The 57671-nt window shown below is 49.5% G+C and carries 46 protein-coding genes (2 of these 46 cut by a window edge); 36 read left to right on the top strand and 10 right to left on the bottom strand.

Annotation, left to right across the window (positions count from 1 at the left end):
- The 8 genes from AAC022_RS11420 to AAC022_RS11385 all read left to right on the top strand — a co-directional run.
- On the top strand, positions 1–209 hold the 3' end of the coding sequence (locus tag AAC022_RS11420) for a DUF1559 domain-containing protein (protein WP_339731014.1). The gene continues 670 nt to the left of window position 1, outside the view; the window shows 209 of its 879 coding nt (coding positions 671–879); its start codon lies off the left edge, out of view; the stop codon is at positions 207–209.
- Between the two features lie 367 nt (positions 210–576).
- Positions 577–897, top strand: coding sequence for a hypothetical protein (locus AAC022_RS11415; protein WP_339731013.1), 321 nt, complete (start codon positions 577–579; stop codon positions 895–897).
- 55 nt (positions 898–952) lie between these two features.
- Entirely contained in the window at positions 953–2467 is a 1515-nt protein-coding gene (locus AAC022_RS11410; RefSeq protein ID WP_339731012.1) for an HTTM domain-containing protein, read from the top strand.
- 55 nt (positions 2468–2522) lie between these two features.
- Positions 2523–4028: a metallophosphoesterase family protein gene (locus tag AAC022_RS11405; RefSeq protein WP_339731011.1), complete on the top strand. Its 1506-nt coding sequence runs from the start codon at positions 2523–2525 to the stop codon at positions 4026–4028.
- Between the two features lie 393 nt (positions 4029–4421).
- A complete protein-coding gene (locus AAC022_RS11400) occupies positions 4422–5219 on the top strand; it encodes a transglutaminase family protein (protein ID WP_339731010.1) in 798 nt (265 codons plus the stop codon).
- 447 nt (positions 5220–5666) lie between these two features.
- Positions 5667–6062: a GntR family transcriptional regulator gene (locus tag AAC022_RS11395; protein WP_339731009.1), complete on the top strand. Its 396-nt coding sequence runs from the start codon at positions 5667–5669 to the stop codon at positions 6060–6062.
- A complete protein-coding gene (locus AAC022_RS11390; RefSeq protein ID WP_339731008.1) occupies positions 6059–6970 on the top strand; it encodes an ABC transporter ATP-binding protein in 912 nt (303 codons plus the stop codon). Before AAC022_RS11395 ends, AAC022_RS11390 begins: the two co-directional genes overlap by 4 nt.
- A complete protein-coding gene (locus tag AAC022_RS11385; RefSeq protein WP_339731007.1) occupies positions 6967–9120 on the top strand; it encodes a hypothetical protein in 2154 nt (717 codons plus the stop codon). The genes AAC022_RS11390 and AAC022_RS11385 overlap by 4 nt, the downstream gene beginning before the upstream one ends.
- 90 nt (positions 9121–9210) lie before the next feature.
- Here AAC022_RS11385 and AAC022_RS11380 read toward each other — a convergent pair whose 3' ends face one another.
- Positions 9211–10254, bottom strand: coding sequence for a 3-deoxy-7-phosphoheptulonate synthase (locus tag AAC022_RS11380; protein ID WP_339731006.1), 1044 nt, complete (start codon positions 10252–10254; stop codon positions 9211–9213).
- A gap of 49 nt (positions 10255–10303) precedes the next feature.
- A complete protein-coding gene (locus AAC022_RS11375; RefSeq protein ID WP_339731005.1) occupies positions 10304–10825 on the bottom strand; it encodes a shikimate kinase in 522 nt (173 codons plus the stop codon).
- Positions 10826–11224: 399 nt separating this feature from the next.
- Here AAC022_RS11375 and AAC022_RS11370 point away from each other — a divergent pair, with 399 nt between their 5' ends.
- From AAC022_RS11370 to AAC022_RS11325, 10 genes are all read left to right on the top strand, one after another.
- The gene (locus AAC022_RS11370; protein WP_339731004.1) at positions 11225–11794 is read left to right on the top strand and encodes a sigma-70 family RNA polymerase sigma factor; all 570 of its coding nucleotides are present in this window, start codon (positions 11225–11227) and stop codon (positions 11792–11794) included.
- Positions 11787–12236, top strand: coding sequence for a hypothetical protein (locus AAC022_RS11365; RefSeq protein WP_339731003.1), 450 nt, complete (start codon positions 11787–11789; stop codon positions 12234–12236). Before AAC022_RS11370 ends, AAC022_RS11365 begins: the two co-directional genes overlap by 8 nt.
- Positions 12236–13453, top strand: a complete 1218-nt coding sequence (locus tag AAC022_RS11360; protein WP_339731002.1) for a GspE/PulE family protein — start codon at positions 12236–12238, stop codon at positions 13451–13453. Before AAC022_RS11365 ends, AAC022_RS11360 begins: the two co-directional genes overlap by 1 nt.
- Positions 13454–13532: 79 nt before the next feature.
- Positions 13533–14621, top strand: coding sequence for a type II secretion system F family protein (locus tag AAC022_RS11355; protein ID WP_339731001.1), 1089 nt, complete (start codon positions 13533–13535; stop codon positions 14619–14621).
- A gap of 84 nt (positions 14622–14705) precedes the next feature.
- Positions 14706–15938 carry a type II secretion system F family protein gene (locus tag AAC022_RS11350; RefSeq protein ID WP_339731000.1) on the top strand — a complete coding sequence of 411 codons (1233 nt, stop codon included), beginning with the start codon at positions 14706–14708 and terminating at the stop codon, positions 15936–15938.
- A 66-nt stretch (positions 15939–16004) separates the two neighbouring features.
- Positions 16005–17111 (top strand): type II secretion system F family protein, encoded by a 1107-nt coding sequence (locus AAC022_RS11345; RefSeq protein WP_339730999.1) that lies wholly within the window; start codon positions 16005–16007, stop codon positions 17109–17111.
- A gap of 49 nt (positions 17112–17160) precedes the next feature.
- Positions 17161–17592 carry a prepilin-type N-terminal cleavage/methylation domain-containing protein gene (locus tag AAC022_RS11340; protein WP_339730998.1) on the top strand — a complete coding sequence of 144 codons (432 nt, stop codon included), beginning with the start codon at positions 17161–17163 and terminating at the stop codon, positions 17590–17592.
- Positions 17589–18197 carry a hypothetical protein gene (locus AAC022_RS11335; RefSeq protein ID WP_339730997.1) on the top strand — a complete coding sequence of 203 codons (609 nt, stop codon included), beginning with the start codon at positions 17589–17591 and terminating at the stop codon, positions 18195–18197. The genes AAC022_RS11340 and AAC022_RS11335 overlap by 4 nt, the downstream gene beginning before the upstream one ends.
- A 22-nt stretch (positions 18198–18219) precedes the next feature.
- Positions 18220–18654 carry a hypothetical protein gene (locus AAC022_RS11330; RefSeq protein ID WP_339730995.1) on the top strand — a complete coding sequence of 145 codons (435 nt, stop codon included), beginning with the start codon at positions 18220–18222 and terminating at the stop codon, positions 18652–18654.
- 70 nt (positions 18655–18724) lie between these two features.
- Positions 18725–19675, top strand: a complete 951-nt coding sequence (locus tag AAC022_RS11325; RefSeq protein ID WP_339730994.1) for a DUF1559 domain-containing protein — start codon at positions 18725–18727, stop codon at positions 19673–19675.
- A gap of 20 nt (positions 19676–19695) precedes the next feature.
- Here the strand turns inward: AAC022_RS11325 and xerD are convergent, their stop codons facing one another.
- The gene (xerD, locus tag AAC022_RS11320; protein WP_339730992.1) at positions 19696–20646 is read right to left on the bottom strand and encodes a site-specific tyrosine recombinase XerD; all 951 of its coding nucleotides are present in this window, start codon (positions 20644–20646) and stop codon (positions 19696–19698) included.
- 166 nt (positions 20647–20812) lie between these two features.
- A complete protein-coding gene (locus AAC022_RS11315; protein ID WP_339730991.1) occupies positions 20813–23077 on the bottom strand; it encodes a UvrD-helicase domain-containing protein in 2265 nt (754 codons plus the stop codon).
- Between the two features lie 664 nt (positions 23078–23741).
- Between AAC022_RS11315 and AAC022_RS11310 the strand changes: the two genes are divergently transcribed.
- Both AAC022_RS11310 and AAC022_RS11305 read left to right on the top strand, forming a co-directional pair.
- Positions 23742–26018, top strand: coding sequence for a hypothetical protein (locus AAC022_RS11310; protein ID WP_339730989.1), 2277 nt, complete (start codon positions 23742–23744; stop codon positions 26016–26018).
- Between the two features lie 210 nt (positions 26019–26228).
- Positions 26229–27179, top strand: coding sequence for a hypothetical protein (locus tag AAC022_RS11305; protein WP_339730988.1), 951 nt, complete (start codon positions 26229–26231; stop codon positions 27177–27179).
- Between the two features lie 8 nt (positions 27180–27187).
- Here AAC022_RS11305 and AAC022_RS11300 read toward each other — a convergent pair whose 3' ends face one another.
- Positions 27188–29119 (bottom strand): DNA topoisomerase IV subunit B, encoded by a 1932-nt coding sequence (locus AAC022_RS11300; RefSeq protein WP_339730987.1) that lies wholly within the window; start codon positions 29117–29119, stop codon positions 27188–27190.
- A gap of 93 nt (positions 29120–29212) precedes the next feature.
- Positions 29213–31627 (bottom strand): DNA topoisomerase (ATP-hydrolyzing), encoded by a 2415-nt coding sequence (locus AAC022_RS11295; protein WP_339730985.1) that lies wholly within the window; start codon positions 31625–31627, stop codon positions 29213–29215.
- A gap of 546 nt (positions 31628–32173) precedes the next feature.
- On the opposite strand from AAC022_RS11295, the gene AAC022_RS11290 reads away from it, so the two are divergent.
- The 12 genes from AAC022_RS11290 to AAC022_RS11235 all read left to right on the top strand — a co-directional run bounded on the left by AAC022_RS11290 (position 32174) and on the right by AAC022_RS11235 (position 46678).
- On the top strand, positions 32174–32944 hold the full coding sequence (locus tag AAC022_RS11290) for a hypothetical protein (protein ID WP_339730984.1): 771 nt from the start codon (positions 32174–32176) through the stop codon (positions 32942–32944).
- Positions 32945–33033: 89 nt separating this feature from the next.
- Positions 33034–33594 (top strand): hypothetical protein, encoded by a 561-nt coding sequence (locus AAC022_RS11285; RefSeq protein WP_339730983.1) that lies wholly within the window; start codon positions 33034–33036, stop codon positions 33592–33594.
- A 39-nt stretch (positions 33595–33633) separates the two neighbouring features.
- A complete protein-coding gene (locus tag AAC022_RS11280) occupies positions 33634–34314 on the top strand; it encodes a hypothetical protein (protein WP_339730981.1) in 681 nt (226 codons plus the stop codon).
- 774 nt (positions 34315–35088) lie between these two features.
- Entirely contained in the window at positions 35089–35571 is a 483-nt protein-coding gene (locus AAC022_RS11275) for a hypothetical protein (protein ID WP_339730979.1), read from the top strand.
- Positions 35572–35858: 287 nt separating this feature from the next.
- Entirely contained in the window at positions 35859–36836 is a 978-nt protein-coding gene (locus AAC022_RS11270) for a hypothetical protein (protein ID WP_339730977.1), read from the top strand.
- A gap of 232 nt (positions 36837–37068) precedes the next feature.
- Complete coding sequence (locus AAC022_RS11265; RefSeq protein WP_339730975.1) at positions 37069–38124, top strand: carboxypeptidase-like regulatory domain-containing protein; 1056 nt, start codon at positions 37069–37071, stop codon at positions 38122–38124.
- A 678-nt stretch (positions 38125–38802) separates the two neighbouring features.
- A complete protein-coding gene (locus AAC022_RS11260; RefSeq protein ID WP_339730974.1) occupies positions 38803–41823 on the top strand; it encodes a DUF6795 domain-containing protein in 3021 nt (1006 codons plus the stop codon).
- A gap of 640 nt (positions 41824–42463) precedes the next feature.
- Complete coding sequence (locus AAC022_RS11255; RefSeq protein WP_339730973.1) at positions 42464–42850, top strand: hypothetical protein; 387 nt, start codon at positions 42464–42466, stop codon at positions 42848–42850.
- A 188-nt stretch (positions 42851–43038) separates the two neighbouring features.
- Positions 43039–43731: a hypothetical protein gene (locus AAC022_RS11250; RefSeq protein ID WP_339730971.1), complete on the top strand. Its 693-nt coding sequence runs from the start codon at positions 43039–43041 to the stop codon at positions 43729–43731.
- Entirely contained in the window at positions 43721–44830 is a 1110-nt protein-coding gene (locus tag AAC022_RS11245) for a DUF1559 domain-containing protein (protein ID WP_339730969.1), read from the top strand. Before AAC022_RS11250 ends, AAC022_RS11245 begins: the two co-directional genes overlap by 11 nt.
- Before the next feature lie 24 nt (positions 44831–44854).
- The gene (locus AAC022_RS11240) at positions 44855–45985 is read left to right on the top strand and encodes a DUF1559 domain-containing protein (protein WP_339730968.1); all 1131 of its coding nucleotides are present in this window, start codon (positions 44855–44857) and stop codon (positions 45983–45985) included.
- Positions 45986–46678, top strand: coding sequence for a metallophosphoesterase family protein (locus AAC022_RS11235; RefSeq protein ID WP_339730966.1), 693 nt, complete (start codon positions 45986–45988; stop codon positions 46676–46678).
- 12 nt (positions 46679–46690) lie between these two features.
- On the opposite strand, the gene AAC022_RS11230 is transcribed toward AAC022_RS11235, so the two are convergent.
- From AAC022_RS11230 to AAC022_RS11220, 3 genes are all read right to left on the bottom strand, one after another.
- Positions 46691–49321, bottom strand: a complete 2631-nt coding sequence (locus AAC022_RS11230; protein WP_339730964.1) for a hypothetical protein — start codon at positions 49319–49321, stop codon at positions 46691–46693.
- A gap of 143 nt (positions 49322–49464) precedes the next feature.
- On the bottom strand, positions 49465–52401 hold the full coding sequence (locus tag AAC022_RS11225; RefSeq protein WP_339730962.1) for a serine/threonine-protein kinase: 2937 nt from the start codon (positions 52399–52401) through the stop codon (positions 49465–49467).
- A gap of 544 nt (positions 52402–52945) precedes the next feature.
- Entirely contained in the window at positions 52946–53827 is an 882-nt protein-coding gene (locus AAC022_RS11220) for a FliM/FliN family flagellar motor switch protein (RefSeq protein ID WP_339730960.1), read from the bottom strand.
- A 270-nt stretch (positions 53828–54097) separates the two neighbouring features.
- Here AAC022_RS11220 and AAC022_RS11215 point away from each other — a divergent pair, with 270 nt between their 5' ends.
- The 3 genes from AAC022_RS11215 (at position 54098) to AAC022_RS11205 (ending at position 56631) form a co-directional block, all read left to right on the top strand.
- Complete coding sequence (locus tag AAC022_RS11215; protein WP_339730959.1) at positions 54098–54886, top strand: TIGR00266 family protein; 789 nt, start codon at positions 54098–54100, stop codon at positions 54884–54886.
- 44 nt (positions 54887–54930) lie between these two features.
- Positions 54931–55488 carry a DUF3592 domain-containing protein gene (locus AAC022_RS11210; RefSeq protein ID WP_339730958.1) on the top strand — a complete coding sequence of 186 codons (558 nt, stop codon included), beginning with the start codon at positions 54931–54933 and terminating at the stop codon, positions 55486–55488.
- Positions 55489–55599: 111 nt separating this feature from the next.
- Positions 55600–56631: a hypothetical protein gene (locus tag AAC022_RS11205; protein WP_339730956.1), complete on the top strand. Its 1032-nt coding sequence runs from the start codon at positions 55600–55602 to the stop codon at positions 56629–56631.
- A gap of 21 nt (positions 56632–56652) precedes the next feature.
- Here the strand turns inward: AAC022_RS11205 and AAC022_RS11200 are convergent, their stop codons facing one another.
- A complete protein-coding gene (locus AAC022_RS11200) occupies positions 56653–57126 on the bottom strand; it encodes an Rrf2 family transcriptional regulator (RefSeq protein WP_339730954.1) in 474 nt (157 codons plus the stop codon).
- A gap of 138 nt (positions 57127–57264) precedes the next feature.
- Between AAC022_RS11200 and AAC022_RS11195 the strand changes: the two genes are divergently transcribed.
- Positions 57265–57671, top strand: partial view of a protoglobin family protein gene (locus tag AAC022_RS11195; RefSeq protein ID WP_339730951.1) — the 5' portion only. The gene runs 169 nt beyond the window's last position; the window shows 407 of its 576 coding nt (coding positions 1–407); it begins with the start codon at positions 57265–57267; its stop codon lies beyond the right edge, outside the window.

Genomic DNA, 57671 nt, shown 5'->3' with positions numbered 1-57671 from the left:
ATAATCAACACCAGAATGCGATGGCCGAAGCGGGGCCCGCACAGATCCTGAATGGAACGCGAGACGACTCTTTTGCCAGCCAGCATGTGGGCGGTGCTCAATTCCTGTTTGCTGATGGTTCCGTCAGTTTCGTCTCCGAGAACATTGATATGGTCACGTTCGGCAAACTGGCCGACAAAGCAGATGGAGGCGTCGTCGAAAGACCGTAGTCTCAACAGCGTATTTCCTGATACGCGTCTTGTAAAAATCGTGATCTTCGGAGTGACCCTTTCCGCTGCGGGAGGGCACTCCAATTTAAAAATGATTTCGCAGCGCCTACTTTTTTATCGATGTTAATCAACCAGCTATTTCGCGAAGTTGAATGAATTCATTCAATCTAAAATGTGACAATTTTGTCCGTGCAGTTCTGAAACGACCTATTTTTTACATGGCAGTAGGATGCAGATGACCTTTAAAAATCAAATAGTTTTGCTGGCAATTTCATGTTCCGCACTTTTTCTTTTTGAAGGCTGCGGAGAAGACTTTCAAAAAACAGTCGTCCCTGTCTCGGGGTTTGTTCGAGTTGATGGTGATATCGTGACAGAGGGTTACATTGTATTAACCCCAGTGCCTACCGGCGATGCCAACCCGCTCAATTCCGGTAAGTCCGCCAGCGGAACACTTTCCAGTAGCGGTACTTTTGAGCTAACGACTTATGAGAAGGGTGATGGTGCCCTGGTCGGGAAACATATTGCCCATTTCTTCAGGCCCGATCCCGAAGACGATGAACAGATTGTGGAAGAAAAATATTACCCGGGAGGACAAGAGGTTGAGCTGGAGGTCATTGAGGGCTCCAATAAATTCGATATCCATTTACACGCAGACGGAGCACCGGAGGTCATTCAGGCCGGTTCCTGAGAGTCGAGTTTCTGATTCCGAAGAAGACCTACTCATAGTGGCGAAAAGTAGATGCATGATTGATCCCAAAACTGACATTATGGAGTTTGGCTCGCCGAGCGAACAAACTGGCATCCCAGCGAGTCGCCTTGAATCGCTGTCTCGCTGGTTGTTTCAGCCGGTTGATATTGCGCCCCTGGTCTTTTTTCGGATCTTCTTTGGCCTGATGATGCTGTATCATATTTGGGCGATGACAAGAGATCGCTGGGTTCAGTATTTTTACATTGATCCCGATTTTCATTTCTCGTACCCCGGCTGGAGTTGGATCGAGCCCTGGCCTGGAATTGGGATGCATATTCACTTTGGAATTCTCATGGTGGCTGCTGTGGGAATTTCGCTGGGTCTGTATTATCGTTTCAGCGCACTCACATTCTTTCTGGGATACTCTTATGTCTTCCTGCTGGAAAAGTCTCTTTATCAAAATCATTGCTATCTGATTTGTCTGTTAAGCGGGATCATGGTTCTGCTTCCCGCGCATCGTGCCTGCTCACTCGATCGTTTTTTGTGGCGGATCAAAGGATCGCAAGTCATGCCACAGTGGACTCTGTGGTTATTACGATTCCAAATCGCGATTCCTTATTTTTACGGTGGGATCGCCAAGTTGAATTTCGATTGGCTGCACACACAGCCAATTGGGATGTGGGTCCAGAGACGTACTGATGTGCCGTTCCTGGGGGCCTATCTGGAGGAAGCCTGGGTACCCTGGTTTTTTGCCTATGGTGGACTCTTATTTGACCTGCTGATTGTTCCTGCGCTCATGTGGCGTCGTACCCGATTATTGGCTTACATGATTTCGATCGGATTCCATCTGACAAATTCTATTTTATGGGAGATTGGCATTTTTCCCTGGTTCATGATCGGGGCCTCTCTGCTCTTTTTCCCGCCGAGTTCTTTTCGAAAGGCAGCTCATCTCAGTAAACTGGAAATCGCTTCGCAGGATGCGCCTCTCCGATTTGGCTGGGGACAGCGAATGACGGTTATTACTTTATGTGTGTATATTTCCTGGCAACTGATCTTTCCTTTTCGGCATTTTCTCTATCCAGGGAATGTGAGCTGGAATGAAGAGGGGCATCATTTTTCCTGGCACATGATGTTGCGTGAGAAAAATGTGGGAATTCGCTTTTATGCATATGATCCGGCCACGAATCAAAGAGGCCTGATCAAAGTGGAAGAATTTCTTAACTCGCGGCAACTCAGCCGTATGGGCAAAGACCCCGACATGGTTTTGGAGTTCGTGCATTATGTGCGCGATCACTATCGCGAACATCGAAATACAGAGTTGGAAATTTATGTCTTGAACATTGCATCGCTCAATGGTCGAAAGCCCCAGCTTTTGATGGACCCCAAACTGAACTATGCTGTCGTTGATCGTGTCTGGACACCTCAACCCTGGGTTGTGCCTCTCACAGAGTCACTACCGGAAGAGAGCTGGAACATGCCACTTGATCAATGGGAAAAGGTGCTGGATCTGGATATCCCAAAGCGAATGCAACTGGCCCGCGTACAGCAACCGCCGCGACAGATACCTTAAAAGTTGACTCTATGGAAACTCACTCAAAACCATCGTAATTTCCGGGAATGAAACTATGCTGAAATTAATAAGTATTTGTCTTCTATCACTGATCGGATCCTGCTTTTCTGTGATTGCTTTTTCTGTGATTGCTTACGGTGAAGAAGAAACGGTGTTTGGGCATAAACGTGCTTATGAAGGGATGGTTGTCGAACCAACGCTGCCAGTTGCGACGGATGTTCCCGATCGTATTCTGGCTTCATGGAAGGGAGACCCCGCAACGTCGTTTTCGGTCACGTGGCGAAGTAAAGCCGGCGCAGATGCTGTCGCTGAAATTGCAATAGCAGAAGCTGGTCCTAAGTTTGTCTTTCAGGCAACGTTATTCAAAGGGGAAACTTCAGAGCTGAAAACGAATCTGGGAAGCGTGCAGATGCATTCCGTGACCTTCAATGACCTGGAACCGGGGCAATTATATGCTTATCGAGTTGGCAGCCGCCGCACGGTTGAATTGTCTGAAAAAGATCAAAAGAGTGTTGAGCCCGCGACTGCCGATTATGCCTGGAGTGAATGGATTCATTTTCGAACAGCCCAAAAGTCAGAGGGCAACGTCGTCGAACCAGTTCGGTTTGTGTATGTCGGCGATGCGCAAAATGATGTCAAAAGTCATTGGTCCCGCCTGATCCGAGAATCATTTCGAGATGCGCCTCGTATGACATTTATGTTGCATGCAGGAGATCTGGTAAATCGTGGCAATAACGATCAGGAATGGGGTGAGTGGTTCCACGGCGGTAGTTGGCTCTTTGCATCGGTTCCTCAGCTGGCGATTCCCGGAAACCATGAGTATGACCGGGACCGTATTGCTGCGGGTGCTGGTGTCGTCGATGCGGATATTCCTAAAACACTCAGCAGAAGATGGGGGCAGCGATTTGAGTTTCCTGATAACGGGCCTGAAGGATCAACGGAAAATATCTTTTATGTTGACGTGCAGGGAGTACGAATCATCGGCCTCGATTCTAATAGAGAGGTGGAGGCACAAACGGATTGGCTGGAGCAAGTCCTGCAGAACAATCCAAATCGCTGGACCATTCTGACACACCATCATCCGATCTACTCTTCGAGTGTAAGACGCGACAATCCGGAACTGCGAAATACCTGGCAGCAGCTCTACCTGAAATATAAAGTTGATCTGGTGCTTCAGGGCCACGATCATAGTTATGGTCGTTCCGGCCCGATTGATCTTCAGTTAAGCCGGAAACTTGAGAAGGAAGAGAATGTAGCCACCGGCCTGCGTGTGGCTGATGAATCAGGCGGGCCCGTTTATGTCGTCTCAGTCAGTGGCCCTAAAATGTATGATCTTAAGCAGTACCCCGAAGAAACCATCAAGTCGAATCCGTTTCGGCAACGTGCTAAAGACACGCAACTGTATCAGGTGATTACCGTTGAACAGGATCGCTTGATCTATCAGGCAAAAACGGCAACAGGTCAGCTCTACGATCAATTTACCATCAATAAAGATAAAACAGGCAAAAATCGGTTTGCTGACCAGGCACCTTCTCCGAAGGTAACGCGTAAAGATCAGTGAATCGTTCCGTTCGGTTTCGTCCTTCAATTAAAGCGTTGCAGATATGATTAGCCGGAATTGGAATAGACCAGTAAACCCGCTCACGACAGCTTGCCGTGCGGTTGTGGTGGTAGCGTTCGGGACTGGGATCGAAGGGAGCCGGCTCTTCGATCCATTTTTCGTAAAATCGAATTGTCTGGATTGAGGCTCTATCTTTTGAATCGCTTCCTGCGATAATAATGACACAATCATTGGTTCTTCCGGCATTAATTCACCGGGGAGTTTATTCAAAGCAATCTCTTGTTTTAGATCGACGCCTCGAATCTGGCAGAGAATGAGATCGATTGAGTCTCCACCGTCGTTTGATTCGATATCCGGTCCCTGGAAAGAGAATCCTTTTGGAAATAGTCTGTCATGTGGCTACATGCTTCCTGCTTGCTTGAGTTCAATATTCCCGTTGACACGCCCTTCCTGCTCATGCTGCGTCCCCGCAGCGGGAATCAGCAATGGGTGGGCCGCGAACAATATGTTTTGACTCCCAGTGTCTCTGCCGTCGAATTCACCGATCCATTTGGTAATCTCTGTCAGCGACTAGTGGCGCCTGCTGGAGAGTTTTCGATCAAAACATCGTTTGATATCCAAGTGGCAGACACTTCAGATTCGTCTCCCGGAGCTTACTTCATTCCGGTAGAAAAGTTACCCGATGAAACGCTCCCCTTCCTGTTGCCAAGCCGGTATTGTGAATCAGATCGCTTTTCGCAGATGGCTTCCTCCCTCGTTGAAGGAGTGGCTCCGGGATATGACCAGTGTACTAAGATCGTCAACTACATTCGCGAAACCTTAAAGTATGCCCCTGGCGAAGGACAGGAAATTATCAGCGCCTGTGAAGTGAATGAGAAAACACAGGCAGTCTGCCGTGACATGGCCCATTTAGGGATTGCCTGCTGCCGTGCACTCTCGATTCCTGCCCGTATGGTTGTGGGCTATCTGGAGACACTGGAACCGATGGACCTGCATGCCTGGTTCGAAGCCTATGTTGGCGGGCGGTGGTACATGTTTGATCCGACTCAGGATAATTTGCAGGGAGGACGTGTGGCGATCGCCTATGGTCGAGATGCTGCCGATGTTGCGATCTACACGCAATTCGGCGACCCCGTCGATTTGCTACAATTGCAAGTCAGCATCGAGCAGATCCCGGCTCCCGTTTATTGAGGGTGCGAGTATGTCACGCAATCGCGTTAATGATACTAACCCATCAGTAACACCTCTATCTGTGACCAACTGTTCCACATCATCGTGAAGCAACACGATCTGCCGGCGCGTCCATCCAGAGTTCTTTGGTGGGTGTTTTCATGGTTCCCCCCCCCCAATTAACAACACAAACGCACGGCAGTTTCACACGACACCACCGAAGCCGTTTGTAATTCCGACGAGAGGTTTATAGAGGGCCAGGGTCCCCCAACTTTCGAATGGGCTGAGATAAGTTTTTAATGCAGGCTAACAGCATAAAATGCGTCCTACGCTAAAGTTCAGCCGTTGACTGCGTTTCTTGAGCACCTCTTTTTTGAAGATGCATGAACTTACTTCATAACTCAAGTTGACTTTTTCGGGCAACTGGTGTATTAGTGTAGTGATACACCAATATGTCAAGAGGGTCGAATGACGATAAAGCCGACACAATTTGAAGTGCACCCCTCTTCGGGAGTACCCATTTATTTGCAAATCATCGAACAGATCAATGCGATGATTGCAGGCGGATATTTGGGTGCAGGAGACATGCTTCCCAGTGTGCGGCAAATGGCGACGGAATTGGGTGTGAACCCGATGACGATTTCCAAAGCCTATTCCAAATTGGAAGCGGACGAGGTTGTAGGGCGTGTGCGAGGCAAGGGAATGCAAGTGCAGAAGTCAGCCCATTCTGGCAATCTCAAAGAACGCATGCAGGAACTCAAGCCGCTGATGGACCAGGCCATCGTACGGGGGCGTCAATTAGGGCTCAACGATGCGCAGATTCAATCTGTTGTTAAAAAATTGCTGCGGGAGTACAAATCATGAATACGACAATCATCCAAGCTACCAATTTGCAGAAACAATTCAAAGACAATCCGGTTCTGACGGGCTTAGATCTTAAAGTTGAATCGGGGCAGGTTGTTGGTTTGCTGGGCACAAATGGTTCGGGGAAGTCCACGCTGATTAAATGTGTGCTGGGGCTACTCAAACCGACCTCTGGAACGAGTACGGTATTCAATGAGAAGTCCTGGGATTTGAGTGCAACAGCAAAGTCGCGCTTAGGCTACGTCTCGCAAGAATTCGCATTGCTCCCCTGGATGACTGTGAAAGGAATGACGGAATATACTGGTGCATTCTATGAACACTGGGACTATGCCTACGTGACGCGGCTGATGAAAGAATGGAACCTGGACGAGAAGCAGCGCGTGGGAGCACTTTCGGTGGGGCAACGCCAAAAGCTGGCGGTGATTATGGCTTTGGGCCACCATCCTGAACTATTGGTATTGGACGAACCCGTGGCCAGCCTCGATCCAGTAGCGCGGCGTCAGTTCCTGCAATCTCTCATTGAGTTCACTGAGGATGAAGAAAATACGATCCTGTTTTCGACTCATATCACGTCCGACCTTGAGCGGGTCGCATCGCATGTGGTTTTTCTGGAAGAAGGCAAGATTGGCTTCTCAGGGGAATTGGATTCACTCAAACATCAGGTAAAACGCATCCGCATTTCAGCAGAGACGGACCTGCCACTCAGCTTAAATATTCCCGGGACACTTCGCTCGCAAGTGGACGGCAAACATGCGTTGTTGGCGGTGAAAAACTTTCGGCCCGAATTCATGGAATCGTTCACAAAAGAGTTAAACGCGACGTTTACTGTGGAAGACCTCAATCTAGAAGAAATTTTTCTGGAACTGTCGGGCGTCTCCACTCATTCAGAAGCGGAAGTCATCTTATGAGCGTGCAATCCAATCAGTACAAACAAATCCTCAAAACTTACTGGCAGCGGCCCCTTGTCCTGTTGTTGGTGATTCTTTTATTGCCGTTCTTGGTGTATATGGCGGTGGGGAAGGTAGACGGCAATGTCATACAGATCGGCCCCAGGCCACATGCTCCAGGTCGAATTGAGAGAGTTTATGTAGATTCCGAAACTCCAAAACGGAGCGAGGAAAAGAGTCTTCAGACATATACCGAATTCTTAGAACACGTTGATCCCCAGGATGTCATCGCGCTGAATCTAATCAGGTTACATGTCAATGATCCACTACCCGATTTGAGTCCGTTTCAGAATTTGGTTTACCTCGATTTGAGAGGTTTCGAATTGACTGACGCGAATGTCGACCAGATTTGCCAGCTTCCCAAGTTGGATGCGCTGGTAATCAATCAGCACAGACTTCCCGGTGGTGCTTTACAGCGATTTGGAAAAAAAGTGTCTCAGATCGAATTGCTGGCGCTCACTCTGGAAGAACATCCAGATGAAATTTCTCAGATGTCAAACGTGAAGTTATTGGCACTGCATTTATTCGATGCCGCTCCCGACATTCTGGAAAACGTTGTTCAAATTCCACAACTTCAGCAGCTCACACTGAGCGTGAGCCAAAATTTGGAAGCGCATCGAGGGCAATCACGCAAATCGCAAGCGTGGGATTACATCGACCTGAACGAACAACAAATCGCCTTGTTGCGAAATCATCCCACCTTAAAAGAGGTGTATGCAAATTGGTTCTATATGGATCATGTTCGTAAGATCAAAAAAAGTGCATTTCTGCCCGTGCGCGCTTTACCGATCACGTATTCAAATAACAAAATCCAAGCCATCAGCGGGGTAATATTTTTGATGGTGATCCTGTTTTCTATCGTGTCCCTTCAGCTCTGGGCGCACTTTATTTCACCCGCGGCCAGAGTGGTGCCGCACTATCTGGTTCCACATCGTCGTGTAGCAGTGGGGATATTTTCGGTTGGAGTGTTACTCTTTTGGTTCGCTCTTTTACGCTACGGTTTTGGAATGCTCCCCAGCCTGAATCTAGTTCTCTTCTCGCCAGCGATCTGTTGCATTTTTTTCATCGCCCAACTTTCAGGAAAAACTTACCAGAAATGGTTGGCTGTCCCGATGCTGATCAGTCTCTTTTGGCTTTTTCCCCAATTCACGAACCTGGGTTTTAAAACCATTGCCAGCACCGCCATCTGGTTTCTGTGGGGGCAGATGCCAATACTTTCTCTGACCATCATTGGAATTGAAATCGCCTGCATCTTCTGGAGTATTACCAAACTCTCGGCAATCACAGATATGGTAAATGAAACCTATAACAGCGTGCCTGCGTATTCACCCTGGGGTTCACAACGTTCTAAACAGATTCAATGGAAAAAGGAGACCCGACTCTTTTTCTGGTTCATTGATCATGGCCTCACTAAATTGAAATACGGTGGTGGATCCACCTGGAATATGGTACATCTCTGGCGACAAGGCAATACGTTTCGCCCGCTGGGGGTCCTCACATTTTTTTTGTTAGTGGTCGTCTTTGGTCTGCTGTTCCAGGGGATGCATTGTTACTTTACTGGTGAGGAACTATTCCCTCACAATCGAAGTTCCCTTTCGGTTGCATTGGGAGGTCCTTGTGGTATGGCGATCGTAATTCCCGCAATCATTTGGTGGCAAAGACGCAAAAGTTTGGAACTGGAATCGATGCGCCCCGTCAGCAGGAACCATTTCGTAAAGCAATTGTATTTGTCGCTGGCACTGGATCACTGGTTAGCTGTGATTTGTTTAATCGGACTCAGTGTCCCTCGTTTATTCGATGCGCCGGGCGGAAAAATAGAGATTCTGGGTATGCTTTTACTCCTTGGAATCGCTGGCCCGCTATGGCTAATCGGAATCAGTTCTTCAGTGTTAGCTTTCAAACGATCATGGGTCATCGTTCTTAGCTTTTTCGTATTGTCTGTCCTACCATTTGCTACTTTAGCACCCGTAGCAATTTTAAATGAGAGTAACCCGGTTGGCGGACCAGAGGACGTGCGGCTTCTCATTCAAATGGCACTGATCGCTATCCCCGCCGCTATTGGCTTGAACGTACTGATGTATTACGCAGCTCTGAAGCGAGAATGGGGCTAATCAGTGAGGTGCACGATCCGAGGCTAAATAGACTTTGCTGGAATGCATCCCGTTGTTGGCAACAGAACCGATCCCCGAAAAATCACTCGCTTACGACAGTTTCTCGTGCGCGGAGAGAATCAGCTGTTCGGTTTCTTCCCAGTCGATGCATTCGTCGGTGATCGAAACGCCGTATTGGAGTTGCGTGAGATCTTCGGGCAAGCTCTGGTTGCCGGGGTGCAGATTGCTTTCGAGCATTAAGCCGATGATTGTGTTGTTGCCGGCGACGCGCTGATCGATGACGTTGTTCCAGACTATTCCCTGATTGCGGTAGTCTTTATTGGAATTCGCGTGACTGCAGTCGACCATGAAACGGGGGGAGAGGCCAGCCGCTTTCAGACTCTTGGCGGCTTCTTCCAGGTTTTCTTGTTGATAGTTCGGGCCGGAACGACCGCCGCGGAGGATCAGGTGCCCCCAGGGGTTGCCTTTGGTATTGACGACACAGGTCTGGCCATCGGCATCGATTCCCAGAAAGCTGTGCGGGCTTTGGGCGGCAAGCATCGCGTTGAGCGCGACATCCAGACTGCCGTCGGTTCCGTTTTTGTAGCCCACGGGCATTGAGAGTCCACTGGCCATTTGACGGTGAGTCGGTGATTCCGTTGTACGGGCGCCGATGGAGGCAAGCGAAATCGCATCGGCGATGTACTGCGGCGTAATCGGTTCCAGCATTTCTGTTGCTGCCGGGACACCCAACTCACCGATCTTGAGTAATAACTGGCGGGCGATTTTCAGCCCCGAGGAGACATCGAATGTACCATCCAGGTGCGGGTCATTGATCAGGCCTTTCCAGCCGACCGTGGTGCGGGGCTTTTCGAAATAGACTCGCATCACCAGAAAGAGTCGGTCGTCGACTTTTTCAGAGAGCGCTTTTAAACGTTGGGCGTATTCGATGGCGGCTTGCGGATCGTGAATCGAGCAGGGGCCAACGACGACGATCAGCCGATGATCTTCGCCCGACAGGATGCGTTTGATTTGTTCGCGTGATTCGCCGACGCTCTGGGTGACTTTTTCAGTGCGCTTGTAGGTGTCTTTTAATTCCTGCGGAGCAACCAGGCGAATCGTTTCATGGATGTTGACGTTTTGAATGGGTTGCATCGTTTTCAATCGTTTTCGTTACTTAAGTGATCGGAATCAGTTTATCTTGTTAGAGTGCCAGTTGCTGACGGATTTGGGAGACGATTTCCGGCGGGGTCAACAGGGAGGCATCGATTTTCAATTGGGCATATTTTTCATAGAGCGGGAAGCGACTATTGTACAAGTCTGCCAGGGTCGTACCCGGCTCAATCAGAACGCCCCGCTCAAAGGCGTCTGAAAAGCGTTGCTCCAGCACATCAGGGGAGACATCCAGCCAGACTATCCTACCAAGAGTGCCGAGATGTTGCATGGCTTCGGGGCTATAACAGACACTTCCTCCGGTAGAAATTATGGATCCTGCTGATTGAATCGATTGAACATACGACGACTCGATGGCGCGGAACCCTTCTGCCGTATGTTCGGCAATGATTGCTGCGAGCCGCTTCGACTCGCCTGCTTCGATTAATGCATCAGTGTCGAGGAAAGGCAGACCTGTTTGTTCAGACAGTAGTTTTCCGACGGTCGATTTTCCGGAGCCGGGCATTCCTATCAGGACGACGCCTTTCGAGCCGGGGGGGGTCTCAGAGGGCATTACAAATCTCCCCACAAGCCTGGGGAGAGTCCGGACAGAGGGGGCTCAGCGGGTCTTGAGAATGGTTGGGTCGCAAAAACATAAATGTCGTATCTGTTTATTTAGCAATAAGTTGCGCTGGGTGTTCAGTCTTGTTTCAAAAAATCAACAATAATTCAGAGAAAAGGAAAACAAATATTATCGCAAATAAGGTCTAATAGGAACTATGTGGAAATTCTGCTGAAAAATAAATTGTTATTTTCTGGTTGAGACCAGCACAAGTGTTGAATTGATGTTTGTGGAAATTTCACAGGAATTTTACTCGTCAAAAAATCTTAACAGTTCTGTTAGGACGTCATCGTTATGGTTCTATAACGATGACCGGAGTTTTTTCGGAAGCTTGAAGAATCGAATTCAATCGTGGATAAGCTATCACCGGCTCAATTTGCTGCGAAGATCCGATGCTGTGCCAACGATCTGCAAGATCATGGCGTGGTTCGGTTAGGTTCTTTGTACGATTTGACGGCGAATCGTCTGGTTCGCTATGCGGTGACAGTCACCAAAAATACCCCCGATGCTGAAGATGCGATTCAAGCGACGATGGTGCGGATGGCGATGAAACCAAAAATCTTAGCAACCGCACAACAACCTTGGGCCTATTTATTACGAGTCACGCGAAACGAAGCATTACGAATTCTGCAGAAGCGAAAACCGCTACAGATTTTTGCTCAGTGCAGACAGCTCTGGTCGCGTGATTCAGAAATTGTGGAAGAGAATGACCAGGCTCAGGTAATCAGGAATGCATTGAAACGTCTTCCCACGAATCAGTCTGAAGTCGTGGTCTTGAAAATCTGGGAAGATATGACTTTTGCGGAAATCGCAAGCGTGCTGGATGAATCGCCGAATACCGTGGCCAGTCGTTATCGTTATGCACTCCAAAAGTTAGACAACTATCTGCGTCCGATGGCGCATGAGGATACTAATGTTTGAATTTGAAGATCACAATTTTCTGGAAGCGCAGTTACTGAAGGCGGCTGCTGACCCTGGCATTTCCTTGCGGGTTGGTCACCGTCAGCAAGTGCTGGATGCCGCACGGCAGACGCGGTCTCGTCGAGTTTGCAGGCGCAGTCTCGCTGCCCTCGGTACGTTTTTTCTGGCGGTTGGGTTGTGCTTTCTTACGCGGGATTCAAAGCAGACACCAACAGAAGCCGCCGATAGTGCGCCGGGCTGGTCCAAAACTATTTATGTTAAAGGCAGCCAGGTTTTAGGAATTTCGACACCAGCCAGGCGACCCGAGGTAATCAAGACTGATTGGAATTCCGTGCAGGCAACTCTGAAACAATCTGGTGAATGGGGGCTCGTTGAAGCCGTTGTTCGATTTCGGAATGAGCGTGCGGGTACAATCGAGCAGATCTTTGATCGAGGCGATTGATGCAGGCGACTTTGTCCCAACGTTTCCAGGAACAGCTTCCTGATAAACCGGAGAACCATCCGGAATACGTCACAGAGCTGGTGGATTGCATTTTAACGCAGGCACAATCGGTCAATGCCAGCGATATACATCTCCTGCCAACTGAAAATCAGATGCGGATGGACTGGCGCATTGACGGCGTCTTACATCACATTGCCGATTTTTCGCATGAGCTGGCGCCGCGGATTACCGCGCGATTGAAAGTCATTTCGCATTTATTGACTTATCGGACCGATGTACCGCAGGAAGGCCGCATTCGTCAACAAGGCGAGCAGGCTGTCGAAACACGAATCAGCACGTTTCCAACTCTCTATGGAGAAAAGGTGGTCGTGCGGCTGTTCGTCGGTTCGGGGCAGTACAGGCATTTGGAGAGCCTGAATCTACCGGAAGAAATTCTTGGTGAACTGAAGCGGTTACTGACGCAGACCGGAGGCGTGGTGTTGATGACGGGGCCCGCTGGTAGCGGGAAAACCACCACGATCTACGCCTGCCTGCGAGAAATCATTCGTCAGTCAAAAGGCACACGGAGCTTGGCTTCACTGGAAGACCCCATCGAAGTGGTGGTTCCTACCGTAGCACAATCACAGGTGAATCCGGCCGCCGGTTTCGATATGGCGCTGGGACTACGGTCGCTGCTCAGGCAGGATCCGGAAGTGATCATGGTCGGTGAAATTCGGGATCGCGAAACCGCGGAAACCGTATTTCAGGCCTCGCTATCCGGGCATCTGGTTGTGACCACATTTCATGCGGGTAGTGCCACAGAGGCCGTCAGTCGTTTGTCTGACATGGGCATCGAGCCTTACCTGCTACGCAGCGGGTTGCTCGCGATTTTGAGTCAACGATTATTAAGGCGGCTTTGTTCCTGTGCCACGTTTTCAAATGCGGAAGAAGAGCGGCTGGAACTGCCTGTCGAGCAATGGAAAGTCCCCGTCGGTTGTGTAGACTGCGGTCAGACCGGATACACGGGTCGCATTGTGCTGACTGAAATGTTGCAGCCGAATCAGGTGGATGTAGCGAACGCGATTTTGAATCAAGCCGACGCGAGTGCACTGCATCAACTGGCGATTCAATCGGGAATGCGAACGCAGTGGGATCGGGCATTGGAAGCGGTCAACAAGGGAATCACCAGTTCTGCGGAAGTACGCCGGGTTCTGGGTATGACGCGTCTGGAACATTGAGAGGCGTGGACTTCCTCAATTTAAAGGTGAGGTTACAGCATCACGAAAATCGAGCGATTCTGACTAAGAGAGTGGGCACATGAATTCAAGAGACGACTCAGAATCTAAAGAGGCAAACGAAACCAGATTCGAGCTTGATGAATTAATCGCTTTGAATGAAGAGATGATTTCACTGGTTCAGGCGGGAATTCCCCTGGAACTTGGCTTGCGCGAAATGGGTAACGAATTGCCGGACCGACTGGGAAAGATCAGTACAAAATTAGCCGATCAAATGGAGCGGGGCAGTTCTCTGGCTGAAGCGATGGAATCCGAAGGGGCGCGGTTTCCCAAGGTGTATCGCGTGATTGTTGAAGCCGGGATTAAATCCGGAAAGCTAACGGTTGCTCTGGAAGAAATGTCAAACTATGCCTGGGAGCTGTTTCATTTACGACGCCAGATCGGGATGGCGATGGTCTATCCGCTGATTGTCTTCAGTCTGGCCTATGGGCTGTTTCTGGTATTTCTATTCGAAATACTTACGCGGTTTAATGTTGCTTATGAAGTCTTTCGATTGGGTGAACCGGGCCCGCTTCAATTTTTAAATAAGCTGGAATCAACGGTTGTTTACTGGGGACTGGTTCCGCCATTATTGCTGTTTGTATTTGTCATTTTATGGATGCGCACAGGCAGTTCCCAGTTGTTGAATTTCAAAGGGACCAGCCGCCTGATCGGATGGATTCCCGGTGTGCAGAAAATCGCCAACTACTATCGCTACGGCAATTTTTCAGAACTCATGTCGCTGCTGATTCAGCAGAACATTCCGTTTGCCGAATCGATTGTGTTGGCTGCAGAAGCAACCGGCGATGATCAGTTAGTGAAATCGGCAAACCTGATGGCAGAGCGGCATTTAAGTGCACAGTTTGAAACGGGTGACACGACCAAAGAGTATGGCTGGCCACCCCTGCTGACCTGGCTGTTAACGACGAAAAACCATCAAGGCGAGCTCAGTCTGGCATTAAAAAATGCGGCCGATATGTATCGGAGAAAAGCGGCCCATTATACACGTTGGTTCAGAGTCTTGTTTCCGATCTTCACCGGCACGATTATCGGCGGCGGAACCGTTTTGTGTTATTCTCTCGTATTATTTCTCCCATTCTCCGATATGCTTAAACAATTGGCGAATCCGTGAAGTTCTAAATCTAAGACAAGATAAGTGGTGTTAATTAATGAAGTGTGTTTGTAGTGATTGTTTGTTTTGCAGGGTTCGGTTCAGATGATTTGGTATCGTTACCAGGGAATCAATTCAAAAGGTAAAAACGTATCAGGCCGTATTCATGCGACTGACCGGGATGAAGTCGCAAGTCTGCTGCAGGATCAGGGTGTGAAGATTGAACGGATCGAGGAAGAAGCGACGCTGGAATTTGCGACGACTCACTCGGCAACGACGGCTAATTTAACAAAGCTGTCCTCACGGGACTTCGATGTGATTTCGGATCATCTGTCCGATTTGACGCGGGCCAAATTGCCACTGTCGATGGGACTGGAAGCCGTCTCACATGAAATCGAAAATGCGCGACTTCGCACAGCCGTCCAGGATCTGGCATCACAGCTGAATGCCGGCAATGATCTGGAAACCGTGTTAGCCGATTCCAAAGCACCGCGAGAACTCTGTGCACTGGTTCATGCTGGTACTCGATCGGGTAAAATGAGCGAAATACTGGCGGACTATGTTGCCCATACCAGACAGCTTTCTGAGATGCGAAGCCAGTTGCTGATCTCGCTTAGTTATCCGTTGATTCTGCTGGCATTCGCATCGTTGATGTTTTTGAGCATTATGCTCTGGATTATTCCTTCGTTTGAATCGATCTATCTCGACTTTCAAATTGATCTGCCCTCCGTCACCCTGAAACTGTTTCAATGGTCCACTTTTTTGCGTACCCAGTGGTTGTGGTATCTGCCTGGAGGCTTGCTGGCTTTCGTAAGCTGCCTGTGGTTTATGAGAACAGAGACAGGGCAGGTCTGGACGCAGAAACTGGTTTACCGCCTGCCCTTAATCGGGGGGCTCTTGAGCGGGATTACGGTTTCCCGGTTTTCGCATTTGCTGGCGCTGCTGGTTGATAATGATATTCCGTTTCTCGAAGCATTGAAAATGACGGGCGAGAGTTCGAGTAACCTTGAAATTCGTGCCGCCTGTCGGCAATTTTCTGAATCGGTTTCCTCTGGGCAGGCAGAAATTGCTTCTCTGGCATCATTAAACATTTTCCCGACTACTTTTTTACAGGCACTGGCAAACCAGACAGGAAACACGTCTCATCCGGGGCCCAAATATTCCGTCGAGATTCTGAATGCGCTGTCCGACATGTTGAACAGTCAAACCCGAGTTCGCATTACATTTTTTGCGTCAGTGGTAGAACCACTCATTATCATCTTCTGTGGAACGCTCATGGGCTTTTTGTTTATCGCTATGCTGGCCCCCTTGATTCAACTGATGAACTTGCTTGCATAGTCACAAGTTACCGCTACGTTTCATTTCCCGGCTACTCAAACTTCAACAATCAGAGATCGTCACGTTATGGATCAGAAGTCTCGTTTTAATCACTTTTTTCAATTTGAAAGAAGCCCCTTTCTTCGGGCACGCGGGATTTTTCCACTCTTCGGTCGCGTCAATTACTCACAACAAGTCGCATTGCTGCGAATTTTAGCGGTGGCTGCCGAGAAAAAACTTTCACTGCTGGATGTGCTGGAAGCATTTGAAAAAGATATTCGAGGCCGGTGGAGATATCAGGTTTTAAGGCTGATTGATTTACTCAGAAGTGGAGTGCCGCTGGCAGAAGCCATCGAGACGATTCCGAATGTGATTCCTGCGAACGCTTACTTTCTGGTGAAAGCGGGTGCCGAATCGGGAACGCTACCTTCTGCCTTGGCGCTGGCGGCGGAGGTCTGTACCGAACGGCGGAATGAACGCGATTTTTTACGGCCCGGAGTTTCTGTTTATCTCAGTTCCGTCCTGGTGATTATGGCGTGTATCATCGGATTTATTTGCTATTGGGTCATTCCCAAACTGAAAAAAATCTTTTTAAACTTTGATATGGCATTGCCAGATTTAACCGTGAGTATTATTCAGACGTCAGAGTGGTTCGTCAAATATTTCTGGGTCTTTCCGGCATTCGGTCTCATGGTTTACCTGGCCCGTTTGTTCTTAATCAGGCTGGATTTTCTCGAACGTAGAGGGCATTGGAATTCTGTTCCCGGTCTTTATCCGCGTGGGAGGGCTCCTGACGTTTTGCGGTTTTTACATATCACGACGGAATCGGGGCGTCCGTTAATGGGAGCGTTTGAGACGTTAACGCGCACCACATCAAACCGGTTTCTATCACAACGGTTTCGTGCGATTCTGGAAGACATTCGCAAAGGCAATGATTGCTGGACCGCGCTGCATGATTTTAGCCTGTTGACGCCGAGTGAAGTGCGGTTGTTACAGTCTGCGCAGCGGGCAGGTAATCTGGGCTGGGCCCTCAAAGCGATTGCAAAAAGCATCGAGCGGCGTATCGATTATCGGATGACATTGATCAGAGAATACCTCGAACCGGCGATGATTTTGAGCATTGGTTGTCTGGTGGGCGTGCTTGTGATCGGTCTGTTTTTACCCCTGGTGAATTTGATGCACTCTCTGGCTTAACGTTTGAGTATTGGTTGATATCGTGAGAAATAATAATCAAAACAGATTGATGAGGACAGCTTCAAGTGCTGATCGTGCGCAGCGACGACATGGATTCACATTGGTGGAAATGATGGTCGCCGGCGTCTTGCTCATGACCGTTACGATGATTGTTGTCCCCGCCATTTACTGGGTGCATCGCGAACGCAGGCAAATAGAGTATCGCCAAATTGCGATTGTCGAAGTCGAAAATATGATGGAACGGGTGGTCGCTCTGCCGTTCCATGACATCAATCAAACGAAAGTCGACAAATTCGTTTTCTCGGAAAGTGCTTTACGGCAATTACCCAATGCCGATTTAAATATTGAAATCAGTGAGTCAAGCGGTTTGCCGCTCATGAAAAAAATTCAGGTCCAGTTAGGTTGGAATGATCATCGTGGGATCAACGTGGTCCCCGTTCGATTGACTTCGTGGGTCTGTCTCAAGGAAAAACACGAATGAAGCGACGATGCTTTTCTTTTTCAATCAAGCAGCACAAAACGCTCCCGGGGGTCTCCCTGGTGGAGGTCGTTGTGGCGATGGGGATCGCTACCGTTTTGATGGGCATCAGTATGACCACGATGCACACTGTGTTGCGCGCGGAACGCGAAACGAGCAAAGCGGCCTGGCTGGGATCCAGCTTTCACCGATTCTCGCGTCTCATACGATCGGATATTCACGCCGCAACCAGCCTGAACTTTCAAAACGGGTCCACCGAGCGCAGTCCCGAATTAACGATTCGGAAGGCGGACGACGAAGTCGTGAAATACCAGATCGAAGGGCATCGAATTTCCCGCGTTGTGACCCGGCAAGATCAACGCGTGCATCAGGATACTTTTCATCTACCGGAAGGGAGCCACGCCTATTTCTTTCAGCAGGCGCGATTAAATCAGGCGGGGATTTCCATCGACCAACCAGACCCATTGAGCAGATTGCAACAGAACACAGTGGATGAGAATAAAAATCAGCGGCCATTGATGAGCGAGTTGTCGATCATTTCCACGATTGGCCACGATTATCGATTGGGTGACATTCGGATCAATCAACCAGAAAAAGAAACAAAATAAACGCGAAATCAGGGTCAATCACATGCAAAGTTCATCAAATCCAGAAACAACAATCAGCTTGACCAAAGCACGGCGGGGCGCTGTGTTAGTGATCGTGATGGTCTGCCTGTTGTTGATTAGCCTCTTGATGTCTTCGCTTTTGAAGTCTGCGTTATTGCAGAGACGGCAAATGATCAAAGAGCAGTATCGTGTACAGGCGGAATGGATTTTGGAATCGGCATTGGAACGTGCCGCCCAGCAGCGGCTCAATGACCCTGCTTACCAGGGAGAAATCTGGCAGATCAGCTCTATGGATCTGGGAACACGGTATCCAGCGTCTGCAGAGATTACACTGAAACCCGAGGGAAAAGAGGATCGTCTGATATCGATTCAGGCGCGGGTTCACTATCCTGAGAAGGCGCCATTTACAGTGACCCGGACGAAAAAATTATTCTATGAAGCGAATGATGATAAATAACGAGAAGTGATTCTTTATTGATCCTGATGAGTCAGTTATATTTCCATTTTAATATTCCCAGGAACTGAGAATGATGAATAATGTTCTTTTAAGACTTCAAGCCCGGTTGTCGCAGCGGGGAAGGCCCCGTGGTTTTACCCTGATCGAACTGCTGGTCGTGATCGCGATTATTGCGATTTTGATTGCACTACTGCTGCCCGCAGTTCAGCAGGCACGCGAAGCAGCCCGCCGCACGCAGTGTAAAAATAATCTGATGCAGCTCAGCCTGGCGATTCAGAATTATGAAATGGCATTCGAAGTATTGCCGGCGGGCGTTTATAACCCGACTGGTCCCATCAAAAATGAACCCGTGGGTTATCACATGGGGTGGTTAGCAGGTCTGATGCCTTTTGTCGATCAGCCGAATTTGTACCGGAGTATTGATTTCAAGCAAAGTGTTTACGCACCCGTCAATCAGATAGCCCGTAGAGTTCAAATTCCTGTGCTACGGTGCCCTTCAGATCCCAAAGAATCGCGGACACGTTCCGTCGCCGAAAATAACATCGAGGTCTATCAGACAAATTACGCCGCCTGCTATAACTCAGTCGCTGCTCCCATTAATGTGGATAACACCGGGGTCATGTTCTTAAACAGCAGCATCAGCTATGACCAGATTACAGACGGCAGTACCAATACGATTTTTATCGGCGAACAGATATTTGATGATACCGATCTCGGTTGGATGTCGGGAACGCGTGCCAGCTTGCGGAATACCGGTTCGTTCAATCAGGAATTACCGCATCATCTGGCAGGGCGCCTTCCTGGTTTTGATAATTCATCGGCAGGCCAGGGGGCATCTGAGAATGAAGAACCCATTGACCCGCTACTCAAAGTCGGTGGCTTTGGCAGCAATCATATGGGAGGTGCCAATTTTGCCTTGGGAGATGGCTCGGTCCGGTTTATTTCGGAAAATATCGATGCGGCGTTATTTGAACAATTGGGCAATCGCGCAGATGGAAAGCTGATCATGGATGGTTTCTGAATCGGAATCAGCGAATGACTTCAGCCGCGTGGATGATACATTTGATGCACGGCTTTTAGACGGCTGTGATCCACGTGAGTGTAGATTTGTGTGGTCCGAATATTCGCATGCCCCAACAGTTCCTGCAGCGCTCGAATTTCTGCCCCGCCGGCCATCATGTGTGTCGCGAAACTGTGTCGCAATGTATGCGGGCTGACTTCTTTACTACAGCCGACGCGAGCCGCATTTTTCTTGACGATGTTCCAGACCATGATCCGGGAAAGCTGCTTGCCTCCTCGGTTGAGAAAGAGCGATTGTTCTGACAGATTGCGTTTGGTCAAACCGGGGCGTTCGTGCTTGAGGTAGGCTTCTACGGCAGCGATAGCAACCGGATTCAATGAAACCATCCGTTCCTTATTTCCTTTGCCGACGCACCGTGCATAGCTTTCTTCCAGCTTAACCGCGTTTAAGGGCAGGCTCACAATTTCCGTGACTCGACATCCGGTAGCATACAGCATTGCTAGAATCGCGCGATCACGCAAAGGGTAGCGATCTTCTCTGCAAGGGGCCATCAGAAGTTCGTTCACTTTTTTGGGGCTCAGTACCTTGGGCAAATATTTCCAGAGTTTCGGAGAGTTCAACAAGTCCGCCACGCTCTCCGCCAGAATGCCTTCCAGTACCAGATAGCGGAAAAACAATTTAATCGATGCAAGGTGCCGGGCGACTGAGGTGGCCGCCAGCTTCCGTTTGTTGAGATGCTGCAGATAACCGGACAGAAATTGCAGATCGACTTCACTTAGCGGCAGTGGTTTCTGCTTGCGATACCATTCCAGAAATTGAACGAGATCCGATTGATAAGCGGACATGGTATTCAGTGCCATTCCGCATTCTGCCTCCAGATAATTCAAAAACGGTTCCAGATGGACCGCAGGGTCTGCCGGTTTACGGACCTGAAATTTTGAATTCGTCGGTGGTCGTTTACGGGGAGGCATGCAAAACCTTTAATCGAATGATCGTGAACCAATTCTGTTTAAAAAAAATCAAACAGAAGAGTAATGGCCCGTCGATACTGGTATTTAACAGCATCATAGCCAAGTCACACAGGAACCAATCAGTCTTATCGGTAACAAGCGTTGATTGCCTTGAATTGGCAGCAGGTTATCGCAGTCCCAACGGTTGTAGGGGACAGTGTGCGGCCATGAAGGTCTGGCTTTCATCTGCGTCGTCAAAAATGACGTTGACCGTTCGCTTGCGGGAATAGCCGCTGATTCCCATGACGGTGCCCACACCATACCGCGGGTGCCTGACTCGCATTCCGACGGAAAATCCTTGTGGAATGTCGGCTGCTTCCGGCGTCTGTTTCAACAGGTCGGCTCCCGTCATCAACAGCGGGCGTTTGGGGGTTGTTGCTTTTAATGCCTCGGTATCGACTTCACCGCGCTTGACCGATTCCACAAATTCGTCGAAGTGAGATTTCGTTTCGAACAGATTGTCCGTCTGGTCTTTCACGGCGACATCAATTTCTTTCAGGAAGTCGCTGGTAATCGTTCTCCAGGGACGGCCTCTTAAAGAACGCTCGCGCGTTTGGGTTAAGTACAAATTTTGTTCGGCCCGCGTAATACCCACAAAGAACAGCCGCCGTTCTTCTTCCAGGCCATCGCGAAATTCTTCGCGCAGAACGCGTTCATGGGGAATCAGGTTTTGTTCCACCCCGATGATAAAGACAACCGGGTATTCCAGACCTTTGGCCGCGTGCAACGTCATCAAGGTAACGCGGCCTGCATCAGGGTCTAACTGGTCGGTGGCGCTGGCCAGGGTGCTGACTTCCAGGAACCCTTCCAGGTTTGTTTCTTCGCCGAAGATCTCGTCGTATTTTCTCGCTGTCGAGACCAGCTCGTTCACGTTGGAAATGCGTTGCTGGTCTTCTTCATTAGGGCTTTCTTTCCAGCTGTCGATCAAGCGTGTGCTGTCGATGACGGCTTCCATCAAATGCGCCACCGAGCCGGAGTCGGCCATCGAAAAGCCGGAGATCATTTTTGCAAACCGGGCGACCATGTTCGAGGCGCGTTTGGAAAGAGCAGGGCAGTCTTTTGCCTGATGGGCTGCTTCCAACAGGCTGATGCCTCGTTCTTCGGCCCAGCGGATCAGCTTGTTTTGCGTGGCTTTGCCAATCCCACGCAGAGGTTTATTCACAATCCGTGAAAACGCGACGCGGTCGTCCGGGTTGTTGATTAATTTCAGATAAGACAGCAGGTCTTTGACTTCAGCCCGCTCATAAAAGGCAACGCTACCTGCCAGTTGATACGGTATTTTATGGCGCGCCAGAGCCAGTTCCAGTTCTCTGGAAAGTGAATTTACGCGGTAGAAAATAGCGAAGTCGGTAAAGTCAAAATCACCTTGATCAACGGCGTTTCGAATGTGGATCGCAATCTCGTTGGCTTCCTGTCGTTCGTCGGTGAAGCAGAGCAGTTCAACGGGCGTTCCTTCCTGGTTCTCTGTGAACAGGGCTTTGGGTTTGCGTCTCTGGTTGTGCGAAATCAGATCGTCGGCGACTCTCAAGATTTCTTTGGTACTGCGAAAATTTTGTTCCAGGCGAATGGTTTTACAGTCTGGGAAATCGCGTTCAAACTGCAGGATATTTTCAATTTTTGCACCACGCCAGCCGTAGATCGACTGGTCAGGGTCGCCGGTCACGCAGAGATTGCGTGTGTTCAAAGAAAGTCCCATCACAATCTGGTACTGCGCCAGGTTCGTATCCTGATATTCATCGACAAGGATATATTGATAGCGTTCATCCAGTGTTGCCCGGAGCTCAGGCGACCCTTTCAGGAGGCTGGCAACGTGCAATAACAGATCGTCGAAGTCAACCGCGTTCGATTCGAGTAACAACTTCTGGTAGACCGGATAGACGCGTGCAGCGACTGCCTGCAGATGATCGCCGAACGATTCCTGGTACGCTTCGACAAATTGTTCTGCTGTGATCAGGTCATTCTTCGCACGGCTGATCATGGAGCCGATCGTTGATGGATTATAGGCGACGGTATCAATGTCTAATTCATTCAGGACGAAGCGAAGTAGATGATGTTGATCAGTCATATCAAAAATGGAGAAGTTGCTATCAAGGCCGACGACGTTTCCGTATCGTCTCAGAATGCGTACGCAAAATTTGTGAAAGGTCGAAATTTCTACGCGCGAGTCCGGGATCAATTGCCGAACCCGCGCACCCATTTCGTCAGAGGCTTTGTTGGTGAAAGTGATCCCTAAAATTTGATGCGCGGGAATCTGTGCGTGAATCAGTGAAGCAATCCGGTGTGTAATCACGCGTGTTTTGCCGGAGCCGGGGCCTGCCAGCACCAGTAATGGACCTTGATGATGTGACACCGCCGCATACTGCGGAGGTGTCAGGACCTGCTGAAAATCCAAGTGAAATTCCTTTTCTATCGTTAATTTGGATTCAATTTTCTCAAATCACCAATGTACGCTGCCCGCTCGGAAATTCCAAATCGGACCACCAATTATTCACTTCGGATTGAAACAGAACAATCAGCAAATTGGTACTCGATCAAAGTCTGAGGTAAAAGTCCCTTGATAAAATGCTGTTCAGCTTCGATAATGGTGGACTGTTGTATGTTTTGTTAATGTTGCGAACTCAAGTCGCTTTGGTTGATTGCACAAAATTTGTGGGTCCACTAAACTGCGCAGAGGTGGTGTTATGACGTGCCTGGATATCTTGAACAATGAGAATATCGATGCTTCGACTTTAGCGAAGCGGGGTGCTGGGGTGTTTGGTTAGAATATTCAGCCCGTGATATCACTAAGAAAACCTATAAAACATCTGTAAAGAACGAGATTATTTTCGGAACCTGCTTATAGACAGGGTTTTGCAGATTGTGATGCTTGAAAAGTTAAATGGTCTAGGGATGTGTGAATTCAATGCACATTCCTAGCCGGTAAATGACGATAATTTAATTTACAACGGTAGTTTCTAAGTCTACGAATTTGTAATGCGGGCCAGACTTGGTTCTGTGTTCTTGTAAACATTGGCCGCCGTTTTTCGAATCCCCTTGTCGACGGAGTGCGATCAGACATGCTTCCAACGGAACCAAAACCATCCAGAAAACGCCAAAATTATTTTGGTATGGTCAGCTTAGCAGTTTTAGGTATTGCCAGTCTGGCACTGGTAGTGACAACCACCATGGCTGTCGAAGACAAAAAGCCACAAAAGGCAGATGTCGGCTTACAAGGCATTTTGCCAGTTGAAGTTCCTGAAGATCTTTCAGAGTTTCCTGAAGGCTTGGAAGGGAAATGGGGCACGTGGGCAGATCAGGTTTCTGAACTGCTGGGTAAACTGTATGAATCAGATTTAACTCTGGATCAGCAGAAACAGACACTGGCTGCACTGCAGGCAAAGATCAAAGAGGCAGACGGCCAAGCCGCCCTCGCTGAATATAGCAGCCGCCTTGAGCGACGTGTGCAAATTGCTGATGCGGTTCTGCAAACACTGAATCTGGACTTGGGTGCCATCAAGGCCGCTCAGATGAAGAGAAAACAGGATCAGCTGGCCGCCGCCACCAAAGCACTCGTGAAATATTTGGACACATTGCAAAATGGCAATGGCTGGGTCGATTACCTGCAGTTGAACGATCTGCAGAAAGAACTAAAAAACAGTTATTCTGAAGTCGAATTGCTCGACCTGTTGAAATCGCTGAAAAGCAAGTACGAAGAGCGTGGTGCATTGAAAGATGCAGAGCAGAGAAAGTTCTTCAATCGTAAACAGTTCAAGAATCTCGAAAAATCCGTCAAGGCATTTTTGGCCGAAGCAAAGGGCGGAGCCACCAAAATCGATCTCAACAAAGTACGCGAGCAATTAACGGCTCTGGTCACGAACCTGGAAGATTACGAAGCTTCTCAAAGCAGCAAAAACGCCTTTGAAGCACGTAAATCTTATGCTCTGTTACGACAGGAACTCGAAGGCGGCCTGGGTTCGTTAACGAACGCTCTGCGAAATAATTACTTTAACTACAACTTGCGAGTGATGGTTGCGGAAGACTTTATCAACCGCTTGATCAACGATAGCACTTGTGAGACTGGTCCTGTTGTCGATTGCATTCTGGGTGCTTATGTCACAGGAAATCAGGCAACAACCACAGAAGTTGGCGTTGATTTCAAGCCTAGCGATTCTACACTTCGCTTTGACCTGTCACTCACCGGAGTGACGAACAGTGAAACTTCCGGAACGACGAGTCAGGCTGTGATTTATACTTCAGGTCATCATCAGTTCTGGGGTGGAAAAGAAATCAACTTCGACGGCGATACCTTTGCGACTCAGCCTGCCTGGGTGAAAGTAGATGCAAACAATACCACTGTGGGAGCCAGCACAAAACTGGATCGAATTCCACTATTGGCAGGCATCGGGCGTAGCATGGCTTACCGTCGTACTGAAGAGTTACGCGGCGAAGCAGAAGCGATTGCTGAACAACGTGTTCGTGATCGGGTTCGTCCTCGCTTTGATGAAGAAGTCGATGAACGAATCACGCGTGCCAATGATGAAGTGGGTGGCAAACTCAATAAGCGTCTACGAGACAACGGACTATTCCCATCAGCTCGCAGCTATGCTTCGACAGACAGCCATCTTTATATCCGAACTCGTTTGATGGATACCGGCGAATTGGCTGCCAATTCACCACCGCTTTTAATCAACTCTGATGAAAGTGTTGTTGTGCAACTGCACGAATCTGTGATGAATAACAGCATCTCGCGTATGGCTTTAGAAGGACGTAAAATTTCAGACCAGGATCTGATCACCGAATTCGAAAAATCGTTTACCGATATTTTCGATCGCGAAGTCAAACTGGAACGACCTCCAGTTGATTCAGATAAAGGTCCGAATATTCTCGCCTTCGATGAGAAAGATCCCATTCGGATTCAAATCATTGACAATACTTTGAATATCATTCTGCGTTGCGGTTTCGAACAAAAAGGCGAAACAGCAGTGCCAACACAGATCATTACGGTTCCTCTGCATTTCAATGTAGAAGGGGGCAAAATTCACATCACTCGAGGAGATGTCAAATCGTCTCCCGTTGTGCGACCTGAGCGAATTGCAGCTCAAATTGCCCGTGCTGGTGTTGTCCGTAAGAAAATGGAAAAAGCATTTCCTGATCGCGTTGAAGATTCTCAGATCAAAGCCAAATTGGAAAATCGAACCGTGTATCTCAACATTACCGGTATTGAAACCAAAGATGGTTGGTTGTCTCTGACTATTGGAAACGACTTAACAGTCGAAAAAAATGAAGAAGTACCGCCCGCTGTAGAAGTACCGCCTGCAGTACCTGCTGTAGAAGAGAAAACAGCAGCAAAATAAACTCAGCTCTCGAGCTGACGAATATTACTGAAAGAGGCGAATCGTTTGGTTCGCCTCTTTTTTTACGTAGTGTGATCTCATCATCCACACAGAATTGCTATTGGTCCCCCTGCTACGTCAACACTACAATGCCCCAGATGAATATGCGTCCAGAATGATGTAGCGCTGTCTGTTTCTTCTTCGTTTGACACTTTCTGCAGAGAACGGAACATGAAGAATGTGAAAATAACGCCTTCCGCTTCCGCAAACCGGGTATCTACCTGGAGCATCGCTTTGCTGACACTAACGAGCATCCTGGGCACGACTCAAGTTGCCTCTGCCGCTAACCAGTTTGATGGCTTTCTCAATTTTTTTCGCGTGTGTGATCGCGTTCCCGAGTTACCCCCGCCCCGAAACAAACTCTCTGTAGAAAAGCAAGCGGAGTTTAAAGCTGTCTGGACTCAGGTGGGAATCGCCGGAAAAAAACTGGAAGCTGCCTGGGAAAACTCAGTCCAGAATGATCCACTCATGCGACGCGCTTTGAAAGCCTGTGATCGATATATTCAATTAGAAATGCAGTACAACGATCTTAGTCGTCAGCTTAGAGCTCAATACGGGGCAAAGATGTTTCGTGAGATGGAAACAAAGTGGGCAAACTGGTCGAAAACCCAGACGAATGAATGGCTCGATCTGAAAGATTGTGACCTGATCCGACTGTCGCTCTGCGTGTTAACATATGGCGGTGATCAACGTTGGCTGAAGCAAGAACCATTTTCCCGGTTTGCGAATCAGCAAGCTCTGTTTTCTCAGTCTGACGATCATGTGACCTGGAATCAGACGAGTGAACTCAGTAGGGAAGAGAGACTTTCAAAGTCGATTCTGACCAAGCCCGAAAAGTTGAGTGAGGAAGACGCGATCGAAGTCTATAAAGCGGGTATCCAGTGGCTGAGGCAGCAAAACAGGAACAAATTGGTTCCTGAGATACCCGCCCGTATGCAGCAGTATCTCAAATTACGTGCCGAGGCTGACTATTTATTCGAAGCGGGTGAAACCTATTTAAGAATGACGCCGCGACCAGAGGTGGAATCAGCGAAGCAGGAACTTACGAACTTAATCAAAAAAGCGGCAGTCCTTCGACCCGATCTCAATGAGGCACTGTTGGAAGCCCATCAAGGTCAATGACAGCAGAATCAATAATCGATGTCGTCTGCTTCGATGGCTTCCTGCATGATCAGGTCGTAACGCAGGCTGGCGTCTTTTCCGAACAGCTGGTTGAATGTGGTGTCTGCTTCGATCTGACTGTCGATATCAATTTTCAGTAGAATACGATGCTTGGGGTCCAACGTTGTTTCTTTCAATTCGCTGGCGGTCATCTCGCCCAGCCCTTTGAAGCGACCAATTTCGTATTTCCGATTGGCAGCCAGTGATTCCACAATTTCTTCCTTCTGGGCATCATCCTGGGCGTAATGTTTTTCATTGCCCACCTTAATGCAATACAAGGGTGGTTGTGCCAGAAAGAGTTTTCCCTGCCGAATCAGTTCCCGCATATGCCGGAAGAAAAAGGTGAGCAGTAGCGTACTGATGTGATAGCCGTCACTGTCGGCATCCATCAGCAGGATAATCCGATTGTAGCGCAGATTCATAATTTCAAAGTTCGGACCGATGCCCGTCCCCAGCGTTTCCACCAGATCCTTGATTTCCTGGTTCCCCATGATTTTAGAGATTGCCAGCGATTCGGTGTTCAACACTTTTCCACGCAGCGGTAACACAGCTTGAATGCGACTGTCTCGCCCCATTGCCGCCGTTCCGCCGGCGGACAATCCTTCTACCAGAAAGAGTTCCGATTCTTCCGGCTTGTTGGAACGACAATCCAGCAGCTTGCCGGGCAATGTCGATTTTCGGTTCGTGACCGTTTTTCGGCGGACTTCCTTTTGTGCATCGCGACTGGCTGCTCGGGCACGTGCTGCTAACACAATACGACCGACGACCGCATCGGCAATGCTCGGGTTGTTATTCAGCCAGGTCTCCAATAGAGGACGCACAATGCCTTCCACGAAGCCGCTGACTTCGGGGTTGTTTAACTTTTCTTTGGTTTGCCCCTGAAACATAGGGTCGTTATGAAATACCGAAATCAGACACAACACACCTTCGCGGATATCATCTGTGGAGATTGTGACCCCTTTGTGCTTGATGTTATGCACGTCCATATAATTTTTGACTGCCTTGGCAATTCCGGAACGCAAACCACTCTCATGCGTTCCCCCGGCATGGGTCCGAATTCCGTTGACATAACTGCGAACCTGCTCATCGGTCGCATCGGTCCAGCGCATTACCATTTCTACGCGGATATTCTTGTCTTCCTTCTCCGCGAAAAACAGTTGTTCGTGAATCGGTTTTTTCTGTTGTTCTGCGGTCAGCTTTTCCAGATAACCGCGAATTCCTTCCGGGTGAGAAAGTTCGTACGTCTCTTTTTTGACCTCGTCTCGAAACGTGATCTTCAATCCGCCGTGAATAAAAGCGACATCTTCCAGGTGTTGGCGAATCGTATCTGCATTGAAGTGCACGCGACGGAAAATATCATCGTCCGGGCGGAAGTAAATTTCGGTTCCATGTCCGCGAAACGGTTTCACTTTTTTGACGGGAGTGGTGGGTTTTCCCCTTTTGTAGCGTTGAACAAATTGATGCCCATCGCGAACAACGGTGGCCATCATCTCGGAGGAAAGGGCATTCACGACAGAAGAACCGACACCATGCAAACCGCCACTACGTGCGTAGTTTTTATCAGAGAACTTTCCACCCGCGTGCAAGGTCGTCAGGATTAACTCCAAAGCCGACTTTTTGGTTTTGGGATGCTTATCAACGGGAATCCCGCGACCATTGTCTTTAACGCTGCAAGATGCACCATCTTTATGCAGGGTTACCACAATCGTATCGGCTTCTTTCGCCAGATATTCATCGACCGAGTTATCAACGACTTCCCAGAGCAGATGATGCAGGCCGCGGATATCAACTCCCCCAATATACATGGAAGGACGTCTACGAACCGCTTCCAGTCCTTCCAGGACTTCGATGTCTTTGGCGGAATATTGATTTGCGTCAGAAGATTTTGGTGCAGTTGCCATAATCGTTGTGATGAATTTCTCTAAATAAGCGGCGAACGGAAATAGTAATTATATGCGACTGTCAGAGACTCCGGAAGTTGAGATACGATCAGTTTACTCCTCATCGTCTCCCATTTCATCCCAGTCGACAATTTCTATCGGTGGATACAGGATTTCGGCAAAACCACTTCTCTGACTGGTTTTAACCCCTTTCCCACCACGCGAAGTCACGCCATATTTCATTTGTCCAAACGTCATTTTCTTGCCGCCCGTGTTAACAACCCGCAGGCAATCACTCGGACGCGTCAATTGCAGCGCCCCCATGACTTGGTCCCCTTTTTCCAGTTTGATGCCTTTGACCCCTTTACCGGCGTTAGAAAGCAGAGCTGCTTCTTCAATTTCACAATGCAGCACGCGGGCATCATTCGTGGCGATAAACATCGTTTCGGCATCCTCAACCAGACTGACATAGACGACACGGTCGTCTTTCCCCAGGCGGCAGTATTTGCGACCTGTTTTGGTAGAAGCAGTGCGGAACAGACTGAAGGAAATCCGCATGATCTGGCCTTTTTCCGTCACGATCAATACATGAGGCGTCGGAATCGGTTTTTTGCGTGTCGCCTTATCTTCAGGTGTAAAGCGACTGTCCGTCGTAATCGCGGCCACCAGTTGCGCGCCGTCTCCCATCCGGGCATGCTTGGAAAGAGGTTCGCCATATCCGGAAGACACAGGCACCAGCTCAATCGGTAGCGTATACGCGACGCCATCACTCGAGAAAAAGACAACATGGTCGAGCGTACTGCCCGGTGCGACAGCTAAAACACTGTCCCCTTCACGGGTACGCGTTTTGTCGAGCTCTCGGGTTTCGCCTTTGGTTTTCAGACGACCCACGCGTTTGATCCAACCCTCTCTGGTCACGACCACATTCGTATTTTCGCGAACAATATAAGCCTGGGGATCGAATTCGGTAATTTCTTCTGAAGAACCAAGCTTCGTCTGGCGTTTCTCGGGAAATTCAGCTGCCAGCTCATTTAGTTCGTTCTCGACGACTTTCCAGAGCCGCTTGTCGGACGCCAGAATCCGCCGGATGCGCTCGGCATCGGCTCGTTTTTCTTCCAGCTCTTCGCGAATCGTGTTAATTTCCAGCTTGGAGATGCGATAAAGTTGTAACTCGAGAATCGCCATCGTCTGAATTTCGTCCAGCGGGAAGTTGGCCATTAGTTTCTTGGCGGCGTCCTGCTTACCACTACTGGCGCGAATTAGCTTTAACGCTTTATCCAAACCATTAAAGACAATTTCAAATCCTTCCAGAATATGAATGCGTCTTAACAGCAGTTCCAGTTGATATTCAAACCGGCGGCGGACCGAGATAAATCGAAAGTCCAGGAAATACTGCAGCATCTCTCTCAGATCGCAGCGCTGGGGCACGAGTACATTCGACTCATCAGGCACCAGACAAGTCATATTCACCGAGAAATTCTGTTCCAGATGCGTGTGCTTATATAAAAAGGCCATCACGGTTTCGGGATCAGCATCCGGTTTGATTTCCAGAACAATTTTCAGGCCATTTTTATCGTCTGTTTCATCGGCCACATCCACTAGTTGGGGAAGTTTTCTCGTTTCAACAATCGCACCAATTTCTGAAAGGAGCGAACCTGTTTCGACCCCGTAAGGGACGGAATAGACGACGAGCCGGACGGGCCCTTTTGAACGAGTATTTGACTCGTGTTTCCATTCCCCGCGAACTTTGACTGGGCCGCGGCCTTCTTTATAGACCGTCGTCAGAGAGCGTTTGTCCGTAACAATCCGGCCTCCCAGCGGAAAGTCTGGCCCTTTGATGTATCTCATTAACTGCGCGACCGTCGCATCTTTATTATGGATGAGATAAGTACAGGCCTTGATGACTTCACCCAGGTTGTGAGGGGGAATACTTGTCGCCATGCCGACGGCGATCCCGTGGACCCCATTGACCAGCAGGTTGGGAAATCGAGCAGGCAGTACGACGGGTTCATCGCGGGTACCATCGTAATTCGGTCGCATCTCCACGGTCTGATAACGCAACTCATTCATTAAGTGTTCAGCGATACCCGTCAGCCGTGCTTCTGTATACCGGGCTGCTGCTGCGGGGAGCCCCATGATCGAGCCGAAATTCCCCTGACCGTTAATGAGCGGGCTTCTCAGGTTAAAGTCCTGGGCCAGTCGTACTAACGCGTCATAGACTGAAGCATCGCCGTGTGGGTGGTAGTTACCTGTTGTATCACCGCAGATTTTCGCACACTTACGTGGCTTGGCATTGGCCATTAAACGCAAGTCATGATACATCACATATAAAATACGCCGCTGCACCGGCTTCAAACCGTCTCTGACGTCGGGAAGAGCACGGGATGTGATAACCGACATCGCGTAGTTGAGGTAACGTCTTCGTGTGACATCGCTGATCGGAACGTATTCAATACGATCTGTTTCACTTCCAGCTTGTCCATTGGTCTTACTGGCTTTGCCTTGATTGGCTGATTTTCGCTTAGCCAAGAGTCTCTCCAAAAATCGATCTATAGTGTGGCCGGAATGACGGCAAGGGAGTCTCCGTCGATAGCCATTCAAAGTTATGGTTATTGTTCAGAATTCGGGATATTCCGCCTGGTAGTTTAAGGAAAATGTGTCAAATTTTCTGCCCGCGTAGAGATTGTGGATTGTATCTATTGAATCGGTTATTTAACAGATGAGGCCACTCGTAACCCGTTAAATAGACAATAATTCGGGAAAATAGGACGAATCGTCATTGTGGTTACAAAATGACTCATTCCGATGATTCCTGCCAGCCGAAATTTCAACTAGTGGCTTTCATTTTGAGAGGGTCACTGTCTGGCGATTGAAACATACAAAACCGACCGCAACTCTGGAAAGTCAAATTTCAAGATTTTCGGTCTTTGCGAAGCGACTATGCCTCGTTCGTGAGCCGTCACAGGTTCTGACAGAAGACAATTGATCATTAAAGTTGACTGACAGAGGTGAGATGACCCTCTGCCACAGTCTCATTGGTGGATAAACCACAATCAAATCCAGGGAGGGATTGTTATGACTCGTGCGAGTCTGAAGGTGACCCTGCTTACCGGGCTGTTACCGGCATTTTTACTGATGGCGCCAGCGATTAAAGCTGCCGAACCAGGTGCTGTCCAAAATGCAGTTGTCCAGCAGGAAAGCCACTCAAAAACGTCAAAGTATAATCCGATCAGCTGGTTTAAACGCAAGTTGACCCGCGTAACAGCCAAGCCATCCAGCGTACAGCAGATCGGTCATGAACGGGAAACGACTCCTGTTCCGGCCAGACGAAATTCATTTGCACAACGTCCTAAACTCGGACGTCGCAACTCGAATCATAGATATATTCAGCAGGTCAATAACCAGCCTCGAATGATTCCCACGGCTCCAGCTCGATTTGAAAACGCCCAGCAGGCGCGACCCATCAGCTACACCAACGGACATTTCAAGCATCACAAAAACTACACTGCTGCTCAACCATTGCCATCAGCAGAAGGCATGAGAGTCTTGCCTGGATATCCACAACTGGGAGCGCCAATGTATCCGTCTCCCAAACCAGGTATTCCCGATTATGTCGGCCGAACGATTATTACGAATCAGGCTCTGGCACCTCAGGAAATGTTGTACGCACACGAGTACGACGCCATGTACGGCCCTTATTACTACGACGTCAAAGGGGGCTGGATCTGGACTCCATTCGGCATGCGTTCACATGAACGATGGAAACTGCAAGGCACCCGGGTCAATGTGAAATATAAAACGAGTTTCGGTCTATTCCCTCGTTTCATTCCTCCACATATCAAGTAACGGCTTTCCCGGGAAAAGCTGTTGAAACCAGAAAACGTTTATCAGACTGAGTTCTAAATTCACTCAGCGATACGATCAGGAAAAATAACATGCACAATTTCACTTATAAATTAGCGGGCTTCGTCGCAGTCGCAGGCATCTGCACTGTCCTGTCAGCACAAAACCTGCAGGCAGGTGAACCCGGTAGCCTGAAAATAAGCCAGAATGCCGGCGCACCGATCAAACAGGTCGGTTACAACAATGATAAATGTGGCTGCAAACAAAACCACGTTTATTCCTACTCGAATGGTCCGTCTTACGCAGGCAACGATTGCCCGCAATGTCGTGCCGGTTCGGGAGCTTCTGCTGGTTCGAGAAGGTCTGCTGGTTTCGGGAAACGGGGTTCATTACGCGAATTTTTCCGTTGCAAATTTGGATACTTCATTCCAACTGGCTGCGGCGGAAAAGGCTGTGCTCCTATCGGGCGTTACAACATGACCTACGCCGTCGACCCTTATCAGTTTGATCCTCGCGATGGACAGCTCTATGGCGCTCAGGGTTATGGTGTTCCGATTGCCGTGCCGCTGGCTCCGAATGTACGCAGTACCTACAACTACGGTTGGGGCATTCCTTCAAGCCGTCTGACTCCAGTAACACGCATCGTTCAATAATTAAAACTATTATCCTCAATCGAGTCCAGGAAGATTGATATGAGAATTTTCAACGTGCAGATGCTTGCAATTCTGGCAGTGACGGGCATCATGGCTCACACTGTTTCGAACGCAAACGCTGAAGAGACAAACGGCACCATCCAGCAAGTAGAACATCACGTTCGCGGCGGTGGATATGGCTATAACTGTCCTGCCGGCTATTCGAATCGATTCGACGGCGATGGCGTGTATCGAAATTATCGTTCACGCGAAGGCTTGGCCTTCTTAAGAAAATGCCATACCTCGCCCGGTCATGGATGGTGCCCGCCATCAGCACAGCCGATTCAAAGAACGAACGTGCAATACCAGCGGTATTACTCAAATCAATACATGGGACAGGCGGGCCCAAGAGGTCCTGCGAATTACCCGCAGATTTATATGCCCACTGATACCACGCAACTCGGGTTCTACTATCAAAGCGTACCGACCTGGCAACCACGCGCAGGCATGATTCCTCCGCCACCAAATCCAAATATGTACCACACCCGTGATTGCCGCTCCTGCAGAGGAAACGGCTGCAAACACTGTCGTGGTGGTCAACAATACGGCGGTCGCCCTGTGTATTATTCCACAGGAAACCCGGGATCACCCCAGCCACAAGTCTCACCTCAACCGGAACCAGCTTCGCCAGCAATACCGCCAGCTCCTTCCAAGTTGAATCAGGCTTCCTACGAAAAATAAAACGGATTCTCCCAACGAATTCGTGTCACAATAAACGATACTGATGAAGGCAGAGTCACTCCAAAACTGAATGGAGTGGCTCTGTTTTATTATGCGCACACGGCTCATCAGCCCTCTTGATTCTCTCGGCAACAGTCCTTTCGCCAGATTCAGTGCTGAAAAAATCCGTCTTGACACCGCCGCGCCGCTCTCGATGATGCGCTACTTGCATCGGGCGCGCGAGTGAGCACTCTATTTCATGCTGACTCTCTGGCTCCCTGTGATTCTGCTCCCCATAAAACCCACTGGTTTGAAGCAAATTTGGGAAAAACTCAACACACAGTGGTCCCTGATCGCACGACATGATGCGCCAAACGGAACCAACTTCCGACACGCTTGCGACAACCTTGAACCAGGTACAAACCAGTTCTAACAAACCTGCGACACGCTTCCTGCCTTGACGTTCCCACGCCTCTCGCGAAGATACAATCAGATTCAAAAACAGTCTGACATCTAACCAAATGTTACTCATGAAAAGTTCCCTTAAGAAAACTGAGCGGCATGGCGCCAGCAGCCGTTTTACGCTAGGTGATCGTAACCATCAGAAGTTAACCATCACAAATCTACCAGCCCTTTCTCCTCACTGCCCTTGGGACAAGACCACGTCAAGCAATACCTTCACAGCAGAAAAAAATTTGAACCCTCGCATTCTATCCGATATGATCAACCAGACCGCAGATGAACAATGGGACTTAAAAATGTTCGTGCCTTTCGTGTTTTTCGTGGTAGCAAAAAATGAAACCATTCAACAAGAAAAAGATCGTCTGGTCCACGCTGGCCTTGCTAGGCCTCATTGGCACCCTCGCGGTTTATCAGATCAAGCAGGATGCCCGCGCGCAAACCGCATCCATCAACTCTATACTGGATTCTTTGCTACAGGGTGATTGTAAAATTCAGGTAGAACGCTGTAATCATCCCTCCAAAGAGATGCCCCATCCCATAACCATCGACGTCAATCAGGAACTCCAGGCGTTGGTGACTCAGTTGAAGCAGCTTAAGTATCAGACACAATTCGAACCAGGAGTTCCAGCTTGTGGCGACAGGGTTTTGCTCATATCGCTCTGCAACAATGAATACTCTGTGTGGATTTCTTCGTTTGGCGTGTTTCTCATTCCGGAAGGGGACGCAGCCCGGTATGCTTACTTCAGTCAATCCAGCAAAAGTACAGAGCAGAAAGTATTCAATCAGGCAACCACGTTCTTCGAATCGTTAGAATGAATTCAGTACAACGGTCGTCGACGATTCTTTAATCTACACCGAGAAAAATGATACACAGAGAAAAATGGCTAGGCCCGAATGTATTCTAGCCTAGTGCAGCGAGCAGGATGTGACTGGGAACGCACACCGATCACCTCTCAGTGGGTGGTACTGTTGGCTTGCCAACAGTGATAGAGAAAACGCGTTGTCAGTCACAGTAAAATCAAGGGGCAGACACATGGCTCTGCCCACAATAGTTTAAAATCGAACCAACTGATAGAGATCTCAAAACCGGACACAACGCACTGATGAAACATCTGCCGCCAGGAGTCGCTCTGCTACTGCTGGGCCCGTTTTTCGGTGAACTGGTCTCAGGGCATCAGACACTGTTTCAATTCATCAACCCGCTGAGTTTTGTCCTGTCGTCGCTCCCGTATGGTTTCGGTGCGATTATCTGTCGGGAATTGAAAGTCCGCTGGGGCAAAGGCTGGTTCGCGCTGGTGCTGTTGGGAATCGCTTTTGGGATTTATGAAGAGGCGATCGTAGCCCGTTCGTTCTGGGACCCCGATTGGGCCGAGCTGGGCGCGATCCGCGACTATTCATATTGGCACGGTGCGACCTGGCTTTACGCCGAAGTTCTGATTCATTTTCATCTGACCATCAGTATTCTCTGTAGTGTGGTGTTTGCGGAAATCATGTATTCTGATCAGCGAACTGAGTCCTGGGTCAGTAATCGCGGGCTCATCGCCTGTGGTGTGGGATTAGCACTCTGGATGCCGGCGTTGATGCTCCTTAATCCCTACATGCCGCCCTTGAGTGGTTTTGCGCTTTCCTGGCTGGCAATTGCCGGTTTGGTCTACGCCGCCTGGCGGCTGCCGGCGCAGGTATTTCCGCAACGCAAAGGAAAATCAGTCCACCCGTTCTGGTATGGCGTGATTGCCGCCGTGAATATGACGCTGGTGTTTGTAAGTGTTTTTGTGCTGCCGGAACTGAATCCTTCTTGGCTGCCCGCCTGGCCGATCACATTTGTGTTTGTTGCTTTGCTGGATGCGCTCACGTTCTGGATCATCATGCGCTGGTCAGGCAACGCCACAGACTGGGATGACCGACACAAGCTCGCGCTGATCATCGGCCTGCTCACGTTTTTCATCGTGATGGATTTCCTCAAGGATTTCGAATCCGATTTCACCGGGCTCAGCATCGTCGCAGCGATCACAGTCTGGGGCTTTCGCAAAGCATGGCTGCATGTGAAACAAAGATCCGAAACCTGCTCGCAGCGACTGTAGTAATCGGAAGTCTTTCCCGCTGTAAATCACCCGTTGGGCGGCCCCAGTATCTGAATCTACGACAGAAAACATTTGAACCCCTGGATTCGATCCGATATCATCATGCTGACCGAAGAGGAACAGCGGGAAGTGTTTCAGTTTCCTGCTGTGAGATGTGCAGTGCTCATGCTGGCACGCTCGGGTCTGGAAACTGAGACACGCAGTCCATCTTTTCTCATAAAGTACAAGTTCCATGAACCAGCCAACACCAGTGTCTCCTTGCGCTTCAACCAGGAATAGGGAATGGGCCGGCAGACAATGGCTCGTGCTCTGTTCTGTGTTCCTGCTGGGAATGTTGCTAACCCCGTTTGCGGTGCGCGCTGCAGAAAACAGTAAAGAAAAACAGCTGACGATCAAAGGCACCGTTGTCGATGCACAGAATAAACCAGTGGCGAATGCAAAGGTCTTTATCGATGCACGTGACCGGTATGAAGTCGGCTTGAAAAACCTCGAGACCAGAACTGATACGCAGGGTAAGTTTACGTTGACGGGCAACACCTACTGGATTCTGGGACAGACCTTGCAGGCGAAAGATTCTGATCGCCTGATGGCACAGCTCTACCTTTCCTTGTTGAAACATAAACAGCCCGACCTGAATCACCTGCGCCTGCAGTTAAAACCCCCGCGGCGTGTGGAGCTGGAAGTCGTCGATGGTACTGGAAAACCGGTTGCCGATGCGAAGACGGGCATCATGGCCCAGACGAAAGTCTGGGGAATTGGAACGACAGATACTCAGGGTAAAATTGCATTTCAGATCCCGCATGATGTGGAAATCAAATATGCCGTCGCGCTCAGTGATGGCCATGGTACAGACTACAAAGCTTATACCCTGAATCCGGAGGATGAATACGATCCACAAGCAACACCGCCGAAATTTCCCGATCATCCAGTCCGACTGACACTCGAGGGCACACAACCACTTAAAGTCAAAATACAGTCGACTGAAAGGAAACCCATCGCGGGCATCAGACTTGCACCCTGGAACCTGAATAAGCCCGACCAACCCAGAACACTGAATCTGGCAGCCGTGTTCTATGTCAGCAAAGTGTTGGAACAGACCACGGATGCAGAGGGGACAACCGTATTCAATTGGATTCCCCATTGGCAGAAACAACGGATCATCCTTGTGCACGAAAATGAGGAATATGCTCACCGGCGTATCGTCTATGATCCTGCCAAAAGTAATGGCACGCTGACGATACAACTGAAGCCAAAAGATTTCCCTGCAGATAAAGTCGATGCTCCCTGACGGAGCCCCAGTGATCGATAAAACGCGTTGAGAGTCACCGTAAAATCAGGAGAACCCCTCATGGTTCCGCCTGTGATTTTATTGAGATGAACAAGTTCGTCAGCGTTTCAAAATCACTAGTATCAATATGAAGTCTATGATATCCAGACAATCAAAGATGACAGAGCAAGCACAGCAAGATCATCTACAAGCGCAAATACAAACCAAATACTGGAAAATCTATCGTTGGTTTGGATGCGTTCTTTTGGGGGGCTCATTTATAATTTGGAGACGGAACGATCCAGAAGAAAAAAAAGTCGGTAACTATTTTATGGTTATGGCTGTACTGATACTCTTGTTGCTGGAAAGCACCAGATGAAATCGCAGAATTATTTCACGATATTGGGTAGGCCCGAATGCAATTCGGGCCGAGCGCAGCGAGCAGGAAACTGTCAGTGAAACAAAACAAAAACAGAGAACACTTCCCGATCCGATTCCAAAGAAGGGGCAGACCCACATTTTTGTGCTCCTGTCGTCACAAAAACAGAATTTTTAATGAATTCCCACTTCCAATTGCTATCATAAAGTCAGATTCCGTTTTTCTGAATCGGGTCCGTTCGAGATCCGAATTTCTGACACTGCTTGCCGGCGGGCACACGGCTTAAGCTAAACGATTCTCATAATCTGAAAGCAGATACAATGAAGTATCCCCATTTCCCAATGCCCGTGTTCGCACTTGTGCTAGTGAGCCTGTTCCTCCCTGACATGGCAATGGCGGCTGAGCCAGCCTCGCAGAAGAAAACAAAACAGGAAGCGGAAGATACGATTACCCTGAGCGGTGTCGTCGTCGATGAACAGGACAAACCGGTGCCTGGTGTGAAAGTATTGATCGAATGGAAGTATCTGGAACAGAAACGCGACGAAACCAAAACTGACAAGCAGGGACGGTTCACATTGCGCACTTCAAAAAAGAACGTGCGCGGCCAGATCATTCAGGCGATCACAGATTCAGGGCAGAAGCTCGCACAACGTCGGATTCTGCGACGAAATATTGATCAGGACCATGCTGAACATGAACTGCGACTGCAGTTGCAGCCTGCACGACGGGTGGAACTGCACGTCGTCGACGCAACCGGTAAGCCGATTGCCAACGCCAAAACGGGCATCATAGGCGGCTATCGGGACCAGGGCACCAACACGACCGATGGGCAAGGTCACGTCGTCTATCACGTGCCTCAAGATGTGAAAATTCAATATGTGTTTGCGGTCAGCGATGGGCATGGCGCGGATTATAAAGCCTACGTCTTACCCCGTGGTCAGTCCGGAGACAAAATTACGAAGCCGCCTGCGTTCCCCGATCATCCCGTTCAATTGAAACTGGAGGGAGCCCAGCCACTGAAAGTTCAGCTGAAAGAAACAGACGGCACTCCGATCGCTGGTGTGAAAGTCTATCCCTGGCTCCTGGACAAGCCGGATCAGACACAGGATCTGAACCTGTCTTATTTCTACCGTCTGGTGGAACAAACAACGGATGCAGAAGGCACGGTCGTCTTTGCCTGGATTCCTGACTGGCAAAAATCTCCGCTCACGATCTGGCCTCGGGATCAAGAGCACGTCCATCAACGGGGTAACTATGATCCGAAAATCGGTGATGGCACGTTGACCATCAAACTGCAAAAGCTGGTCCCGCTGGCAGGACGGGTGACGCTTCCCGACGGCTCGCCGGCCAAAAGAATCTCGATCTCCGCTTCTGGTGAGGGGTATCAATTTGACTCATTTCGTTCAACGGCACAGACAGACGAGGAAGGCCGCTACGTCATCAAGGCGGCTCCCAATATGGTTTATCTTCTGGTTGTGAATAACCTTGTGGTTGTGAATGGCAAAAAATGGGCGTCCAAGCCGCACACCAGCTTTGCGCTCTTGCCGGGTAAGCCTATCGAAAATCTGGATTTCCAACTCCGCCCTGCGACCCGATTATTTGGCCGCGTGACGCTTGGCTCTCAGCACGAACCAGTCAAAGGCCAGCGAATAAACGTCTATCAATATGGACAGGCCGCCAACAAGATACAGGGCGTGCAGTTGCCCAATCCGGAAAACAAAAATAAATGGGTGCAGCCAATTACCGTGCAAAGCACGTCGACAGACGAAAACGGGAAATTCGAATTGTCGGTCGGTGATGGCAAATATGATATTCGTGGCCCCAGACAGAACCCCGTTCAAAAATTTGAAATCGCAGGCGAATCGGAAAAGGAGTTCAATTTTCACGCCGCGCGACCGGAGAAAGGAATTCTGGAAGGCACCATCGTCACAGGTGACCCGCCTCAGCCAGTTCCAGATGCCGAGATAACCGGAATCTATCGCGCCAGCCTGGCAGGTATCGATATGAAATCGAAAACTGACGAATCAGGACAGTTTAAAGTCGAGCGCGAACTCCACCGCACCGTGATTTACGCCCGCAGCAAAGACAAAAAACGGGCGGGTGTCGTCGAGATCGGCCCGGATGATAAAACCGTGACCGTACTACTTCGTCCGCTGGGGAGCGCTTCTGGAAAGCTTGTCGATGCAAAAACAAAGGAGCCGATGCAGGAACGCGAAATCAGCTATAGCGTCAAAGTACACGAAGGCCCCAGCAATAACTCACCGTTTCGAAGCAGTTTTGGTGGAAAAACCAGAACCGATCAAGCAGGGCGGTTTGAGATCGTCAATCTGGTTCTGGGGCAGAAATACGACATCAATCTGGTAATTCGCCCGAAAGATCAACCTGACAGAATCAGTTGGCGGACCGTTGAGACAGTGAAAGCGGAAGACAGTCAGCCGCTCGACCTCGGCGTTGTAGAAGTCTCTCCACCTCCGACTCCCTATCAACCTCCCACGCTGGAAGAGCGGATCACCGCCGCATTCAATGTGAAAGGCACACCCCTTGAACGCTTCAACCGATCAAAACAGGATGCCAAAATCACGATGCAGCATCTACTAATTCTGTTCGGCGAACCCAAAGGAGACGCTGTCCAGCAGTTGATGAAACTGCGATACGAAGATCAGGACGTGCGCGAGGCGCTGAATTCGTTTGTCGTTTTGGCCATCGACACATCTGCCGACAAGCGAACCGCCGCTGAGGAACTCGCAAAAACGCTGGGAGAAAATCTTGACGGGGTCCATGCTGACTTCTTTCTGGTCATCACCGACGAACAAGGCAAACGTTTGGCAAATGTTGATGCCAGTTTGCTTTCGACGGACGGCAAGATCAGCAAAGAAAAATTCCTTGAGTTACTAAAAGCACACACCGTACCAACGCTCGACGCACAGGAACTGCTGGCGACGGCTCTCAAAAAAGCGAAAAAAGAAAACAAACGTATCATCATTCAGGAAACCGCCACCTGGTGCGGTCCCTGCCGACTGCTCTCCCGGTTTCTGGTTAAGGAACGCAATCTCTGGGAACGCGATTATATCTGGATCAAGATCGATCACCGTTGGACCGGTTCCAGCGAGATGATGAAAACCATGCGCGCCGGTGCCCAGGGCGGCATTCCCTGGTGGGCCATTTTAGACAAGGACGGCAAAGTGCTCGTGACCTCCAACGACGAAGAAGGCACAAACATCGGTTTCCCCGGCGAGCAAAGCGGCCGCGTCCATTTCCGCACCATGCTGGAAAAAACCGCCATCCGTCTGACGCCAATGGAAATCAATACGCTCGTCGAGTCATTGAAGCAGGAAGAATAATAACCGCGTTCAAGTCGGTTGTGGATCACTTTGATTAGAGAGGGGGCAATCAAATTCGCGAAACGGCGGCTAGCGCCGATCCGCTCACTTTCATTGTGATACATTCCCTGTGTGAAGGATCGCGTTTGCTGTGAATTGTTCTTAGTCTATATCAACCCACAAGAACTGGAGTAGGAGGTGACAGGGAAAGCACGCCGATCACCTCACAGTGGGGGGCACTGTTGGCTTGCCAACAGTGATCGAGAAACCGCGTTGACAGTCAACAGTTAGTTTCAAGGGACAGACCCATGTGTCTGCCCGCCTCATAGACTCTTCTTAGTTCTCTCTTTGACTCACAAGGCCGCTTCATATGTCTTTGGATTACTCATTCGCATTAGACACCACAGATCAGCCAGAGGATTTACTGCGCTGGATGGAATCCACTTTTTCCATGCAAGGACTTTCGGATAAACCATACGTGGTTGTCTTGTCTAGCCTAAATTGTCCATCAGAATTTGTACCATGTCAACCAGTACTGCCTTTTGGCAAAAGTTCCTGTTCTTTTATGAAAATCGCGTGATGTTTTCCGCGGGCCCGCGCCTGTTAAGTATTCAAGGCGTTTTCAACTTCACAAAACAGATACCAAGAGAAAGCCAGTTCCATGAGCACATCAGCGTCCACTGTGACCAAATCGAATCGAAAAACCCTGGTTCTCCCATTGCTCATCATCGCCATCGGCAGTGGCTGGTTACTCACCACGTTGGGGCTTGTACCCGGCCTCAACTGGATCTGGGTTCTCGGCCTGGCGATCATCGGCCTGTTATCGTTTGCCGTCAGTGGCATCGATAAATCTTCAGTCGTGATCGGCCCCTTCTTTCTGATCGCGAGTTGCCTCTCTGTCTTGCGTCAAACAGGACGCCTCACATTTGATGTCGAAGTGCCGATACTCGTGATAGTCATCGGCGCGTTACTACTCATCGCCCGCAGCAAATCGATCCCGCTGCCCGAATGGATGATCCTGGAACCAGACAATAAAACTACAAAGTGAAAGCTGTGGAGCTACAACGAGACTTACAATCTTCCTCGTCTTCAGTTTCTTTTAAACGGCAGTCAACACGGGTTTCACCTCTGTCGTCATAAACTCACTTCGTTGAAAAAAATGACTCGCGTGTTGAGTGGACTTTTGTATGATAGAGGTAAGTCCTTTCTCTTCTCATTTCTGCGGAGTTGATCGCCATGACGATTCGAACAATTCTTATCGCCGGTTTTGTCTGCTGTACCATGCCCCAGGCCGTTCAGGCGGGAATGCCTTCTGTCGGTTTGACCGAAATTGCCAGCCTGCGGCTGCAGTCGATCTCGTTCTTTCTGATGGTGCTGCTGGTCAGTGCGTTTGTTTTCAAGCTGCTCTGGAACCTGCTGGCAAAGGATTTTCCCAAGTTGCCCGTGCTGTCTTACAAAGGGGCCTTGGCGGGAACCGTGCTCTGGGGACTGATGTTTCTGTTTGTCTTGACCATGATCTCCGGTGCTCGGGAACTGCTCACGCCCGGCGCCTGGGAAAAAACGGGTCGCACTTATCAATTGACTGACTCCGAGGCCGAAGAGTTAGGCACGCCCGAGGAGCTACTTGAAGCACGCCGCAAGCAGCTTGGTGAATTGCGGTCGGCTCTGTTTATGCACGTCGCCACCCATCAGGGGAAATATCCCAAGAACGCAGACGATGCGACCTTCGCAGAAGAATTCTGGTTTCAGCCCGGTGACCTGCGCGTGAAGTACGGTTACGTGATCGGCGACAAGAAAACCGCGCCCGCTGAACCTCTCGCCTTCGAGCAGGCTGTGTACGACGACGATCAACAACTGGTACTCTTCACCGATGGAGCCATCAAAGTGCTGCCCCTTAAAGAAGCACAGGAGGTGCTCAATGGAAAATGAATCGACTGAGCTACCAACAAAGAAAAACAGGGTCAAAATATTTCTCGTGAGCGGAAGTATCCTCATTTTATTCATCTGCGGTCTTGCATTCGTATTGTTCCTGGCCTGCCTGGGTGTGGGGTACCCGATTCAAATTCTGTTTTATACATTCGCGGGCTGGTACTTGTTTTTAACACGAGTCATCTCACAGATAACAATGCCTGTTTCCAGTTTGGTATCGGCCTTCGTGTTGGTCGCGATCATGGCGGTGGTGATTCAGTTGCTGGGAGTTTATGCCATAAGGCGTCTACGACAACAAAACAAAACCGCAGTTCCGACAAATTGGCGGTTTCGCTGGACCTGTGCCGTGCTGGTATTGTTGACTATTTCCTTTGCGGGTGGATTTGCTGTGGTGGGGGTCGCCCACCAGAGTGCCTGGCTAATGACCAGTGATGAGAGCTTGATCCGGAACAGTTCCGAGGCTAGAAGTCGTGGTCAGTCTAGATCTAATCTCAAGCAGATTGGTCTGGCACTATATAATTATCATGATTCGCATCAGCAGTTGCCGGTTGGCGGCTCTTTCAGTCAAGTGGGACAGCCTCAGTATAGCTGGGCCACCAGTGTCCTACCTTATCTGGATCAAGGTCCCCTGTATCATCAGATTGATTTTAATCAGGCCTGGAATGCAGAACCGAATCGTAAGGTCTTTGAAACAAGGTTAAGCATATTGGAAAATCCCGGATTGGATTACGCTTTTGATAATGGAAAAAGCAAGGAAGAAAATGCCAAAGGGTATCAGCCCTCCCACTATGCCGCCAACAGTCGGGTGTTGAATGTGAATTCAGGGCTGGTGCTTGAAGAAATTACCGACGGCACCTCCAACACGATCATGGCTGGTGAAATTAAATCTGGAATCAAGCCTTGGGGCGATCCTACAAACTTTCGTGATCCGGCACTGGGCATTAACAAAAGTCCCCGCGGTTTTGAGAGTCCGTTTAGAGGTGGGGCACACGTTTTAATGGGCGATGGCAGAGTTAGATTTGTCAACGAGAACATTGATCCAGAATTGCTCAAAGCCCTCAGTACGCCCAATGGTGGTGAACCAGTGGGCAATTTTTAAATTCAATGAGAGTCAGGTGTTACCATGACCACTGAAGCCATCACACGAAAAGAAAAACGACTGCAGCGCAGAATTATCGCTGTGGCTGCAGTTTTGTTTGTCGGCTTCCTTACCCTCTGCATGGGCATCGTGTTTCCCATTCAAATTGGATTCCAGTTAGTCACCGGCTGGACCAACTTCATCGCGCGCACTCTGCCTGTGCTCATGATTTCTACCGAACGGACGGCTTGGTTCCTGTTTGCTCTAACTCTGTTTACGCTGGGAGTTCATTTTGTTTGTAAAAGACTCTTTCACCGAAAACAGGCGTCTGAACCGGAGTCTGTTGATGTATCGGAAAAATCAAACTGGCATCTGCGCTGGACGCTCTCGCTGGCAGTCATGTGCCTTTTACTGACAATGAGCGGCATCTGCGTCATCAGTATGACGCATCAAACCTGGTGGATCATGACGGGGAAACCAGAGACATTTCTGGAAAAACATGATCCGCCCTTTCCTGTCTTATCATTCTGTCGCGACTCATTCAGAGCCAGAGCCTCTCTGGATAATCTCAGAAATCTCGGATTTGTAATGCACAACGATCATAAAGAATCCCGGCAGTTACCGATCGCGAGCACCTTCAATGAAACGGGAAAGCCACTTCACGGTTGGGGCGCGCAACTATTACCTCACTTGGATCAGGTAGAGTTGTATCACAGTATCGATTTTCATCAGCCCTGGACGGCTGAAGTGAACCGTGCGCCTTTTCAAACCAAAATCTATGTGTTTCAGAATCCCGGAATGAATTCCGATTACGATAATGGCAAGAGCAGTCAAGAGGCGTACCAAAGCTATTGCCCCACGCATTACGCGATGAGCAGCCGTCTCTTAGCAGCAAGTGGGGAATTGGATTTCAATCAGATCACCGACGGCATTTCGAATACAATACTGGGGGGCGAAGTGAACTCAAACATCAGACCCTGGGGTGCTCCGCTGAATGTTCGCGATCCCGCCCGGGGGCTCAACGGAAGCCCGCACGGCTTCGGCGGTCCCTCCCCTAAAAACACTGGCATGGTGTTCGTAGATGGGTCGGCTCGCTTTATTTCCAAAGACATCGACCCACAGGTGCTCAAAGCCCTCAGCACTCCTAACGGGGGTGAAGCGGTCGGGGAATTTTAAATGGGTAGAGATCGTCTATTGGCAATCGGTGATATTCACGGCTGTCGCACTTCACTCGAGTTGTTAATCGAAACAGTACAGCCGACGTCTGATGATTTGCTGGTCATTCTGGGCGACGTCATTTCGCGCGGGCCGGATACGCGTGGCTGTATTGAGCTGCTGATGGAATTGCAGGAAACGAGACCGCTGATTTGTCTGATGGGAAACCATGAAGAGATGATGCTCGATGCCCGCGATTCGGAGATTGCCTGTGACAGCTGGATGTATTTTGGTGGCGAGGAGATGCTGCTCTCCTATGATCCGCAGTATCTAAGAGCTGATATTGAAAATGTGCCCGAGACCCATTGGGAATTCCTCGAAGGCTTTCAGGATTATTTCGAAACCGATCACGAGATTTTCGTGCACGGCATGATCGACCCGGATGTTCCCTTGCAGGAGCAGGACTCCACAGAGTTTCGCTGGCGCAAATTTACTGATGTCCGACCGCATCTATCCGGCAAACAGGTTATCTGCGGGCACACGTCACAGAAATCAGGCATCCCGGTGAATCTGAAGCATTCTATCTGCATCGATACCAACGCTTGCCGCGGCGGCTGGCTGACTTGCCTGGACGTCAACGGAGAAGTCGCCCATCAGACCAACGAGGATGGCGAATATCGGATGCTGGATATGAATACCATCGCTGAGGAATAATGTATTTCGCCGTTACTTCTTTATTCGCGTTTCAAGTTCTTGGTAACGGTTCTTGAGATCGGCGTTGCCGAGTTCGGGGTAGAGTAGTCTGGTCACGCCGAACAGTTTTTTGGCCTCGGCTTCCTCGCCGGAGTCGAACAAGCTTTGAATGATGTGCAGCCGTGTGTCCAGCCAGGGAATGGTGCCCGGCTTTTCGGCTGCTTCCAGTTGCCGCCATTTGGGGGTTGCCTGTCGCAGGCAGGCTTTTGTGCCGCAACGTTCCAGCAGCAATGCCACCTGCCTGATGAGTGCCGCGTCTTTAGGAGACTGCTTTAACAGGTCTTGATAAAATTCAAGGGCTCTGATCGGCTGGTCGATGGCCAGATAGGCTTCTGCCAGACAGAGGTCCAGCCGCTTGAGCTGTTGCGGGGTTAATTCTTCACGGCGGCTGGCCAGCTTTTCGGCTGACTTAAGTTGCAGCATCCCCAGCTCTCGGCGGGCTTGTGGCGTGAGTTCCAGATCGATCTGCGAAACGCCATTTAATACCGAGAGTAATTCATCGGTGCCCGCGGTCTCCAGGTTCTCTACCAGTGACTGGGCGGCGGACGGATTTCCCTGCCCGGCGAGCGCGATGATCTGCAGTCGCAACGCCTGATTCGAAATCTGATTCCAGAATTGAATTTGCTTTGTCGTTTGTGAGACGCTGGTTTCCGATAACTCGTTGTTTCTTCTTAATTGTGCCATCATGCGAGACCCCGCGTGATGGATCAGCTCCAGCAGTCGATTCGCTTTTGTGTATTGAGGCGGGCTGCCATTCAGGAAGATCCGCGTCAGCCGCAATGCGATTTCCGCCTGGGATGGAAGCTTTGTTTTTTCTGTTTTGTCGGGGAAGCCTGTCAGGAAGTTTTCCAGAACGTCAATCGCTTCCGCGCGCCAGGCGTTGGTTGGTTTGTTGAGCGAATTCAGTCGCAGCAGAATCTGTTCGTAGCAGCGGGCAATGCCCAGATGGGCGTCGGCTGCTTTGGGTTGGTTGTCCGGGATTTCTGAATACAGGACGAGTGCTTTTGAGTACTGCAGTCGTGCTTCTTCGAGCCGTGCCAGCATCCAGCCGGCTTCGTAATAACTTTTGCTATTGGGGAAACGTGTTCGTACTTTTTCCAGCGCTGTGGTATAGATGAGCCGTCGGGACTTCGTTCGGCTCTGTGAATAGAGTTGCCCCAGACACCAGGCGGCCAGCAGGCTTGCGTCGGCTGCCTGCGGATTGGCATCATACCGCTCGACCAGCGATTGAAACTGGTTTGCCGCTTGCCTGAACTGTTTCGCTTTGAGCTGTAAAGAGGCGGCGGTGAAACCGAGTTCGAAGGCCAGATCAGTTTTGCCTTCTGTGGCGGCCTGTTTTGCCGTTTTGTCGTAAGCGGCGATGGCCTGTTCCAGCTTGCCTTGAGAGTAGAGCAGTTGTGCCTGCTTCAGGCTCAGGGAAATTTGACTTCCATACTGGTCGACCTGATGTTGTTGATCAACCAGCATGCGTGCCCGCTGTGACCAATAGCCGGGCTGAGTTGCCCCCAGGTGTTGTGCCCGTGTTTCGATTTCCTGCCAGAGTTCATCAGCAAGCGCGTTCTGCTGATTGTCTAAGGCGATTTTTCTGAGTTGGATCAGCGCATTGATTTCCAGGTAACCGAGCTCACTGGAGTACTGCCCGTGATCCTGACGGTGTTTGATGATTTGTGCCGCCGCGATTTGTGACTTGTTTTCTCCCAGTAAGACCCGCATCGATTCCACAAAGATTGGCTCATTCAGATAGGCCGGCGGTTTTTCTTTGACGAGTGCCTGAATCGCACGCGTGGCGCCTGCGTAATCTCCCGCGATGCGATCGCATTGAATCAGCGCCAGTTTACTGAGCCAGGTGATTTGCAGAGTGGTGGCACGCCTGGAGAGTGGTTCCAGCAATTTCTCGGCGGCGTCAAGATTGGTTTTTCGTTGCGGGCTTTGCTTGTCGTATAAATCGGCGAGTTTGATTTTCGTCTGGGCAATCAGTAGTTGAAAGTCCAGCAGGGTATCGCGGATCGTGGTTGTTTTGAGCACCGTAAAGTTTTTAAAGGCGCCCGATTTTTTGAGCAGCTGATTCAATTGAGTTTCCGCGACAATCAGTTCCCTGTCTGCCTGTGACAGTTTCGCCAGGGCTTTCTGTTTCAGAGCTTCATTATGCGGAATCGCTTTGACTTGCCAGTACAGGATCTCTGCTTTCTGTGCGGTGATCCGTGCGCGTTCGGCTTGAAATACCGCCGTGTCAGCCCATTGGGGATTGTCTTTGAGAATTTGTGCGAGCGTGTTCTCTGCGCGGTTCCAGAGTTCGGCCTGTTCATCACCACTGGTTACTATCGCGTGCGCTGCAAGCGTGCGTGCCAACTCCAAGGTGTAGCGGGCACGTTCGGTATCGGAGAGCCGCGCTTCTGACAGGCGGTCTAAACAATAGCCCTCGGCGATGCCAAACAGATGTCGCTGGCGTAGGCCTTCAAAATAGGAACGCGTCTGGTCATCCGCAGAGCAGGCATTCCACGCTGCCAACAGCAACACCAGGAAACAGGCAAGGCCGCGCCAGACACATCTTTCACGTCGGTCTGAGGGAGATGCGGTTTCAGGTTGTACAAAGCAAAAATGCATGAGACAAATCGAGAGAGCTGTGTTTGACTGAGATCAGGGCAGAGGTACAGGAGCAACAATTATCAGTAATCATACACGTCGCAGCCAGATTCTCCCAGACCTTCTTGTTCTCTGCCTGTCGAAATCCAAAACAGGAGATCTGTTTATTTTGTTTCAGGGGTTTTACTGGCTCGTGGCAGTTCCGGCAGGACAAGCAGATCGGCACCGGCATTGGTACGGTCAATCGCGGTAATGGTCGGGCTGCCATCAGTGGGTTGATTAAACTGAAGTTGAGCAGACTGTAATTCGGAGCAGGGGGGCTTGATCAGTTTTTGACGATCGGCAAGCCAGGGGATTTCCATTTGAAAACTATTGACTTCAGAAGACAGTCCCCAGATATCTTTCCAGTCGAGTGCATCCAGTGAAAGAGCACCCGTGGTTCCCTGTTGGGATTGAATGGTCCAGAAAGTTCCGAAGCGATCGAAATAATTATTGGAGCCTTTCCAGGTTAAAAGTTTCTGCCGAAAGTCATTTTCGTTTGTATTGCCTTTCATCTGCACGAGCGGTGCATCGGTCCGTGAGAAGAAAATGTTATTGCGGGCAGACACATTGAGCGGAATCAATTCGCGGGGAATCGCGCCGCTATCCATCACTGCCAGCCCTTTTCCGAGCAACAGCGTCGAATGATTCAAAACCAGTTCCAGAAAATCGCCTTCCGTCGGTTTATTGTTGCAGCCGACCAGTTCAATCAATGCTTGTGAAATCATCACTGCGGAATTAGTAATTTCCAGACGAGTGGGCGCCGTTTCTCGAATGGAGAAGGCGTGGCCGTCACAGCGGAGTACAGAATTGATGACTTCTACAAACGTCGATTCTTTCACCGGACGTTTTCCCATCATCGAATCATCATTCAAACCCTGGTTAATGGGTTCGTTCATTTCAAACAAAGCGACCTGTTGGCTGGTGCGATTGGAACAGGTAACGGTCACCTGGTGTAAGCGAATATCATGCGCATTTTTGAGAGAAAAGATCGCCCATGAGTCAGTATTCAGATCTTTAACATCAACGATGATTCCCAGCTCAAACAGTTCCAGAGAGCCATTGGCGACCTGAATCATGTGGGTCTGAAACCCTTCTGCCGGTTCTTCAACAGACTCAAACTGCAGAATTGGTTTGCGGTTTTTGGCGGCACGAATTCGCACGCGTTTGTTATTGATGTGGATCGGCGCTTCTTTGCGAATTCCGGTAAACCCGAGTTCAATAATACTGCCATCATCGGCGGCAGCACAGGCGGCATCCAGCGTTTTAAAATCCTGCCCCGCCGTTCCATCCGGATTGATAATGGTGATCGCCGGGATTTCCATCTTTCGGATTTCTGTGTCGCTCTTTTTGGGAAACAGATCCGGCTCTATTTCAGGACTGTTGTCCGGCAGGGGAGCGGGAGCCAGTGGAACCATGCTCTTTTTCTGATCACTGCTGTTCGACAACGCCAACTCTGTGCCGGGCGTGCTTTCCCGGAGCACTTTGTTTTTGGGAGGATTACCAGCTTCAATGAAGTCGTTGATTGTTCTTTTAGAAGACAGCAGTGGTATTTCAAAAATTTCATTCAGGTCTTTGGAACCTTCTGTCAAAGTCATTTTTTCCGGATTCGTGTCCGATGTGTCCTCGTTCTTTGAACTGCCTTTGGTGGGAGTGGGTGCTGCTGTCGTTTTGTTGTCGCTGATCGTTTCAGTGGGTATGGCAGATGCGATCGTCGGGTTTGTCGAGAGTGATCCGGTGGTCATTTTCTCTGTTTCTGGCAGAGGCACGCTGACATCCGGACTGATTTCGTCCGGCTTGCTGGTGGCTTGTTTAATGAGGGGAACGGTCTGTTGATTATCATTTTGAGTGACACTCACCGTACCCTGATCGAATGTCGGATAGCGATCCAGCAGGTAAACGACGACTAACAGGACCACTGCCGTCGCGACCCAGCCGACATATTTTTCCAAAAAACCCAGTCTGGAACTGGTCGGCGAAGTCCAGACCAGTCCTTCGGGATTCACGCCACGCAGGTCCAGTTTTCCGGCGACCTGCATTAAATGATACATCAGTTCTTCAGGCGTCTGATAACGGTCTGTGGGATCGCTGGCCATCATTTTTTGCACGATCAGAGACAGCTCGCTCGGCAGTTGTTTATTGATGCTGGCAGGGTCGGGAACTTTTTTTCCGCTGTGATCCAGCAGTTTTTGTAAAACCGTTCCTTCACCGTAAGGCGGTTCTCCGGTCAGCATATGATATAGCGTGCAACCGAGCGAATAAATGTCGCTGCGCACATCCACGGTCCGTGGATCTTTGGCCTGCTCGGGAGAAATATAATCGAACGTGCCCAATGTGGTGCCGGCACTGGTCAGGTCGGCTGAAGCATTGTCGCTCTCTTTTCGCGCCAGACCCAGGTCAACCAGCTTCGCTCTACCACCGGGAGTAATGATGATATTGGAAGGTTTAATATCACGATGAACGACACCCGCTTTATTAATATGTTTCAGAGCAGAGGCAATTTGCAAAGCATAGTTCACCGCTTCCGCCGCTGGCAGGATGCCTCGCGAATGAATGATCTCTCTGACGTTGGTACCCTTGACGTATTCAAAGGCAATGAAGTTTAAGCCTTGATCTTCGCCGATGTAAAACACACGCGAAATGTTTTCATGGTCGAGGCGGGCTGCCGCTTTTGCTTCATTCTGGAAACGTTTTACCGAGCCTGTATCTCGCGATTGGCCCGGACTGAGAACCTTCAACGCGACGACACGGTCCAGTCGTGTATCAATCGCGCGGAACACGGCTCCCATGCCTCCCCGGCCAATTCGTTCCCGAATGATGAAATGTTCCAGCTGCATGCCGGATGGGCTGATCGCCTCTTCCCCTGCATCGGGATCATCGGCAGTGGGGGGAAAGAGACGGTTCCAGATCGAAGAGCGGGCAAAATTGGGTTGTGAACCACCTGTGTCACGGCTGGAATCGGGCTTAGGAATCGCTTCGAGCGGGCTGATAATCGTCTCGGGCCCGTCTGCTTCAGGAACCGGGCGCGCAAAGAATTCCGGCAATGATTTCTGGTTTGTCATTGAGCGTTCAGATTTTGACTCGGAGCCCATGATCTAAGGTTCACTTAAAAATAGCGTTGATTCAACGTGTGAAATGATATCGAACGTCTCTTTGAGCTAGCAACAGCGTAATCCAAATTCACTTCGATTGTTTGAAATAAATGCCGGATCTTGCGTATCCTACGCCCGCCACAATTCTCGTTGGAGCATTGCTTGGATTTAGTTATCCCCTAACTCATTTAAATATATGAGTTTAGGGTCCTCATAAAAAAGTCAGGTATCGCTCTGTCTGAATAAGAAATCAGAATGGTGTTATGAAAACAGAATGGAATCAAGATCTCAGTTTAAAAAGTTGATCAGAGAGCTTCATATATAATACGTGCTACAGCCGCCATCCGTTCTGATAAAAATTCAATTTGCCCGAATTTCATCCAATATTTTTGAGCCGGAATATCGTTGCCGAGGAATGATTTGGCGGTATCTTCCGAGAAACGGGCGCTCTGTGATCCGTCGTAAGGTGCAGGCAAACAAAGTTTCATGCTTTTCGAAACGAAGACGACCCGAACTAAAATTCGATAATCTTGGTTTCGTATTCCTGTTTGAAACCCACCTGGTCAATCTTCAAACCAAAGTGTTCCCCAATCTTCACAGCCTCACCCTGACAGTAAACCTGGTTGTTGATATACATATCCAGCGGATCTTCACAGGGCTTGTCGAATGTAATGAGCGAACCGGGGCAGATGGAGAGCAGTTGCTTCATTTCAATTTTTTTCGTAGCCAGTTTTACGATCGCTTGAACGGGCATCTTGTTAATGCGGTTTAACGGATTCAAACTAGAATTAAGATCCATAGCGGGTATGGAATGAGAGGAATTGGCAGATGAAGCAGACGGTTGAGGTACTGGATCGGGTTCCGGTTCAGGGGAATCTGCAACTGGCGGTTTCGTCAGTGGCCAAATTACAGGAATCACAGCACTCGGGCTCTGGCCGTCGCTTTCATCTTCAGCTTGAAATAGGTTCATTCGCAGTAATGCAGCCCAGTCAGAGGGAGCACCTTGCGACACTTCGTTTAATAAACTGTCAACATAATAAGTTTTAAATTCGTCAACGTCACCCAAGTCCATTGGAATCAGGTTCATTGACCATTCTAGAGCCAGTGTTTGCAACCGCGAGGTTTGCGAGTCTCCCGGAGTGATATACCATTCTGGTAAAGGAATATTTGCCGGGATCAACCCGACCATGGCTTCCCCACCAAGTTGAAACAGAGCAACCAGTCCAGGACCCCGAAATGCATCATCTAATTCTTCGGGAGACCAGACACCTGACTCTCCCAGTTCCAGCCGATATTTATAATCGAAACACTGGTTGAAAGAATCAGAAAGTGCAGGCATACTTTCACCGGCAAGGGCAAAAATCGCTTCTACATTTTCTTGGCTAAAGCCCGACATTTCAGATTAACAAAGTCCCAAAAAATGATAATGTGTTCATCTCAAGATCAGCTGTTTCCGCTCTCTGGAATGAATACTCCTAAGGTCATTCAATCGACCACTTGAATTTTAGTTCTTCAGTCAAAATCGGCAAACTTCCCTTATTCGGAAAAGATTGCCGTTTTCTGGAGGCAAACGGGATTCTTTGATCCAAACGCTGATGTCCAACGTTCTGAGGGATATCCCTGCTGCTGAAACAAAACGCAGAATTCAAGATATGAGGAGAGAAACATGCAATGTCACGAAGTGGACTACGAAATCTTTGGTTCTGATTTACAGATCGTCGAAATTGTGCTCGATCCGGGTGAGACTATCGTCGCGGAAGCGGGCAGCATGAATTACATGGAGGAAGGGATTGGCTTCGAGGCTCGCATGGGGGATGGTTCCAAACCCAATGCTGGTTTCCTGGGCAAGCTGTTTAAAGCCGGCAAACGAGTGCTTTCGGGAGAGTCACTATTCATGACGCACTTTACGAATGAAGGCCATCGTGAGCAGAGAGTCGCATTTGCTGCGCCCTATCCTGGAAAAATCATCGCCATCGATATGAACAAAATCGGCGGCGAACTGACGTGCCAGAAAGATTCCTTCCTCTGTGCGGCTTTAGGAACTGAAGTAACGATGGCCTTTAATAAGCGGCTTGGAGCTGGTTTTTTTGGAGGGGAAGGCTTCATCCTGCAGAAACTGCGTGGTGATGGAATAGCGTTTGTGCACGCCGGCGGAACGGTTACCAAAAAGAAGCTGAATGGTGAAACTTTACGTGTCGATACTGGCTGTATTGTCGCTTTCACAGGCAGCATTGATTACAGCATCGAACGGGCCGGCAACTTAAAATCGATGGTACTGGGAGGAGAAGGCTTGTTCCTGGCGACGTTACGCGGACATGGAACCGTGCTGCTGCAAAGTCTGCCTTTCTCCCGTCTCGCCGATCGCATCCTGGCCCATGCGCCTTCAGCCGGTGGGTCTTCGGTGGGTGAAGGCTCCGTCCTGGGAGGACTGGGAGATATGTTTGGGGATAGTTAGTCTACTTTGATAGACTGACAAATCGGCGAAGCAGGAGTCAATCGATGGTGAAACTTAAAGTCGATTTGTATAAAGCAGGCCGCATCGTTTTGCTGTACCTGGGTGTGGTATTCGTGATTGTGGGCTTTGTGGTGACCTATCTGCTGGGGCTGCCGCTGATCGAACAGGCGAAAGCCAGTCAAAACTGGCCGACGACAAAAGGCGTGGTACTTCAATCAATGGTGGCCTCCCCGCGCAGCAATAATTCCAGCACGTCGTACACTGCAGTAGTCTCTTATAGCTATCAGGTGCAAGGGCAGGACTATGAATGCGGCACGGTCCGGTTTGGCATCGAAATTTCAACATCTGATCGATCCTTGGCGCAAGAGACGGTCAAGAAATATCCGGTGGATAAGCCAGTGGTCGTTTATTATGACCCGAAAAATCCCGCCGCTGCGGTGCTCGAGCCCGGCGTGTTCAAGGCCACCTATTTCTTTTATCGGATAGGCTGGTTACTGATGGGGCCGGGAATTCTAATGGCGGGTATTCCTCTGTTGCGGTGGCTCATTCGAATCGTCAAAGGCAGTGATGAGAGCCAGGCTTCGGCAAATATTGCCGACTGACAGCACAGAATGAATTGTTGTCAAAACCTGAGCTTGTCACTCTCCGGCATCTTTGGTAAACAGCCTGTCTACCTCCCTCTCATCTCTCAATTTCTCCATGGTTGTTTTGCAATGTCTCTACCGTGCGTTACCTTAACGCAGCGACCGGTTTTGCTGGCGCTGCTCGCGTTGTTGTTATGCCCTTTCGCAGTCGGCTGCGCGTCGACTCCTTATCAGTATCAGACGAATCTGATTACACACCCTGATTTGGATTTCGAGGAGGATGAGCCGCAAATCGTACGTGGAAAACCCAGGCGGTTTGTCGATGGCGTTGGCTGGGTCGTGGGAATTCCAGGGAAAATTCTGCTCTGGAATCGTCGCGTTGATAATCATGATATTTCGCCGGAGACCGAAGCCGCCATTGCCGCTTATCTGGAAAAAAATGGCTTAGATCAAGTCAAAGTGCGAGTCAATGAATACGATCCGCTGGGTGAATGGAAACGGCTTCGAAAAAATAAAGCCGTCGGCTGGGGTTGGCGGTATACTGCCGGTACCTTAACGGCCTTGCATTACACGCTATTGCCGGGACGAATTATTGGCGGCGACAATTACAATCCGTTCACGAATACGATCAACCTCTATTCCGATCTTCCCGCCGTCGCCTTGCATGAAGGGGGACACGCCAAAGATTTTGGTTCGCGGAAATGGAAAGGCACGTACGCCGTCGCCGGAGCGCTGCCTGTGGTCTCACTCTGGCCTGAAGCCATTGCCACGAATGATGCCATTGGCTATCTGCGTGCAGAAGAGGATTTCGAAGACGAACAGGAAGCCTACCGCGTGCTCTATCCCGCTTATGCAACATACATCGCGGGTGCCGCTTCCCCTTTGCTGCCTTATGGAGATTTCCTGATCCAGGCGGGCGCAGTCATACCGGGGCATCTTGTGGGACGCTGGAAAGCCAACGAAGTCAAACAGGAGCAGATTGCCCGTCATTCTCAATCGGGTATTCAGCAGGTCTCTGCCGCGGATCCGTTTCTCAATCTGCCAGAAACAAATGCAACAGATCAAAGCCCGGTACAGCAAACGCACTATCAGGAAATCCAAGCGGAACGCGACGCGTTTGAAGTATTTCAGACGGTAGGTGAAATGCCCGACAGGCATTGAGACGATCAACTGCCGGGTTGTCTATTTTGAGGAAGTCGGAGGCGTGATTTCCAGAGTCGTCACGCGGTCGACGGGTTCATTACAAAGTGGGTAGCTGCTGGTGGAGGCAGAAAGAATGTCAGCCAATGATGTGTCAGCAAAAGCCGTTTCCGTTTCCTTCATCGCATCGTCCAGCTTGCGATGTAATGGGCATAAATTGGCACCGTGGCCTTTTAGTCCCAGAGGACAAGTTTTAATCCGGCAAATGGGGTCAACGGCGTTCACGACTTCCAGTAAATTTAACTCAGCCGGCATCTTGATCAGAGAGATCCCGCCGCCGATACCCCGTTGGGAATGGACAACATTTGACTGTCTCAAACTCTGGAGCACTTTCGAGAGATATGCCTGGGGGACTTTGGTCGCTTTTGCGATTTGTTCTGTTGTGCACGGGTTCGGCGACTGGTCAGCTAGATGGACAATCGCTCTGAGTGCATATTCAACAGTCTGTGAAAACATAAGAAAGTCCTTGAAAGCAATAATTGGATATTGATGTCTATTATTGCGTTTGTTATCCTGCGTATCAAATTAATTCTGAATGTTTTAAGTATTTCGAGTCAGGTAATTATAGTCGCTCAATCGAATTAGGAACCAAAAATGAAACACATTGATGAAGAAAAACTGGAAACAGATCTACCTTATCGGTTTCAATATCTGGCCGAATTTATCGGGATCACTGAAGACGACTTAAATGCGGTCCATGCAGCGGCTGGGGCAGTCGCGCCTTTAGTCCCTGGCCTGGTTGATGCCGTGTATGATCAACTCTTCCGATATGATTGCACAAAACGTCATTTTGTGCCACGTCAACACGGTTATGAAGGCGAAATTCCTGAAAGCATCGAAACACTTTCCCTCGATCATGAAATGATCCAGTTCCGTAAGCAACATCTCGGGCGTTATCTGGAAACACTGGTCACAAAACCTTATGACGAAAAAATGATGCAATACCTGGATTTGGTTGGCAAGATGCATACACCCAAAGCAGGCAGTAAAGATCTGAATGT

The sequence above is a fragment of the uncultured Gimesia sp. genome (assembly GCF_963976445.1).
In the GTDB taxonomy this organism is placed as follows: domain Bacteria; phylum Planctomycetota; class Planctomycetia; order Planctomycetales; family Planctomycetaceae; genus Gimesia.
This window is presented reverse-complemented; position numbering and strand designations above follow the sequence as displayed.

Bases quoted from the DNA above. Each gene is read 5' to 3' on its own strand.
- AAC022_RS11410 (WP_339731012.1), top strand. From the start codon at position 953: ATGATTGATCCCAAAACTGACATTATGGAGTTTGGCTCGCCGAGCGAA.
- AAC022_RS11405 (WP_339731011.1), top strand. From the start codon at position 2,523: ATGCTGAAATTAATAAGTATTTGTCTTCTATCACTGATCGGATCCTGC.
- AAC022_RS11400 (WP_339731010.1), top strand. From the start codon at position 4,422: ATGTGGCTACATGCTTCCTGCTTGCTTGAGTTCAATATTCCCGTTGAC.
- AAC022_RS11395 (WP_339731009.1), top strand. From the start codon at position 5,667: ATGACGATAAAGCCGACACAATTTGAAGTGCACCCCTCTTCGGGAGTA.
- AAC022_RS11390 (WP_339731008.1), top strand. From the start codon at position 6,059: ATGAATACGACAATCATCCAAGCTACCAATTTGCAGAAACAATTCAAA.
- AAC022_RS11385 (WP_339731007.1), top strand. From the start codon at position 6,967: ATGAGCGTGCAATCCAATCAGTACAAACAAATCCTCAAAACTTACTGG.
- AAC022_RS11380 (WP_339731006.1), bottom strand. From the start codon at position 10,254: ATGCAACCCATTCAAAACGTCAACATCCATGAAACGATTCGCCTGGTT.
- AAC022_RS11375 (WP_339731005.1), bottom strand. From the start codon at position 10,825: ATGCCCTCTGAGACCCCCCCCGGCTCGAAAGGCGTCGTCCTGATAGGA.
- AAC022_RS11365 (WP_339731003.1), top strand. From the start codon at position 11,787: ATGTTTGAATTTGAAGATCACAATTTTCTGGAAGCGCAGTTACTGAAG.
- AAC022_RS11360 (WP_339731002.1), top strand. From the start codon at position 12,236: ATGCAGGCGACTTTGTCCCAACGTTTCCAGGAACAGCTTCCTGATAAA.
- AAC022_RS11355 (WP_339731001.1), top strand. From the start codon at position 13,533: ATGAATTCAAGAGACGACTCAGAATCTAAAGAGGCAAACGAAACCAGA.
- AAC022_RS11350 (WP_339731000.1), top strand. From the start codon at position 14,706: ATGATTTGGTATCGTTACCAGGGAATCAATTCAAAAGGTAAAAACGTA.
- AAC022_RS11345 (WP_339730999.1), top strand. From the start codon at position 16,005: ATGGATCAGAAGTCTCGTTTTAATCACTTTTTTCAATTTGAAAGAAGC.
- AAC022_RS11340 (WP_339730998.1), top strand. From the start codon at position 17,161: ATGAGGACAGCTTCAAGTGCTGATCGTGCGCAGCGACGACATGGATTC.
- AAC022_RS11335 (WP_339730997.1), top strand. From the start codon at position 17,589: ATGAAGCGACGATGCTTTTCTTTTTCAATCAAGCAGCACAAAACGCTC.
- AAC022_RS11330 (WP_339730995.1), top strand. From the start codon at position 18,220: ATGCAAAGTTCATCAAATCCAGAAACAACAATCAGCTTGACCAAAGCA.
- AAC022_RS11325 (WP_339730994.1), top strand. From the start codon at position 18,725: ATGATGAATAATGTTCTTTTAAGACTTCAAGCCCGGTTGTCGCAGCGG.
- xerD (WP_339730992.1), bottom strand. From the start codon at position 20,646: ATGCCTCCCCGTAAACGACCACCGACGAATTCAAAATTTCAGGTCCGT.
- AAC022_RS11310 (WP_339730989.1), top strand. From the start codon at position 23,742: ATGCTTCCAACGGAACCAAAACCATCCAGAAAACGCCAAAATTATTTT.
- AAC022_RS11305 (WP_339730988.1), top strand. From the start codon at position 26,229: ATGAAGAATGTGAAAATAACGCCTTCCGCTTCCGCAAACCGGGTATCT.
- AAC022_RS11300 (WP_339730987.1), bottom strand. From the start codon at position 29,119: ATGGCAACTGCACCAAAATCTTCTGACGCAAATCAATATTCCGCCAAA.
- AAC022_RS11290 (WP_339730984.1), top strand. From the start codon at position 32,174: ATGACTCGTGCGAGTCTGAAGGTGACCCTGCTTACCGGGCTGTTACCG.
- AAC022_RS11285 (WP_339730983.1), top strand. From the start codon at position 33,034: ATGCACAATTTCACTTATAAATTAGCGGGCTTCGTCGCAGTCGCAGGC.
- AAC022_RS11280 (WP_339730981.1), top strand. From the start codon at position 33,634: ATGAGAATTTTCAACGTGCAGATGCTTGCAATTCTGGCAGTGACGGGC.
- AAC022_RS11275 (WP_339730979.1), top strand. From the start codon at position 35,089: ATGAAACCATTCAACAAGAAAAAGATCGTCTGGTCCACGCTGGCCTTG.
- AAC022_RS11270 (WP_339730977.1), top strand. From the start codon at position 35,859: ATGAAACATCTGCCGCCAGGAGTCGCTCTGCTACTGCTGGGCCCGTTT.
- AAC022_RS11265 (WP_339730975.1), top strand. From the start codon at position 37,069: ATGAACCAGCCAACACCAGTGTCTCCTTGCGCTTCAACCAGGAATAGG.
- AAC022_RS11260 (WP_339730974.1), top strand. From the start codon at position 38,803: ATGAAGTATCCCCATTTCCCAATGCCCGTGTTCGCACTTGTGCTAGTG.
- AAC022_RS11255 (WP_339730973.1), top strand. From the start codon at position 42,464: ATGAGCACATCAGCGTCCACTGTGACCAAATCGAATCGAAAAACCCTG.
- AAC022_RS11250 (WP_339730971.1), top strand. From the start codon at position 43,039: ATGACGATTCGAACAATTCTTATCGCCGGTTTTGTCTGCTGTACCATG.
- AAC022_RS11245 (WP_339730969.1), top strand. From the start codon at position 43,721: ATGGAAAATGAATCGACTGAGCTACCAACAAAGAAAAACAGGGTCAAA.
- AAC022_RS11240 (WP_339730968.1), top strand. From the start codon at position 44,855: ATGACCACTGAAGCCATCACACGAAAAGAAAAACGACTGCAGCGCAGA.
- AAC022_RS11235 (WP_339730966.1), top strand. From the start codon at position 45,986: ATGGGTAGAGATCGTCTATTGGCAATCGGTGATATTCACGGCTGTCGC.
- AAC022_RS11230 (WP_339730964.1), bottom strand. From the start codon at position 49,321: ATGCATTTTTGCTTTGTACAACCTGAAACCGCATCTCCCTCAGACCGA.
- AAC022_RS11225 (WP_339730962.1), bottom strand. From the start codon at position 52,401: ATGACAAACCAGAAATCATTGCCGGAATTCTTTGCGCGCCCGGTTCCT.
- AAC022_RS11220 (WP_339730960.1), bottom strand. From the start codon at position 53,827: ATGTCGGGCTTTAGCCAAGAAAATGTAGAAGCGATTTTTGCCCTTGCC.
- AAC022_RS11215 (WP_339730959.1), top strand. From the start codon at position 54,098: ATGCAATGTCACGAAGTGGACTACGAAATCTTTGGTTCTGATTTACAG.
- AAC022_RS11210 (WP_339730958.1), top strand. From the start codon at position 54,931: ATGGTGAAACTTAAAGTCGATTTGTATAAAGCAGGCCGCATCGTTTTG.
- AAC022_RS11205 (WP_339730956.1), top strand. From the start codon at position 55,600: ATGTCTCTACCGTGCGTTACCTTAACGCAGCGACCGGTTTTGCTGGCG.
- AAC022_RS11200 (WP_339730954.1), bottom strand. From the start codon at position 57,126: ATGTTTTCACAGACTGTTGAATATGCACTCAGAGCGATTGTCCATCTA.